The sequence below is a fragment of the Planococcus sp. YIM B11945 genome, assembly GCF_050864155.1.
Classification (GTDB): domain Bacteria; phylum Bacillota; class Bacilli; order Bacillales_A; family Planococcaceae; genus Planococcus.
This window is the reverse complement of the sequence record NZ_JBOZWR010000008.1, coordinates 1-56,177: the sequence shown is the minus strand read 5'-3', so window position 1 is coordinate 56,177 and position 56,177 is coordinate 1. Positions and strand designations below refer to the sequence as shown.

The following is a 56,177-nucleotide window of genomic DNA, read 5'->3' as shown; positions in this document are numbered from 1 at the left end:
GTTGAATTGTTGTGCAGTCGTAATTGAGTTCATTTTATTGCCTCCTTCTATTCTATCTTTTAGTGTAACCTTCAACTTACAAATGGAAAAGAAATTAATCTTTTCGAGCTTGGAAATTTTATGGCGATTAAATATTGCGAAAAAAGAAAATATACATTAAACTAAGAGACATAGAGAACGTTCTATTTTTTTAAGTAAAAAATGAATGAGGGTTCATTCAAAAATAATAGGAGGGCTTGCTAGTGACATACCAAATACAAAAAGCAGCGGTGCTCGGTTCTGGCGTTATGGGTTCAGGAATTGCGGCACACCTTGCAAACATAGGAATTCCCGTGTTGCTTCTCGATATCGTTCCGCGTGAGCTATCGCCAGAAGAAACAGCGAAAGGATTAACGCTTGAAAACAAAGCGGTTCGAAACCGGATTGCAACAACGGCGATTCAGAAGTTGCTGAAACAAAAACCAGCGCCGTTAACGGCTAAAAAGAATTTAGAATTGATCACCCCAGGAAACCTGGAAGATGATTTGGATAAATTAAAAGATGTCGACTGGGTTATCGAAGTCGTCGTTGAAAACTTGGGTGTCAAAAAATCGCTGTACGAAAAAATCGATGCGGTCCGGAAACCCGGAACGATCATTTCTTCCAATACATCGGGCATCAGCATCAACGCAATGGCAGAAGGGCGCTCGGAAGATTTCCAAAAGCATTTTCTTGGCACGCATTTCTTCAATCCACCGCGCTATTTGAAATTGCTTGAAGTCATTCCCGCAGCAACTACTGCTCCAGAAGTGGTCGAATTCATGACCGAGTTTGGCGAAGACCGTTTAGGAAAAGGCGTCGTAATCGCAAAAGACACGCCGAACTTTATTGCGAACCGCATCGGTACATACGGATTGCTTGTGACAATTCAAGAAATGCAAAAACGCGGCTATACCGTCGGTGAAGTGGATTCCGTTACAGGACCTTTAATCGGACGTCCGAAATCCGCAACATTCCGCACGCTTGATGTGGTCGGCTTGGACACGTTCATGCACGTTGCAAAAAACGTTTACGATCAAACCACTGGCGATGAGCAGCAAGTGTTCGAAGCACCTGCCTTCATGAAGAAAATGGTGGAAAATGGCTGGCTTGGCTCGAAAACCGGCCAAGGATTCTTCTTGAAAAAAGACAAGGAAATTTTGGAGTTGGATCCAGAAACCTTGGAATACCGTCTAGCCGGTAAATTGAAAACGCCTTCACAAGAAATGGCGAAGCAGCAAAAAGGGCTTTCTGCCAAGATGAAAACCCTTGTCTACGCAGAAGACCGGACCGGTGAACTTCTTTGGAGCATTTTGTCTCCAGCACTTCGCTATTCTGCTGAATTGACGGGCGAAATCGCAGACGACATCGTCGCAATCGACAACGCCATGAAATGGGGCTTCGGCTGGCAGCAAGGGCCGTTTGAAACGTGGGACGCAATTGGCGTCGCCAAATCCGTCGAAAAAATGAAACAAGATGGGCATGACATTCCGGCATTTGCGCAAAGCTTGCTCGATTCAGGAAACGAAAGCTTCTATAAAGAAGTGGACGGCGATCTTCATTTCTTCAACGGCACCGATTATCAGCCAGTGCCGGTCAACGAAAAAGCGATCGACTTGAAACGCTACAAGAAAAAGCATGGCGTCATTAAATCGAATTCAGGTGCAAGCCTCATCGACCTTGGAGACGGCATTGCGCTACTTGAGTTCCATTCGCAGTCGAATTCCATCGGCTTGGATATCATCCAAATGATCAATTTTGCCGTTGACGAAGTTGAGAAAAACTTCAAAGGGCTTGTTATCGGCAACCAAGGCAAAAACTTCTGTGTCGGGGCAAACCTTGGCATGATTTTGATGGAAGCGCAAGACGATAACATTTTCGAACTTGATTTCACGATAAAAGCGTTCCAAAACGCCATGATGAAAATCAAATACAGCAATAAACCAGTAGTGGCGGCGCCATTTGGCATGTCGCTTGGCGGAGGAGCGGAAGTTGCGCTTCCTGCAGCGCATATCCAAGCGTCAATGGAAACATATATGGGCTTAGTGGAAGCAGGCGTTGGGCTGATTCCTGGCGGCGGCGGTAACAAAGAGCTTTACATCAAACATTTGAAAGGCTTGCCAAACGGCGTCTTGGTTGATTACCAAAACGTAGCAAGCAAAGTGTTTGAATCGATTGCGATGGCGAAAGTTTCAACTTCTGCTGACGAAGCGCGCGAAAACAACTTCTTGAATTTCGTGGATGGCATCAGCGTCAACAGCGATCACTTGATCTACGATGCTAAACAGGCAGCTTTGGCGTTGTATGAAACAGGCTATCAAGCGCCGAGACGCGAAAAAGTGCCGGTTACAGGCGAACCGGGATATGCAACTTTGCTGTTAGGGGCAGAAGGCATGTTCTTGTCAGGCTATATCAGCGAATACGATTTGAAAATCGCGAAAAAGCTGGCATTTGTCTTGTCTGGAGGGAAAGTTCCCTATGGCACATTAGTAGACGAACAATACTTGCTCGATTTGGAGCGTGAAGCATTCTTGAGTTTAGTGGCGCAGCCGAAAACGCAACAGCGGATGCAGCACATGCTCGTAAAAGGAAAACCGCTGCGCAACTAACAGGCAGCACGAATAAGAGGAGGAAACACACATGCGCGAAGCAGTAATCGTATCCGGTGCACGGACACCGGTCGGAAAAGCAAAAAAAGGATCTCTCGCAACTGTACGCCCGGATGATTTTGGCGCATTGGTTGTGAAAGAAGCATTAAACCGCGCTGGAGGCTATGACGGTCCAATCGATGATTTAATTATGGGTTGCGCAATGCCGGAAGCAGAACAAGGTATGAACATTGCCCGAAACATCGGCGCGTTAGCCGGATTGCCGGAAACTGTATCGGCAGTAACAATCAACCGCTTTTGTTCATCAGGATTGCAGTCAATCGCCTATGCAGCAGAACGCATCATGGTCGGTTCAGCGGAAGCAATCATTGCCGGCGGTGTTGAGTCGATGAGCATGGTGCCGATGATGGGGAACGTCATTCGCCCGAACGCAAAATTAGCAGAAACGGCGCCGCAATATTACATGAGCATGGGCCATACGGCAGAACAAGTGGCCACGCAATACGGCATCAGCCGCGCGGACCAAGACGCATTTTCAGTCCGCTCCCATGAAAAAGCGGCAGCAGCCATCGAAAAAGGGCATTTTGTCGAAGAAATCGTGCCAGTCGAAGTGACAAAGCGCTTTGTTGATGAAAACAATAAATACCAGGAAAAATCGTTCATGTTCGAAATGGACGAAGGCGTCCGCCACGGCACGTCAATCCAAACTTTGAACAAATTGCGCTCTGCATTTTCTGCACGCGGTACCGTTACAGCTGGAAACTCGTCTCAAACGTCTGACGGCGCAGGCGCACTTTTAGTCATGGACCGTGAAAAAGCGGAAGCGGAAGGCTTAAAGCCAATTGCGAAGTTTCTTTCATTCGCAACAGGCGGCGTTCCGCCGGAAGTAATGGGAATCGGACCGATTGTCGCCATCCCAAAAGCTTTGAAACTGGCTGGCTTATCCATTGAAGACATCGACGTGTGGGAATTGAACGAAGCATTCGCTTCTCAGTCGCTTGGCGTAATCCGCCACTTGAACATCGATATCGACAAAGTTAACTTCAACGGCGGCGCCATTGCACTGGGCCATCCACTAGGCGCTACAGGATCTATTCTAACGCTTCGCATGATGAGCGAATTGAAACGACAAGGCAAGCAGTTCGGCGTAGTCACAATGTGCATCGGAGGCGGCATGGGCGCAGCAGGCGTCTTTGAAATGCTGTAAAAAGTGAATTGAATTTTAGAGTTGATCTTCCGCAAAACAGCTTCGCTTTCCTGCGGGCTTGCGCCGAACTAACTCGGGCTAAACGCCCGAGTGGATTTCGACACTGCGCGGTCCCGCGGGAGTCTCCGCTGTTTTGCTCCATATCACTAATTCAATGATCTGTTACTAAAATGAAATACCGATTGTCTAATGTGTGAAGACGGATCGCCAATATATGATTTTATGAAAAAAAGTGGAAGGCGGCGACTCCTGCGGGAATAGCACGAGCTGAAGCCACTGGACTGAGCGGAGCGAGGGAAGCGGCGGAAGCTGTGCCCGCGGAAAGCGTCCGCCTGAAGCGGTTAGTTAAGAATGAAAAATAGGAGGAATTTACAATGGAACAAGAAAAAACATTGATCAAAGGCGGCAGTTTCTTAATCGAAGAGGCCGACCTGTCACGGGTATTCACACCGGAAGATTTCACGGACGAGCATAAAATGATCGCGAAAACGACTGAGGATTATGTCGAAAACGAAGTAATGCCAGTTGTCGAGAAATTGGAAAACCACGAATTCGACCATTCTGTCCGTCTATTAAAATCAGCCGGCGAACTTGGCCTTCTTGGAGCAGACGTTCCTGAACAGTATGGCGGCCTTGGGCTGGATAAAATCGCTTCCGCGTTGATTGCTGAAAAAATGTCCAAAGCGGGCGGTTTCGGAATTACACACGGCGCACACGTTGGGATTGGTTCATTGCCAATCGTTCTTTTCGGAAACGAAGAACAAAAACAAAAATACTTGCCGCTTTTAGCGACAGGCGATATGATCGCTGCTTACGCATTGACTGAGCCAAGCTCAGGATCTGACGCATTGGGCGCGAAAACAACTGCCAAACTAAACGAAGCAGGCACACATTACGTCTTGAACGGTGAAAAACAATGGATTACTAACGCTGGATTTGCTGACGTATTTGTTGTTTACGCAAAAATCGACGGCGAAAAATTCTCGGCATTTATCGTAGAACGTGCTTATGATGGCGTTTCAGTTGGGCCGGAAGAAAAGAAAATGGGGATTAAATCATCTTCTACCCGCACATTGATTTTGCAGGACGCAGTAGTTCCTGTCGAAAATTTATTGGGTGAAGCAGGACGCGGACACGTCATTGCGTTTAACATTTTGAATATCGGACGCTATAAATTGGGAGTAGGCACAATTGGCGGCGCGAAACACGCTATGGAAATCACGATTCCATACACAAATCAGCGCCAGCAATTCAAAACGCCGATTTCATCTTTCAACTTGACGCGCGAAAAACTGGCGACGATGGCGTCTCAATTGTATGCACTTGAAAGCTCTGTGTACCGCACAGTCGGCTTATTTGAAGACCGCATGAGCGGCTTTACAGAAGAAGAACATGCAAACGGCAAATTGGTAGCCGATTCAATCGCGGAATTTGCCATCGAATGCTCGATGAACAAATTCTTCGGCACTGAAACATTGGATTACATTGTTGATGAAGGCGTTCAATTGCACGGCGGATATGGCTTTATGCAAGAATACGCAATTGAAAAAGCGTACCGCGATTCACGCATCAATCGCATTTTTGAAGGAACGAACGAAATCAACCGTTTGCTGGTTCCGGGAACATTGATCCGCAAAGCAATGAAAGGCGATCTTCCATTGTTTGAGCACGCAACAAAATTGCAAGAAGAGCTCTTGATGATGATGCCGGAAGAAGTGGGCACAGAAGCATTGGCTCAAGAAAAATACTTGGTTAGAAACGCGAAGAAAATTGCGTTGCTAGCAGCTGGCCTAGCCGCACAAACATACGGAGCAAAATTGGAACATGAGCAAGAAGTGCTTGTAAACATCGCGGACATCGTTTCAAACGTTTTCGCAATGGAATCAGCTGTTCTGCGCACAGAAAAAGCAATTGCAGCTTCTGGCGAAGAAAAAGCGCAGCAAAAACTATTGTATACACAAATCTATTGCCAAGAAGCATTCGATAAAATCGAAAAAGATGCAAAAGAAACATTGCTTGCCGCTATCGAAGGTGACAACCAGCGCATGATGCTGTCTGCTCTACGCAAATTGACGCGTTCAACGCCATACAACGTCATTGCGAAAAAACGCGAAGCTGCGGTTAAATTGATCGAAGTGGAAAAATACGTGGTTTAAAAAATTTACAAACAGTGAAAGCTCCGGAATCATTAGATTCAGGAGCTTTCAGCTTGGTGAAAACTTATTTAAAAAGGTAGTAAATATACTTGTCTAGATTGCTATCTCGCTAGCGTCTCATAGCTTAATACAGCTTCTCACTGTTGAAAGGCGAGTATAAGCCGGGAAGTTCACGTGTGCTAAGCCATTATTTATTTTCTATTCCTGAAAACTATGAGCGAACTATCTCTTCGACTGAAGCGGAAGGCGGCGACTCCAGCGGGACAGCACGAGCCGAAGACCCTGGAGCGACCGAAGGGAGTGAAGCGGCTAAGGCCGTGCCCGCGGAACGCGTCCGCCTAAGCGTATTGAGACGTTTGCCAAAATTTTCTCGACCGCCTTAATACGCCGGAATCATTTGATTCCGGCGTATTTTCTTTCATGCCTTTTTATCGTTCTTTTGTTAAGCTTAAAGAAAAAGGAGGCTTTACCATGATTCAATTTTACGCATACGCAAAATGTTCGACGTGCCGCAACGCCAAAAAATGGCTTGATGCCAATGGCGCTAAATATGAAGCCATCAACATTGCGGAAGATCCGCCATCGGCTAAAGAACTGCGCACCATCTACGAGGCGAGCGGCACCGAGCTCAAGAAATTTTTTAACACGAGCGGCATGAAATACCGGGAGCTTGGACTAAAAGACAAACTGGGCACGATGAGCGAAGAAGAGCAGCTGGAATTGCTTTCTTCAGACGGCATGCTGATCAAGCGTCCGGTCGCCTGGGATGGAGAAAAAGTGACGCTTGGGTTTAAAGAAGCGGACTATGAAAATACCTGGAAGTAAGCCGAGACGATTGTTGTATTTCACAGATGATTATGTCAAACTGAAATTGAGCACAATACATATTTTGGAGGGGTCTAGATGAGCACACCACAAGAGCTTCGTTATTCTAAAGAACATGAATGGGTTAAACTCGAAAACGGCACTGCACGTATCGGCATTACGCATTTTGCGCAAGCTGAACTTGGCGATATCGTATTTGTTGAACTTCCGCAAGTTGGCGACGAACTGAAAAAAGACCAGCCATTCGGCAGTGTGGAATCCGTTAAAACGGTTTCTGAATTGTACGCGCCAATCAGCGGCCGTGTGGTTGAAGTCAACTCTGAGCTGGACGACAGCCCTGAGTTTGTCAACGAGTCTCCGTATGAGCAAGCTTGGATGGTTGTTGTTGAAGAAGTTAACGATGCCGAGGTCAATGAATTGATGACAGCGGAGCAATATGAGAAAATGATAAATGAATAAGACCCGAAAAGCGCCTCTTGTTTGGCGCTTTTTTTTATCATAACGAGCGGGGTGTCGACCTATGGGTAAAGTGATTGTTGTCGAAGGGCTTACGGACAAATCAAGAATTGCGCCTCTTATCGCAGAACCGGTCACGATTCTTTGCACGAATGGCACAGTGAGTGCCACGAGGCTTGAGGAATTGCTGCTTCCCTATGAAGGATTGGATATCATCATTCTAGTGGACGCGGACAAATCCGGAGAGCAATTGAGAAAGCTAGTGAAACGTGAATTTCCCGAAGCGCGGCATTTTTACATCAACCGCAGCTACAAAGAAGTCGCAACAACCCCGATACGCATCTTGCTCGATGTGCTCATCAGCGCCAATATTCGGGTCAATCAGCTACTAACCGAAGGATGATCGAAATGAACGAATGGACACATAAAGAATGGATCAAAGAAAAAAATACGAATGATACCACCGCTTTTTATTTGTATACGCCGATGTGCGGAACGTGCCAAGTGGCGACGAAGATGCTTGATGTCGTCAAAGAGCTGCTGCCGGATTTGACTCTAGGCAAAGCCAATTTGAACTATGTCCAGGAAATTGCCGCTTTGTATGAAGTAGAAAGTGTGCCTTGCCTGATCATTACGGAGAATGGATTAGTGAGAGAAAAGATTTACGCGTTCCAATCTGTCCCTTTTTTATATAAAAAATTAAAAGTGGTTGACGAAGCGCGCCGTGCATGGTAAATTGAATTTCTGATTGAAAAACTTAATATCGTACTCTTATTAAGAGAGGTGGAGGGAAGTGCCCTATGAAGCCCGGCAACCGTCATGAAAATGAAATGGTGCCAATTCACGCAAAGCGAAAGCTTTGAGAGATGAGAGAACGGTGTCCGTATACATTTGCGAATACCCTTCTGCTCAGTTCTGTGCAGAAGGGTATTTATTTTGGAGTAGGAGTTGTAAAAAATGATTGAATTAAAGAAAGTGACGAAAATATACGACACTGGGAAAGGGGCGCTTGCTGCCGTTGACGGCGTCGATTTATCCATTTCGCCTGGCGAAATTTTTGGCATTATCGGCTACAGTGGAGCAGGAAAAAGCACCTTAATCCGCTTGTTGAACGGATTGGAAAAGCCGACCTCTGGTACGGTTCAAATCAACGACCATGTTATTACCGCAATCAAAGGAGCAGAGCTGAGAAAAGCGCGCCAAAAAGTCAGCATGATCTTCCAACACTTTAACTTGCTGTGGTCGCGGACAGTAAAAGAAAACATTGCCTTCCCACTTGAAATCGCAGGCGTGCCGAAAAACAAGCGAGATGCGCGCGTGATGGAACTGGTGGAGTTGGTCGGGTTAACGGGCCGTGAGAACGCCTATCCGTCGCAGCTTTCCGGCGGACAGAAACAACGCGTCGGCATCGCACGGGCACTGGCGAACGATCCAGAAGTGCTGTTGTGCGATGAAGCTACATCCGCGCTCGATCCTGAGACAACCGATTCCATCCTGGATTTGCTGGTCGACATCAACAAACGCCTCGGCTTGACGATTGTCTTGATTACACATGAAATGCACGTCATCCGGAAAATTTGCCATCGGGTAGCCGTCATGGAAGGCGGCCGGGTAGTGGAGCTGGGCGATGTGTTGAACGTCTTCCAGTCACCAAAAGAAGAAATTACGAAGCGCTTTGTGGCGCAAGTGACCGAAACAGAAGACTCGGGCGAAACGATTAAAAACTTGCGCGAATTGTACCCGACTGGCGATTTGGTAAAACTCATGTTCGTGGGCGATCAAACGGAACAACCGATTTTGACAAAATTGATCCGCACGCATCCAGTCGAAGTCAATATTGTCCAAGGCAAAATCTCGCATACCCAGCGAGGCGCTTACGGAACTTTGATTTTGCAGCTTAAAGGAACACGTGAAGAAATTGCGAATGCCATCGCATTTTTGAACAACGAAAACATCCAGACAGAGGTGATGGCAAATGATTGAATCTTTATTTCCAAACGTTGATTGGGACAAAATGTGGGAAGCGACCGTCGAAACGCTATACATGACCGCCATGTCGACGATCTTTACGTTTATTATCGGACTCGTACTCGGTATTCTTTTATTCTTAACGGCACCGCGGCAGCTTTGGGCAAATAAAATTGTCAACTGGCTGACCGGAGCATTTGTCAACATTTTCCGTTCCATTCCATTTATCATCTTGATCATTTTATTGATTCCGTTTACGAAATTTTTAATTGGCACCATTCGCGGACCCAATGCTGCTTTGCCGGCGTTGATCATCGGTGCGGCACCATTTTATGCCCGCATGGTATTGATCGCCTTAAAAGAAATTGACAAAGGGGTGATTGAAGCTGCTCGGTCGATGGGAGCTACGACGTGGACAATTATCCGCAAAGTGCTGCTGCCGGAATCCAAGCCTGCTTTGATTTCAGGAATTACAGTTACAGCGATTGCGCTTGTCGGCTATACAGCGATGGCAGGCATCATCGGCGCAGGCGGCCTTGGCACTTTGGCTTTCCTTGACGGATTCCAGCGAAGCCGCGAAGATGTCACCTTAATGGCTACAATTTTAATATTGGTTGTTGTTTTTGCCATCCAATTTATTGGAGATTTTATTACGACGCGTTCAGACAAACGATGATTGCGGTTTTGCCGTTGCCATATAAAAACAACTAGAAAAAGGGAGACGATTTACATGAAAAAATTATTAGTGACTACATTACTCGCTGGCTTGGCTTTGGCTGGTTGCGGATCTGATTCAGGTTCAGGCGGTTCTGAAGAATCCAGCACATTGAAAGTCGGCGCATCAAACGTGCCGCATGCGATCATTTTGGAACAAGCAAAACCGCTTCTTGAAGAACAAGGCGTGGAATTGCAAATCGAAACTTATCAAGACTATGTGTTGCCGAACCAAGACTTGGAATCAGGTGAAATCGATGCCAACTACTTCCAACACATTCCGTACCTGGAATCTCAGAAAAAAGAATTTGGCTATGATTTTGAAAATGCAGGCGGAATCCACATCGAACCAATTGGTGTTTACTCTAAAAAATACAAATCGCTTAGCGAACTTCCGGATGGCGCACAAATTTTGATGAGCAACTCGGTTGCTGACCATGGCCGCATTTTGTCGCTTCTAGAAGCTGAAGGCTTGATCAAATTGGCAGACGGTGTAGACAAAACAGCCGCTGAAGTAAAAGACGTTGTAGAAAATCCGAAAAACTTGGAATTTGATGCTGATTACGAAGCTGCTTTATTGGTTCAAATGTATGAATCAGGCGAAGGCGATGCATTATTGATCAACTCAAACTACGCAATTGATGCCGGCCTCAACCCGTTAGAAGATTCCATTGCTCTTGAAAGCTCGGAATCTCCTTATGTGAACGTCATTGCAGTAAATGCAGGAGACAAAGACAATGAAAACGTCAAGAAACTTGTAGAAGTGTTGAAATCAAAAGAGATCCAAGACTTTATGCTTGAAGAGTGGGGCGGCTCGGTCGTACCTGCTGAATAAAAATCAGTTTAATGAAGCAGGCAAATTCAATTGAATTTGCCTGCTTTTTTATTTGAGGCAGCTTTATTTAGCGAAACTGGAAGAGAATTTCTTATTAGCAAGGCAAATGACCTAACACGCAATGCAGAAGCTATGTAAAAAGTTTGGGAAGTAACTGACATACTAGTTAGAATAATGATTCTATTTGATTTATTCCGGCTATTTTGCCGACTGTATACTCCCAGTAATAGCTGTGCTATTATTACGGAGAAATCAACTAAAGGGGAGTATACATCATGAAAAAACTATTACTAGTAGGGGCAACAGCGGCATTGTTTTTAGGAGCATGCGGCGGAGAAAGCGCAACTGAAGATAAAGCAGCAACTGAAACAAAAGAAACTGCAAAAACAACGGAAAAAGCTCCAAATGCAAAACAAGAGTTAATGAGATTTTACATGGTCATTCCACAAACGATCAATGCAGTAGACGCGGATTTGAACACGTTTGAAATTGCTCAGATGGAAGGCACATTGCCAGAAGGGGAAGACCTTCAAAAAATGAAAGATGCAGCAATTGCAGCTTCACAAGAATCCGGCAAAGCGGTAGAAGGAATTGAAATCCCTGAAGCACTGGCTGACCAAAAAGGCGATATCGAAGGGGCACTTGCTTCTATTAAAGAGTCATACGATATGAAAGCAGACGAATTGACAAAAGAAGCTTCGTTTGAAGCGGCAAACGCAAAATTCGTCGAAGCTGATGAAACGTTCAACAAAATGCTCGAAGAACAAGGTTTGATTCCTTCAAGCATTCTAAACGAAGTATCAAATTAATATAGGAAAACCCGGTGCCTTGATGCCGGGTTTTTTATTATGGATATTTTTTTGTTTAAATAGTAAAAAAAGGGGAATAAGGTTAATGAATATAAAATCTGAAAGGAATGGTTCATTATCGATTCTCAAGGCTTTGAACAGACAGAAAAGATGGAGCACGCATTCCGTGATGCACATGGGTTTGGCATTCAGGAATGTGCCAACAACCCCGATTTGCTTGTGAAAGTAGAACAGCGCCGCGAGCGCGACTATAAAGAAAGTTTAAAAATCGCTTCACAAATCGAACGACAAGTTCACCGCGATTAATAAGAAAAGCCATTGCCTATAGGCATTGGCTTTTTTTTATTGATATGTATTCTCAGTTAGTGTTCATTCATTGAAAATAAAAACAAGGGATAAATGCAGCTTGAATCAGAGGTTGGTCCGTTGAAAACACTGTATTTTAAAATGTTTTATTCTCATCTTGCGTTCCGGTTTAAAGATTTGCTACTAAGGTCCATTTCGGTTAAGATTAGAATGATACTAATTAAGAATGGTTCGCCATTCAAAATTAACTTTATGGAGGTATATACATGTCAACTTTGGTTATTCAAGATTTGCACGTTGAAATCGAAGGAAAAGAGATTTTAAAAGGTGTAAACTTAACTATTAAAACTGGTGAAATCCATGCAATCATGGGGCCGAACGGAACAGGCAAGTCTACTCTAGCTTCTGCTATCATGGGGCATCCTAAATATACAGTTACTTCAGGGAGCATTCTATTAGACGGTGAAGATGTGCTGGAGATGGAAGTTGACGAACGCGCTCGCGCTGGTCTTTTCCTGGGCATGCAATACCCAAGCGAAATTTCAGGCGTAACAAACGCTGACTTTATGCGCTCAGCAATGAACGCTCGACGCGAAGAAGGCGATGAAATATCATTGATGAAATTTATCCGTGAATTGGATAAAAAAATGGAAGTTTTAGATATGGAAGAAGAAATGGCACAACGCTATTTGAACGAAGGATTCTCAGGCGGGGAAAAGAAACGCAACGAAATCCTTCAAATGATGATGATCAAACCGTCGTTTGCCATCTTAGATGAAATTGACTCCGGACTTGATATCGATGCATTGAAAGTTGTGGCAGAAGGTGTCAATCAAATGAGAGGCGAAGAATTCGGCTGCTTGATCATCACTCACTACCAACGTTTGTTAAACTACATTACACCTGATTATGTTCACGTAATGATGCAAGGACGCGTTGTTAAATCAGGCGGAGAAGAACTTTCTCACAAACTTGAAGCAGAAGGCTACGACTGGATCAAAGCGGAACTCGGAATTGAAGACGAGACCGTAGGACAAGAAGCATAATTGGAAGGGGAGACTAACGTGACGGTTGAAACGAACATGAAAATGACCGAGCAGGAAGTGCGCTCCTTCTCGGCTTCTAAAAGGGAACCTGAAGAGTTTACTGAACTGCGCGTGCAGGCATTGGCTGCAGCAGCGGTATTGCCGTTGCCAAAGCCGGATAAAACGAAAATCACGAACTGGAATTTTACAGAATTTCCTGTTCATGCGACAGAAAGCTCCACGTATACATCATTGGACGAGCTTCCTGAAGACGTGAAGTCGATTGTCGACTTGGAACAAAAGAACCTGTACATTCAGCACAATAATACACCCGCATATTTGTCTCTTTCAGAAGAGTTGAAAACAAAAGGCGTTATTTTGACGGATATTTTCACAGCAATCCGCGAACACAGCGAGCTTGTTGGAAAATACTTCATGAAAGAAGCAGTCAAAGCGGAAGAACACAAATTGACAGCTCTTCACGCAGCCCTTTTGAACGGCGGCGTATTCCTCTACGTTCCAAAAAATGTGGAAATTGAAGAGCCGGTTCAAGTTGTGTTCATTCACGATGATGAAGAAGTTTCCTTGTTCAACCACGTTATGGTCGTGGCTGACAAGAGCAGCAAAGTGACCTACGTTGAAAACTACCTATCAACAGTTCCGCATGCAAAAGGATTGGCAAATATTGTTTCTGAAGTTTTCGCTGAAGACAATGCGCATATCACGTATGGCGCAGTTGATGTTCTTGCGGAAGGCTTTACGACTTACGTAAACCGCCGCGGCGTTGTTGCCCGCGATGCACGCATCGAATGGGCACTAGGCTTGATGAACGACGGCGACACGATTTCTGAGAATGTGACTCATCTTATTGGAGACAACTCAGCAGGCGATACCAAAACAGTAGTAGTAGGAAGAGGTTCACAGAAACAGAACTTCACGACAAAAGTGGTTCATTGGGGCAAAAATTCCGATGGGCAAATTCTGAAACACGGTGTAATGAAGGATTCCGCTTCTTCCATTTTCAATGGTATCGGAAAAATCGAACACGGGGCGACCAAATCGAACGCAGAACAAGAGTCACGTGTCTTAATGTTAAGCCCGCAAGCACGCGGCGATGCAAACCCGATTCTTTTGATCGATGAAGATGATGTAACTGCAGGGCACGCTGCTTCTGTAGGGCGCGTGGATCCGTTGCAATTGTTCTATTTGATGAGCCGCGGAATTACAAAACAAGAAGCTGAACGTCTTGTTATACACGGTTTCTTGGCACCGGTTGTAAACGTACTGCCAATTGAAGGCGTTAAAAAGCAATTGACGGAGGTTATCGAAAGGAAAGTCCGCTAATGATGAATCGAGAAATCAAAAGTTATTTCCCTATACTCGACCAAGAAGTGAATGGACACCCACTGGTTTATTTAGACAGTGCAGCAACGTCGCAGAAACCAGTCCAAGTTATTGAAGCATTGACGCATTACTATGAATTTGATAATGCCAATGTCCACCGCGGGGTCCATACCCTCGGTAACCGAGCAACGGATATGTATGAAGGCGCACGTGAAAAAGTCCGGAAATTCATCAACGCTGACTCTACCGAAGAAGTGATTTTTCTTCGCGGCACGACAACCGCTTTGAACTTGGTTGCCCAAAGCTATGGCAGAGCAAATGTTAATGAAGGGGACGAAATCGTCATTACGTACATGGAACACCACTCAAACGTGATTCCGTGGCAGCAATTGGCGAAAGAACGCGGCGCTGTTCTTAAATATATTGATTTAAATCCTGATGGAACTATTTCATTAGAGCAAGTCCGCGCCGCTGTTACGGAACGGACAAAAATTGTTTCCATGATGTACGTTTCCAACGTTTTAGGAACGATGAACCCGATCAAAGAAGTGACGCAAATTGCGCATGAACATGGCGCGGTCATGGTGGTAGACGGGGCACAAGCGGCTCCGCACTTGAAAATCGATGTTCAAACACTGGATTGCGATTTCTTTGCTTTTTCCGGCCATAAAATGTGTGGACCGACCGGAATTGGCGTTTTATATGGCAAAAAAGATTTGTTGAACAACATGGAACCTGTTGAATTCGGCGGAGAAATGATCGATTTTGTTGGATTGTATGATTCGACGTGGAAAGAATTGCCATGGAAATTTGAAGGCGGAACGCCAATTATTGCAGGCGCGGTTGGATTGGGTGCAGCGATCGATTTCTTAAATGAAATCGGTTTGCACGAAATCGAACAGCACGAGCACAAAATGGCGGCTTATGCCATGAACGCCATGGGCGAAATCGGCGGCCTTCAAATTTACGGACCGACTGATCCTGAAAAACGGGCAGGCATCGTGACCTTCAACTTAGCCGATGTCCACCCGCATGACGTAGCAACGGTTCTTGATATGAGCGGCATAGCAGTACGCGCTGGCCACCATTGTGCACAACCGCTTATGAAATGGCTGCAATGCACAGCCACAGCCCGCGCTAGTTTCTACGTTTATAACGACGAGTCGGATATCGACCGTCTTGTAGAAGGCTTGCGTTCAGCAAAGGAGTATTTCAGTGATGTCTTCTAAAAACTTAGACCAACTTTATCGCCAAGTAATTATGGACCATTATAAAACACCGAGAAACAAAGGGACCCTTGATGCTAATAGCGTAAACATTGAAATGAACAACCCGACATGCGGCGACCGTATCCAATTGACGCTGCACGTTGAAGAAGGCATCGTAAAAGATGCAAAATTCGACGGAGAAGGCTGTTCCATTTCGATGGCATCTGCTTCTATGATGACGCAAGCGGTAAAAGGAAAAGATGTCGATACGGCTCTTCAGCTTTCGCATATCTTCTCGGATATGATGCTTGGCAAAGAGTATGATGATACAATTGACTTAGGGGATATTGAAGCCCTTCAAGGTGTTTCCCAGTTTCCGGCACGGATCAAATGCGCAACGCTTGCATGGAAAGCCATGGAAAAAGGCGTGCAAAGCGAACGCAAATCGTAATACAAGAACGGAGGAACGACGATGGCGAAAAAAATGCCAGAAATCGGTGATTATAAATATGGCTTCCATGACAAAGATGTATCGGTTTTCCGATCTGCTCGTGGACTGACAGAAGATATCGTTAGAGAAATTTCCGGTATCAAAAACGAGCCCGAGTGGATGCTCGAATCTCGTTTAAAAGCGTTGAAATTGTTCTACTCAATGCCAATGCCACAATGGGGCGGCGATTTGGGGGCGCTTAACTTTGATGAAATTACGTATTACGTAAAACCATCTGAAGCGAGCCAAACTTCATGGGATGAAGTGCCAGAAGAAATCAAAGCGACATTTGACAAACTGGGCATTCCTGAAGCAGAACAAAAATACTTGGCGGGTGTTTCTGCCCAGTATGAATCCGAAGTGGTTTACCACAACATGAAAGTTGAACTTGAAGACATGGGCATCGTTTTTAAAGATACAGATGCCGCGCTTCGTGAAAACGAAGACTTGTTCAGAGAATACTGGCAAACGGTTATTCCTGCTGCTGACAATAAATTCGCTGCACTTAACACAGCCGTATGGTCCGGTGGATCATTCATTTACGTGCCAAAAGGCATCAAAGTGGAATCGCCGCTTCAAGCGTATTTCCGCATCAACTCGGAAAATATGGGCCAATTCGAGCGCACAATGATCATCGTAGATGAAGGCGCAAGCGTTCACTATGTAGAAGGCTGTACAGCTCCCGTTTACACAACCAACTCGCTTCACTCAGCAGTAGTTGAAATCGTTGTGAAAAAAGATGCTTATTGCCGCTACACAACAATCCAGAACTGGGCAAACAACGTCTATAACCTTGTTACGAAACGCGCATTTGTTGACGCTAACGGAACAATGGAATGGATTGATGGCAACATCGGTTCGAAATTGACAATGAAATACCCTGCTGTCTACCTTCGCGGAGAAGGCGCCCGCGGCATGACTCTTTCCATTGCAATTGCAGGGAAAGGCCAACACCAAGACGCTGGCGCGAAAATGATTCACTTGGCTCCGAATACTTCTTCTTCCATCGTTTCGAAATCCATTTCGAAACAAGGCGGGAAAGTATCGTACCGCGGAATCGTCCGTTTCGGCCGCAAAGCTGATGGCGCGCGTTCGAACATCGAATGCGATACATTGATCATGGATAACTTGTCTACTTCTGATACAATTCCTTACAACGAAATCTTGAACGACAACGTGTCATTGGAGCACGAAGCGAAAGTTTCGAAAGTATCCGAAGAGCAGTTGTTCTACTTGATGAGCCGTGGGGTTTCTGAACAAGAAGCGACAGAAATGATCGTAATGGGCTTTATCGAACCATTTACAAAAGAACTTCCGATGGAGTATGCGGTCGAAATGAACCGCCTCATCAAGTTCGAAATGGAAGGTTCAATCGGTTAATCGCAATAAAACAAACCCGGCGCAACTTGCGCCGGGTTTTTCATTTTGTTGAAAAAATTTATATAAGTTGAACTTAATTGTTGCTAAGTGGCGGATACTCCGCAAAATAACTCCGCTAAAACTGTAACTAGAAGGCTATCCAAACTTCCTGTCTATTGAATATGCTTCAATGCTTCTCGTCTGCTTAACGGTTTTAGCGGGTGGGAAGAAACGAAGGTTCGAACAAATTCCGGATTGGATTTGGCATATTCGCGCAGCGCCCAGCCGATTGATTTTTGAATGAAAAATTCGCTTGAATCTGAATGCTTCAAACAAATGTCTGCCAATAAGTTCGCGTCGGTTTCGTTTTTGAACTTAAGCTGATGAAGGATCGCGGCCCGGTTTGTCCACATGTTGGGCGCTTCCGACCACTCAAGCATAATTTGTTTGCCTTGTTCCCGGTCTTGTTTTACGAGGGATCCCACCAAGTGAGGAGCGATTGTATCGACAGAATCCCACCAGGATTTTGTTTCGATAAAAAGCTGCAGTTGCGGAAAATCACCGAATCCCAGCAGCTTTTTCATTTTTTCCATGAGGGCGAGTGCTGCATATTGATATTCGCGTTCCGGTAGGCGATAAAGCTTCCATGCTTCTTCAAAAAGCAGTTCAGGTTTAGGCAAGGCGTATTCAGTGAAATGTTCTTTAAGAAGGTGTTTTCGTTCCGGGCTTTTGATGCCGAGAAAAGGAAACTGGTTTTTCATATACGCTGCCATTGGCCCAGCGTTTTCTGCATTTTGGTGCGCTTCAAATTTTTCAATAATTCCTTCATTGTTCCAATCTTTTGGCATCATGAGTTCCTCCTAGAAAGTCTTCTGAGAAAAGTGTAGCATTAAAGGAAAGGAACGGACATTACAAACCTGTTTTTTCATATACGCTGCTTTGCGCGTCGATAAAAGGCAAACGATGCTATCATAAACAAACAGTGAAAGTTGGAGGCGATTTGATGATTTCTATCGGATTAACGGGATGGGGAGACCATCCGGATGTCTATAGCCCAGGTTCTAAAAAAACCGAACGGTTAATCGATTACAGTGCCCATTTTCCCATTGTGGAATTGGATTCTTCCTTTTATGCGGTGCAGCCAGAGCGTAACATTACAAAATGGATCAATGAAACGCCGGATGGTTTTCAGTTTATTGTCAAAGCGTATCAAGGGATGACCGGGCACCAGCGCGGTGAAAATCCGTTTGAAAGTGACGAAGCGATGTTCGAAGCGTACATCAAATCGGTTCGGCCATTAAAAGAAGCCGGCAAATTGGCGATGGTGCTTCTCCAATTTCCGCCATGGTTTGATTGCAAAAAAGAAAACGTTGATCAAATCCGGGGAATTACGGAAAAGCTGAAGGAATTTGATTTGGCGATCGAATTTCGCCATCAATCGTGGTATGCACCGGAGCTTCGTGAAAAAACTTTGGAGTTTTTGCGGGAAAACAATTTAATCCATTCGGTTTGCGATGAACCGCAGGCAGGCGATGGATCAATTCCGCTTGTGCCGATATCGACGCGGGGAGACAAAGTCTTGCTGCGCCTGCACGGCCGCAATGTCCACGGCTGGCTCAGCCCTGGGCATGGCCAGAAATGGCGCGAAGTGCGTTATTTGTATGATTACAACAAAGAAGAATTAGCGGAAATCAGCAGGGCGGTTAATAGCCTGAGTGAGACAACCGAAAATGTCTACGTAATTTTTAATAACAATTCCGGCGGCCATGCTGCAGGAAACGCAAAAGCGTTTAAAGCGTTGAACAGCTTGGAATACGATAACTTGGCGCCGAAACAAATGGATTTGTTTGAAGGAGGATTTTAAGTGGATTTTGTTCTTGTGGCGATTGTTGGGTTATTTTCAGGGATTGTTGGAGCGCTCATTGGCCTTGGTGGGGGTGTCATCCTCGTGCCATCGCTATTGTTCCTCGGAACAGCTGTCGCTTCTTTCCCAGATTTGTCGCCGCAGAAAATCGTCGGTTTATCGGTAGTCATGATGATTTTTACCGGACTGTCTTCAACACTTTCTTATATGAAAGTTAAAACAGTTGATTACCGAAGCGGCTTTATCTTTTTTATCGGAAGTGCACCGGGCACCGTCATCGGGGCATTCGTCAACAAAAATCTTGATTTGCCGTCTTTCAATTTGTATTTTGGAATTTTGCTTGTTCTTTTGGCGATTTTGCTATTGGTTCGGGATCGGCTAAAAACTGTCCATTGGTTTGTCGACCATGGAATGAAAACGACGTTCGTTGACAAAGAAAACAAAGAATACGTATATGGCTACCCGATCTGGTTTGCCATGCTGCTGACGTTTGGCATCGGTTTTGCTTCCGGATTGTTTGGCATTGGAGGGGGCTCGATGATTGTTCCCGCTATGATCTTGCTGTTTTTATTTCCTCCGCATGTCGCGATTGGAACATCGATGTTCATGGTTTTCTTATCCTCCATTGTCAACTCGATCACCCATATTTCTCTCGGCAATGTGCCGTGGATGTATACAATTGCCGTCGTGCCGGGCGCTTATGTTGGGGCGAAAATCGGGGCGGCATTAAACAAAAAACTCAATTCCGATACATTGGTCGTCATTTTGAGATTGGCGTTATTGGTTTTGGGCGTGCGTTCCATATACGAAGGGTTATTCAGTTAAAGAGGTGTTTTCATGAGCGAGACCATTCACATTTATCATACAAATGATTTGCATAGCCACTTCACCAACTGGCCGAGCATTAAAGCTTTATTGACGGAGCGCAAAAGGTGGCACGAAGAAGAAGGGGACTTCTGCTTGATCCTAGATATTGGCGATCACGTCGACCGTTCCCATCCTTTTTCTGAAGGGACGGCAGGAAAAGGCAATGTTGAGTTGCTCAACGACGCTTGCTACGATGCTGCAACAATCGGTAATAACGAAGGCATTACGCTGTCCAAAGAAGAACTGGGGGAACTGTATGTCCAAGCCGATTTCGACGTCATTGTCGGCAATTTAAAAGACGCTGATGGCGCAGTGCCAAGCTGGGCGAAACCTTACCATATTATTGAAACAAAAGGCGGCGTGAAAATTGGACTCGTTGGTGCGACCGCCGAATTTACCCCGTTTTATAAGCGCCTTGGCTGGAAGATCAGCGACGGCAAAGAAGCAATCATCCAGGCGGTAGAAGATATTAAAGGGCAAACAGATTTAATCATTTGTTTGTCGCACCTTGGCGTAAAAGAAGATGAACTGCTCGCAGAAGTATGCCCGGACATAGACGTGATCCTTGGTGCCCATACGCACCATATATTCCATGAAGGCAAAATGATCGGAAATACGCTTCTTGGGGCTGCCGGTAAATTTGGTGCTTATATTGGACACGTGACCATCGAAAATTCCTTGAAGCATAAAAAAGCCGATTTGATTGAAACTTCCAGCCTGCGCAACCCCGATGAGTCATTTGATGAGTGCTTGGTTAAGAAAGGCAAAGAACAGCTGATGGCTCCGATTTTTTATAATGAAGAAAAATTGAAAGCTGAATGGTTCAAGGATTCTATGATGTCCGAGCTTTTTGGCCAGGCTTTGATTGAATTTGCTCAAGCGGATTGTGCCCTTTTTAACGCAGGCATTTTCATGGGCGATATGCAAGAAGGGGAAATGACCCGCTACGATTTCCATAAATTGCTGCCGCATCCGATTAACCCATGTTTGATCGAGCTCACAGGGGCCGAGCTAAAAGAAATATACTTGCAATCGTTAAACGAGGAATGGCCGCATATCGAATTAAAAGGATTGGGTTTCCGAGGGGCAATTTTTGGGAAAATTATTCATGCCAATATGAAATTAGAAGGGCATAGGCTTTATGTCAACGGTGAACTGGTTTTGTCTGATCAACTGTACCGGCTGATTACGCTGGATTTATTCACGTTCGGTTATTTTTTTCCAGCGTTAAAAAGAGCGCCGAAAACGTATTTTATGCCGGAATTTCTTCGGGATGTTTTCAGCCAGTTTTTTCAGAGCAAGGCCATAAAAAAATGATCTTATTAGACTAGTAGCAACCGACAGTTTGTATATTTACCAAAGATAAATATTTTACTAATACTATTCTTTTTTAAACAAAAAAGATTATAAATAATAAAAGTCGTTGATATCAAAGGTGTTTAGGGAAGCGAAGAAGTTGATTCTTCGCTTTTTATTATGCAGAGGATAATTTATGCATTTTTTCAATAATTCATCTTTACTTTATTAGTTCCCCTCGGTATACTATTTTTAGATTAGTTAATAATCTGAAAATAAACAAACTTCCTATTTTTCTGTTAGAAATATGGAAGTTGGCCAAGGGGGAAAAAAGATGGAACGTTCGCAATGGGGGACAAGGGCCGGGTTTGTCATGGCTGCAATCGGTTCCGCAGTAGGGCTAGGAAACATTTGGCGTTTTCCGTACGTCGCTTATGAAAATGGTGGAGGAGCATTCTTTATACCGTACTTATTCGCTCTGCTCACAGCAGGAATCCCAATTTTAATCATGGAATTCACCATTGGACAAAAGTTTCGTGGATCGGCGCCATTATCATTCTTTAGAATGACCGGCAAAAAAATGGAATGGCTTGGCTGGTGGGCAGTGTTTGTGTCGTTTTTCATTTCCTGTTATTACGCTGTCATTATCGCCTGGTCGATTCGCTATACCATTTTCTCATTCAATCAAGCCTGGGGAACAGACACAGAAGGATTCTTGTTCAATGACTTTCTGCATTTAACGGTGCAGCCAGGACAAACGGGCAGCATTGTATGGGGCGTATTTATTCCACTCGCCATCACTTGGGTCATTACGCTTGGAATTTTGTTTGCCGGAGTTAAAAAGGGAATTGAAGTGGCGAACCGGATTTTCATCCCGACGCTTGTCGTGATTTTCCTAGCGGTCGTTTTGCGCGCTGTAACTCTAGATGGCGCAATGATGGGGCTTGACGCCTTCTTCAAACCGAATTTCGATGCCATTATGGACCCGTCGGTTTGGGTTGCGGCTTACGGGCACATTTTCTTTAGTTTATCGGTGGCATTCGCAATTATGATCACTTATGCAAGTTACCTTCCGAAAAAATCGGATCTGACAAACAATGCGTTTATTACTGGATTTGCCAACTCAGCATTTGAATTGCTTGCTGGAATCGGGATTTTTGCAGCATTAGGGTTCATGGCAAACCAATCGGGTGTGGCAGTTTCTGATGTAGCTACAGCTGGTGTAGGGCTGGCATTCGTTGTATTCCCGCAGATCATCAATGAGTTCCCAGGATTTAATGGACTGTTTGGCGCGTTCTTCTTCCTATCATTGACTCTTGCCGGATTAACGTCCTTGATCTCCATTACTGAAACTTACGTAGCCGGTGTTTCAGAAAAGTTCGGCATTACCCGCAACAAGTCATTAGCTTTCGGCGGCGGGTTAGCTGCATTGATTTCAATTTTATTTGCTACTCAAGGCGGTTTGTATTTCCTTGATGTAATCGATTACTTCATCAACCAATTTGGGGTTGCTTTCATTGGTTTAGTAGAAGTTGTTTTAGTGGTATGGGTGTTCCGCAAAGCGAATATGCTGCGCGAGCACGCCAATGGAATTTCCGATATCCGCCTTGGGGGCTGGTGGAAATTCTGCTTAGGCATCGTAACGCCAATAGTCCTCGGCTACATGATGTTCGGTTTGTTTAAAACCAATATTTTGCAACAATTTGATACAGAAACTGGAAACTACGAAGGATATACCGATATGTTTATTCTTTCAACTGGAGTATCGGTTGCAGCAGCGGCCATCATTTTTGGTGTACTGGCGTCCTTCGGAAAATGGCATAAAGATTATGCGCAATTTAAAGAAGAAGAATAAAAGGGGGATTATACGATGTCGACAAGCGCAATCGTAGTTATGATTATCGGTATGGTCATCATTTGGGGCGGTTTAGTAGCGAGTATTATCCACGCCGTCAGCACAAGCAGAAAAGCAAAAAGCAGCGTATAAGAAACTGTGGCCCTCAGGAGCAAAAACTCCTGAGGGTTTTCATATGAAGTTGTGGATAAATTTCCCAATGACTTGTGGGAAGAAGCGAGTTTATGGTACATTGGGAGCGCGAGAAGATTGAAAAGGCGGCGGCTCTGCGATGTTCGCGGAGACGGTCCGATCGGTCAAATGGAAAATCCGTTTACGGCCATTGAAGTTTGCCTACTGCTATTGGAATTGATCTGAAAACTTGGAACGTTTGATGGATGCAAAATTGGACATTTTGCATCATAATATAGAGGCAGTCTGCCGAATGCGGCGGCAAAGGAACGGCAGTGGCGAAGAAGTTTACAAATAGCTGCTTTGAACAGCTAATGGATGGTGGAAACTATGATAACAATTGATCAGTGGAATTACGAAATAATCACCGATTACCGGGAAGGGTTTCAAGAAGAAGCATTGACCAACCGGTATAGCGAAATTTTGTCGAAATATGATTTTATTCTTGGGGATTGGGGCTATGGCCAGCTTCGGTTGAAAGGCTTTTTTGAAGACACCAACCAAAAAGCGACCTACGATACTAAAATCAGCACACTGCAAGATTATCTATACGAATATTGTAATTTTGGCTGCGCTTATTTTGTTATTCAAAAAGTTGGAAAAGCAGAACGCGAACCTGAACCAGTACAAGAAGTTGTACAAGAAGAGACCCTCGAAACGGACGCATAGTCCGCCGAGGGTTTTTTTGAGTCGTATGATATGATAAAGAGGAATAAACCCGAGGGGTAGACAAGAAAAACGGAGGAGAAATTATGTACTTTATTGATCGATCCAAAATTACCGAAACGGTTGCTTATATGAATTCGCTATTGAACCTTTATAAAGAAAAAGAGAGTTGGACTTCACTTGAAGACCAATTGGCGTTAGAACGCTTGGCACATAATGTGGTGGAATCGATTATTGATGTCGGAAATACGATGATCGACGGCTTTATCATGCGTGACCCAGGAAGCTACGACGACATCATCGATATTTTAACAGATGAGAAAGTCATCACTCCGGAAATGGATGGTCCGTTAAAACAAGTGATTTCCTTGCGCAAGATGCTCGTACGCGAGTTCATGAAAGCGGATCACGAGAAACTGCAAGCGGTATTAAACGAGAGCTTGAACGAATTAAACCAGTTCGGCCCAAAAGTGGAGCATTATTTGGTCCATGAACTAGGTCCAGTATCCGCGTTTATTCCGGAGGATCTAAATGAAAAATTATAAAGCGTATTGCTTGGATATTGATGGAACGGTTTACCGGGGGACAGACCCTATTCCTGAAGCGATTGAATTTATCGAAGCGTTGCAGGAAAATGGAATCGAGCCGTTTTTTGTGACGAACAATGCTTCAATGACGCAAAAGCAATTGGCGGATAAACTGGCGCATTTTGGCGTTAAAGCCGAAGAGCCGCGCATTATTTCATCAGCCATCGCTGCAGCGAAATACGTCAAGCGCTGGTATCCCGGCCAAACGGTTTACATGATTGGATCTGCCGGATTGGAGCAGTCGCTGCTGCAAGAAGGGGTGGAGCTGGTAACAGAAAATGCAGATGTTGTCCTAATGGGAATTGACCGCGACATCAATTACGACAAGCTGGCAAAGGCTTGCCTGGAAATCCGAAATGGCGCCGCTTTTTTATCTACGAACGGAGACTTGGCTTTTCCTTCTGAAAAAGGGCTGATTCCTGGCAACGGCGCTTACACAGCGCTCGTTGCGGCTTCGACAGGCATTGAACCGGTTTTCATTGGCAAGCCGGAAATACATATGCTTGAAACGATTATGCTGGACTATGGCTTTGATAAGAGCGAAATGGTGATGATCGGCGATAATTACGACACGGATATCCAAGTGGGAATCAACTTTGGCATCGATACGATTCACGTCAATACGGGTGTGACGTCGATGGAAGACGTCCTGAAAAAAAGTGTACAGCCTACATATGTTTTAGAGAATCTCAGTATGTATAAGGTTTAGAAATTGGGGTATAGACTACTAGAAATATTCTTCCTTTAAACGCAAAAGAGGCCGGTGCATTTATGCCAGCCTCTTTAAATAAAAAAAAAGCCGTTTTTCAACGGCTTAAAACAATGGGTTTTCTTCAATAAAATCATAAACTTTTTGTGTTAATTCTTCCGGTGTATCCGCTTCGACAATTTCACCGTTGACCAAAGCATATAGGGACTCTGCACATTTGGTGCAGTAACTTAAACAGCCATATTCTAAGACATCCAAATTCGGATCCCGTTCTAGTTTTTCAAAAGAATCCTGTGCGCCATTGGCAATATTGCTGACGCAAAATTCAACGATTGGATTCATTTCGCTCACCTCACTACTTTGAAATCCTACTCTTTTTTCAGTACGGAGTCAATTAATTGATTTTATTCAAAGATATTGTGAAAGTTATCACAATCAGCTATACTCAAACATGAGAAAACATGTAGACAGTAGATAAACAAAGGAGATTTTTATGAAAAAATTAGTCTTACTTGGTGGAGGATATGGCAATATGCGGATATTGCTGCGTTTGTTGCCAAACAATTTACCGCTCGATTGGGAAATCGTATTAATCGACCGCACTCCGTTCCACAGCATGAAAACGGAATTTTACGCGCTTGCTGCTGGCACGGAATCCGATCATGAAGTCCGCGTGCCATTTCCGGAACATGACCGTTTGACTATTGTTCACGGTGAGATTTTGGAAATCGGCCTCGAAGAAAAATGCATCTTTATGGAAAACGGGGAACGGGTCGCCTATGATGATTTGGTGATCGGGCTTGGCTGTGAAGACAAATACCATAACGTACCTGGTGCTGAAGAATTCACGTACAGCATTCAAACAATCGGGAAATCACGCCAAACCTATCAAACTCTTTTAGGCTTGCCTTCGGGAGCAGTTGTCGGCGTCGTAGGTGCTGGACTAAGTGGAATCGAATTGGCCAGTGAACTGCGGGAAAGCCGCAAAGACTTGAACATTAAATTGTTTGACCGCAGCCCGCGGATTTTGCGCGATTTTCCAGAGCGCTTGAGCAATTTTGTGAAGAAATGGTTTGAAAGCAATAACGTTGAAGTGATACCAAGCTCCAACATTACAAAAGTAGAACCGAAAATGCTGTATAACCACGAAGAAACCATTCCCGTGGACGCCGTTGTTTGGACAGCTGGGATCCAGCCGGTCAAGCCGGTGCGTAACCTTGGCCTTGAGACTGACAATAGCGGACGCGTTGTCATCAACCAATACCATCAGCTTCCGAGCGATGAGCATGTCTATATTGTAGGGGACTGTGCAGCATTGCCGATGTCGCCTTCTGCGCAGCTCGCAGAAGAACAAGCCGAGCAAATCGTCAAAGTGCTGAAAGCGACTTGGAGAAGCGAACCGCTTCCTGAGACGATGCCCGAGATCAAGCTGAAAGGCTTCCTTGGATCACTCGGCAAAAAGCAAGGATTTGCTTATTTGGCAGACCGCACCGTAACCGGACGTATTGCCCGTTTGATGAAGTCGGGCGTATTATGGATGTACAAATGGCATAATGGCTGAAAAAAACGACCAGTTCACTTTTGAACTGGCCGTTTTTTATTCAGCGGCTACAAAACCGTGTTTTTCAAGTTCTTTATAAACAGGCTTTAACTGCACATAGCCTTCGCCGACCACTTCGCCTTCAACAAGGACTAGCGGGTAGAAAAATTCGTCTTCCAAAATGCGTTCGGCATAATCTTTTTGATGCGGTTCGGTTTGCGGTTTCTCAATGTCGATATACGTAATTGAAAACGGCTGGTCTTTGTATTTCCGTGAAATCGCCGCTTCAAGCCATTCATACGTGTCAATCGAAGACGGCGCGTTTACACAGCTCGCACAAATTACCTCAGTTCCGTAAACTTCAATCGATAATTCTTTCGGCATAATCGTAAACCTCCTGTGAATTCATTAGTGGCTTTTTCCATCTAATCACATTATAATGATTATAATGAAAGGAGTCGATATAAATGACTGAAGCTATGATGGAAAATCAAGTAATGGAAGTCTTAGATAAATTGCGTCCATTCCTTTTGCGTGACGGAGGAGACTGTGAACTTGTTGACGTGGAAGATGGAATTGTAAAACTTCGTCTGCTCGGCGCATGCGGAAGCTGCCCAAGTTCGACAATTACATTAAAAGCAGGTATTGAACGCGCGTTAATGGAAGAAGTTCCTGGCGTTGTAGAAGTAGAACAAGTATTTTAATGCCAAGGGACCTTTTATAGGTCCCTTTTTATGTATGAAAAAATTAGAGCGTTTCCAGCCGAGTTCGTTCACTTGAAGCAGGGAATCATTACCTGCTATCATATTTTTAAGGGAGTGATTTGGATGGTACAAGTAGTAGAAATTACAGAAGCAGCTTCTTTTCAAATAAAAGAAATGATGCGCCATAACGAAGAAGAAGGTTCGTTTCTTCGCGTCGCGGTAAAAGGCGGCGGCTGCAGCGGCTTGACATACGGAATGGGCTTTGAAAAACAGCAGACGCCTGCAGATGATGCATACGAACAATTTGGCATTCCGATTTTAGTGGCAAAAGATGATGCGCCTATACTTAACGGCACCATCGTTGATTACAAGCAGTCGTTGATGGGCGGGGGCTTCACGATTGAAAACCCAAACGCGATCGCTTCATGCGGCTGTGGGACTTCTTTCCGTACAGCAAAAAAAGCTGGGACTCCGGAAAACTGCTAAGGCCCAATGGAAAAGCTCTTCTCACTGGTTTTATTCACAATGAGAAGGGCTTTTTGTTATATATGAGTTGAACCACAGGGGTTTCCTTACACAACGCTTCGGTCGCTCTGCACACTTAGCTTCCAATTACGTCAGAAGCTTGACGTTCAAGCAGTTAAGCCTTCCAATTGTGGCTTAAGCAGTTGAAATCACAATGTAAAAGGTCTAATATAGAAGTTAGATGTTTATCGGAATCGGGTGGATTCTGTACATTTTGCATTTCCGATTTAAAAATTGACTTGAAGGTGGTTGCGATTGTGTTGAAAAGACCGTCAATATTAGTATTAGGAGCAGGTTACGGTGGTTTGACTACTGTAGTAAACTTGCAAAAAGTTCTGGGCACAGATGCCGCAGATATTACATTGATCAATAAAAACGAATACCATTACGAAAGCACATGGCTTCATGAAGCTGCTGCAGGAACATTGCTTCCAGAAGAAGTGCGTTACGATATCAAAGACGTGATTGACGGCGTGAAAACGAAATTTGTTCAAGCGACTGTTGGAGAAATTGATGTTGTAGGAAAAAAAGTAACAACTGACAATGGCGAATTTACATATGATTACCTTGTCGTTGGGCTTGGATTTGAAGGAGAAACTTTCGGAATCGAAGGCCTTGATAAATACGCGCTTTCTATTGCCAACGTAAAAGCTGCTCGTTATATCCGTGAGCATATCGAATACCAATTCGCTACATGGTCAACGGAAGACGTTAAAAACGACAGCCGTTTGACGATCGTAGTCGGCGGTGCTGGATTCACGGGCATCGAATTCCTTGGCGAACTGGCGAACCGCGTGCCTGAGCTTTGCAAAGAATACGATATTCCACGTGAAAAAGTCCGTGTCGTTTGTGTTGAAGCGGCTCCAATGGTATTGCCTGGTTTCGATCCCGAACTTGTCAGCTATGCAGTTGGGCACTTGGAAGCAAAAGGCATCGAATTCTCGATTGGAACTCCGGTTGTGGAAGCGACTCCTGAAGGCGTTAAAGTTAAAAAAGGCGACGATCAATTTGAATTCATCGAAGCGGGAACAGTGGTTTGGGCAGCAGGCGTACGCGGAAGCAGCGTTCTAGAAGCAAGCCAAATCGAAAGCATGCGTGCCCGCGTTAAAGTGGAAAGCGACTTGCGCGCGCCAGGATTTGCTGATGTCTTTGTAGTCGGCGACTGCGCATTGATGATCAACGAAGAAACAAACCGCCCGTATCCACCGACTGCACAGATTGCAATGCAGCAAGGGGAATCGGTTGCGAAAAACATCAACGCCTTAATTAAAGGCGAAACAACACATCCTTTCACACCAGACTTGAAAGGTACGGTCTGCTCGCTTGGTGAAGATGACGCAATTGGCGTTGTATTCGGCAAGAAAGTGACTGGCAAACGTGCGTCATTCATGAAAAAAATGATTGATAACCGAGCATTGTTCATGATCGGCGGAGCAGGTCTTGTAATGAAAAAAGGTAAATTCAACGTATTGTAATCCAAAGGAAAGCTCCCGTTTACGGGGGCTTTTTTTACATAAAGGAGTTGTTTGAAATGGCAAAACAAGAGCGCGGCAATGTCTGGCTGGCAGCTGCCGGATTAGTAGTTAATGAAAAATCGGAATGGTTAGTCGTCAAAAAAAGATATGGTGGCTTAAAAGGCAAGTGGTCGCTGCCGGCAGGATTTGTCATGCAGAATGAAACAATCGACCAAGCAGTGGTGCGCGAAGTCAAAGAAGAAACCGGTATCGACTGTGAAGTGCTAGGCATGATTGGCTTTCGCTCAGGCGTCATACGTGAAGGAATTAGTGACAACATGGCGATATTTTTGTTGAAAACCCGTGATGAAGGCCGCGCATTCGATGTTCAGCTTTCTGAATTATATGAAGCAGCCTGGCTCTCGCCTGAACAGTTAGCCAAGGACCAAGATGTTTCGGTCATGCTTCATGAGATGGCTTCGTATGTAGTCGAAGAAGGGTTTCAATCGATCGAAGACGTCGATCCTGGCGAGGTTTTTGGCTACACGGCTTATAAATTATTTTTTAAAAAACAGTGATAAAAGAAGAATAAAAGAGAAAAACCAAGAAACTCTATAATGTATCCGTTTACATATATTTTTTTATTCTTGCATAATGTTTTTCTGTGTGTTATATTATCAGAATATTACAAACAAAGAACAGGGAGGTGTTTCGGATGAGACTTTTTAAAGTAGCCAAACCAGCAGCCAATCAATGTCCATATTGCGCAGGAAAAGGTTATTTCCAATTGCGGTTGGGCGGTTCAGAAACGTGCTCCTGCTGTTCAGGATCTGGTAAGAAATAAACCTGCTGCCAATAATTAAGAAAAGTAGAATAGTATGTACATCAAATTAACCTGTATAGAATAATTCTATACAGGTTTTTTGCTGATTTTTTTAAGGAAAGCTTCCATTTAGCAATTATGTTCTAGTGTCCGCTTTTCATTGTTTAGCTCCGGCGGCCAGATTCTCGGGGTCATAAGCCATCTCGGCTGTACGGCAAAAAAAACGCCGCTTCGCCGATTTGTCTTATGCCCGTCGAATCTACATGGCCGCTTGCGCTTTTCTGATTGTCCAGCTCCAGCGGCCAGGTCCTCGGGACGTAAGCCAATCCACCTGTGCGGCAAAAAGCGCCGCTTCGATGGTCTATCTTATGCCTGTCGGACCTAAACGGCCGCCTCCGCTTTTCTGATTGTCCAGCTCCGGCGGCCAGATTCTCGGGGTCATAAGCCATCTCGGCTGTGCGGCAAAAAGCGCCGCTTCGCCGATTTGTCTTATGCCTGTCGAAATCTACATGGCCGCCTCCGCTTTTCTGGCAATAGTGACAAAGCGATGAACTCTGTGTTGCTGGATTGAAAGCGTTTGGCATTTCGGGTAAACTGATGAAAGGAATATCGGAGGTTAGCATTTATGAACAGTTCAATTACCATTGTGCAATTAATTATTTCCATGCTTTTGTTTTACGTGATGTTTTTCGGGATCGGCTTTTTATTGAATATGCTGCTTCGCATGACGTGGCTTATGGCGATTGTTTATCCAATAGTGGTCTTGCTGATTATCGATGATGTCGGCTTTTTTGATTATTTTACCAACCCGGGCGAATCGTTCTCTATGCTTGGCGATACATTGACTTCATTAACTGGTACCGATATTGCGGTGCTGTTGTCAGGTTTTGCCGGAGCCATTACTTCAGGTTTTGTCATGAAAATTTTGCGCAAAATGGGTTATCAAATGTTTTAAACTAAAAAAACTGCCAGACCGAACAATCGGTCTGGCAGTTTTTATTTGAAAATAGCATAAAACGCGAATGAAATAAGAATACCCGTGATGGCCCCCATGAACACTTCGCTCGGTTTATGGCCAAGCAGCGTTTTCAGCTCGGCAATTTTCTCTTCTTCTTTTTTCTGTGTCCAAGACATAGTTTCGTTTACAAATATATTAAAATCATCCCGCAGTTTATTGATTGTCAAAGCTTGCTGGCCGGCTTGGAAACGGACGCCGGTTGCGTCGTACATCGTGATAACGGCAAATGTAGCGGCAACCGCAAAAATCGTCGAATCCACTCCGTGTTCAATGGCGACGGCAGTCGTTAATGCGGTAACGGCTGCGGAGTGTGAGCTTGGCATGCCGCCAGTTGATGTGAAAAGCTTCCATTCCACTTTCCGTGTGACGATGTATTGAATGGGAATTTTAACGAACTGGGCAAATACAATTGCAAAAAGAGCTGCCATCAAAGGCAAATTTGAGAAAACTTCCATCCAACAATCATCCTCTCTGACTAAGTTATGAAGCTAGTATAACATAGCAAATGGCCAGGTCGTTTCACCATTTTCTTTCGAAATCCGAACTACTCGCTGGACGAAATACATGATAAACTGATAAGGAAAGCAAATTAAAGGGGGATTTTTATGAATTTGGTTGTACAAGCACAAATGGAAAACGTGGAAGCGGAAATCGTTGTTGTCGGACTAAGCCGCCATCCTGAAAATACAAAAGGCTGGACGGAATTTTCCGAGCGCTTTAATGGCATGCTTGGTGAGTGGACAAAAGATATATCATTCGACTTAAAATCATTGACTACATATCCGGTTCTGTCCGGTTCCATTCCGCGGGTTTTATTCGTCGGATTGAATGACCGAAAAAAACTGACGGAAGACGACATCCGGGCCGCATTTGGCCAAGTCGGCAAAGAGTTGGCAAAGAAAAAAATCAAACATGCAGCCATTTACTTGGAGTCGTTCCAAAATGATAATATCACCGCTGAAAATGCGGCCTACTTGGCTGCAGAAGGCATTGCGATGGGTACTTACCGTTTCGACGATTACAAAACTTCTTCCAATGAAGCAGACGTCAGCGTAGAAACACTGTATTTGATCACAGAAGAAGACGCGGAAGAAGTGGAAGCATCTGCAACGATTGGCCAAGTGTTTGGTGAGTCAGTTAACGAAGCCCGTACGCTTGTCAATATGCCAGGAAATATCCTGACAGCGACTGCGCTTGCGGATTACGCAAAAGAGCTTGGCGAAGAATATGGCTTTGAAACGGATATTCTTGGAAAAGAAGAACTTGAAGAACTTGGCATGGGTGCAATCCTTGCAGTCAACCAAGGATCTGTCGAAGAACCGCGTTTGATCGTCTTGAAGTACAAAGCAACTGACGCGTTTGAAAACCCCTTGGCACTTGTCGGAAAAGGCATCACCTTTGATACCGGCGGCTATTCCTTGAAGCCGAAAGACGGCATCGTCGGCATGAAAGGCGACATGGGAGGGGCGGCAGCAGTTCTAGGCGCAATGAAAGTGATCGGCGAATTGCAGCCGGAGAAAAACGTAGTAGCGGTTATCGCTTCAACTGACAATATGGTATCTGGCAACGCATTTAAACCAGATGATGTCATTACGTCGCTTAGCGGCAAAACGATTGAAATCCTCAATACCGATGCAGAAGGGCGCTTGGTACTGGCGGATTCGGTTACGTATGCGAAGCAGCTTGGCGCAACACATATTGTCGACGTGGCAACTTTGACCGGCGGCGTCATCGTAGCGCTCGGCAAAGACAAAACCGGCGCGTTGACGAACGACGAAGCATTTTTCGAAACGTTTTTGGAAGCGACAATGGAAACCGGCGAATTTGTCTGGCGCTTGCCGCTTACGGAAAGCGATAAAAAACGCATCCGCAAAAGTGATGTAGCCGATTTGAACAACTCGCCAGGGCGCGATGGCCATATGATTTTCGGCGGCGGCTTTGTAGGGGAATTTGCGGAAGAAACACCGTGGATCCATTTGGACATCGCGGGAACTTCCGATGCGGATTCGCCTCATGATTTAGGGCCAAAAGGCGGCACGGGGGTTATGGTGCGCACATTGGCAATGCTCGTTGAGAGAATGGCGGAAGAACAATAAAATAGGCTATAAAGCAAAAACCACCAGCATCCGTTTTCAAGCGGATGCTGGTGGTTTTATTTTTTCTTTAGCGCTTTTTTGCCAAGCACAGGCTCCAAGTCGTCCCTCACCGTCACATCGGCTAATTTAATGCCCGATACATAGGCTGCGCGGCCGATCAAGTGGCCAGCGACAGGCGACGTGATGAACAAGAAAACAATGGCGATGAGCAATTCCGAATTAAAATGGTCTTCAATCCACGTAAAATGGATGAAGGTCCCGCATAAAATCGTCAGAACACCCATTGTTGAGCTTTTGGAAGCAGCGTGGGTCCGCGTATAAACATCCGGAAGCCGAATAAGGCCAAGGGCTGCTACAACGCTTAAAATGACCCCTACGCTTATAAATACAATGATTAGTACATTAGCGGCGATTGTCACGGTCGAAAATCACTCCTCTCTCGATAAACTTGGCAAATGCAGCCGTTCCAATAAAAGAAAGGATGCTAAGCAGCAAAATGATTTCGAGGAAAAATTTGGTTCCGATAATCATCGACAAAAGCGCGACAATGGAAACAAGGGAGACGCCTAAAGCATCGAGCGCCACTACCCGGTCCGCAGTAGTCGGGCCTTTGATCAAACGGTATAAAAGAGCCGCGAATGCACAGCTGACAATAATGAGCGAAGTCCAGTAAAACGTCATCATGGGCGGCTCACCTCCATAATTGCGCGTTCAAACGTCGTTTTGATCGCTTGAACCGCGCCTTCGATATCTTCAAAATCAATTGCATGGATGTAAAGCTTTGTTTGGTCATCGGAAATGGCGACCACCAATGTCCCCGGCGTCAGCGTAATAAGCGCTGCCAACAAGGTCACTTCCCAATCGCGCTCCAATTCCGTTTCCAGTTCGAAAATGGCGGGGCGAATCGAAAGCCGTGGCTGAATCACCAGTTTAAACACCGAATAGTTGGCCAAAATTAATTCTTTAATAAACAAAAAGAACAGGGAGATAACGGCCCAGATGCGGAAAATGTATAGCCGGTAGGAAAAAAAACGGCGCATCAATACGATCAGCAATAAGCCGACCAGAAAACCAATCGCGAATCCGGTTGGCGTGAACGACACGGTCATAAACATCCACACCAACGCCAAAAAGAAATTAAGCAATACTTGTAAGGCCATCGCCATCTACTCCTTTAATACCGCATCTATATAGATGGATGGATTTAATAGCACATCGCCGGCACCTGAGATGAGCGGCATGAACAGTTCCGCACCGACGCCAACGATGATCGTTAAGATGACGAGTGCTACGGAAGGAATGAACATTTGTTGATAAGCTGATTTTGTAATGGAAACGGTCTGAACGGGAGCTCCCCAGAACGCATAAACGAAAATGCGGATGACGCTTAATAAAACAAGCAAACTGGTCACTAAAATCACCAAGCTGCCCCAGAAGTTCGGCCCTTGAAAGCCGCCTTGGATAATCAGCAGTTTTCCTGGGAAGCCGCTGAGTGGCGGAATGCCAGCCAAACCGAATGCAGCTACCAAGTAAACCCAGCCGAGAACCGGATAGCTTTTCATCAACCCGCCCATTTCACGAAGATTAGTTGTTCCAAATAAGACGGCAATAATGCCAACCAAGAAAAACAACGCGGCTTTGATGAGCATGTCGTGCACTAAGTAAAAGATGGCGCCATCCACTCCCGCTTCATTCAGTTGGGAAACCCCAAATAAAATGACCCCGACGGCAATGATGATGTTGTAAATGATAATTTTCTTTACATCAAAATAAGCGAGGGCTCCGACGCATCCTGCTAGAATGGTCAAGATCGAAATGATTGCCAGCAGCTCATGGGTAAAGTCGATGTTCATGGTGAAAAACAACGTGTATGTACGCATGATGGCGTAGACGCCGACTTTTGTCAGCAATGCACCAAATAACGCCAAAATTGGAACCGGTGGAGCATTATACGAACCTGGCAGCCAAAAATACAAAGGGAAAATGGCTGCTTTAAAACCGAAGACCACCAAAAACAAGACGGCGATAACGGTTAAAATGCCGGTTTCTTCAATCTGTGGAATTTTCACAGCCAAGTCTGCCATATTCAACGTACCGGTCACCGAATACAAGAAGGCAACAGCGGCAACAAAGAATGCGGAAGAAATGACGTTTACCAGCAAGTATTTAATGGTTTCCCGCAGCTGAGGTTTTTCACCGCCGTGAACAATCAACATGTATGAAGACATCAGCAGCACTTCAAAAAATACGAATAAGTTGAAAATATCTCCTGTCGTAAACGCTCCATTTACGCCGAGCAGCAAAAACAGTACCGCTGGGTAATAAAACGATTGCTCGCGTTCCTTGCCGATTGTCTGGAAACTATAAAAAATGACGAGCAAGGCAATGAGTGAAGCGCTGAGCACCAGCAGGACCGAAAACAAATCAGATACCATTGTGATGCCAAACGGAGCGTCCCAGCTCCCAAGTGTGACCGCCTGCACGCCATCCGCTTTGACTTTTGCCAGCAAGAACAATCCTGCGATAAAGGCAAGCCCCGCTCCAATCGCAGCGACAGTTCGCTGCATGCGGATATTTTTCGGAAAAAACAACAGGATGGAAGCAAACAGCAAAGGGATAATGACAGGGAATAGAAGTAAGTTAATCACGGTCTTCAATTCCTCTCATTAAATTCATATCATCTGTACCGAGTTCCTGGTATGCCCGATAGGCAAGAACCAAGAAAAATGATGTAACTGCAAATGAAATAACGATCGCCGTCAAAATCAATGCCTGGGGCAGGGGATCCACATAATCCGTAATGGCAACGCCTTCCGAGACAACAGGAGGCGCTGTGCCACCAAGTCCGCCCATCGTCAAAATGAGCAAATGCGCTCCGTGGCTCAATAAGCCGGTCCCGATGATAATGCGGATCAAACTTTTCGAAAGCATCAAGTAAACGGCCGCCATAAATAAAAAGCCAATGACCACCGACATAATAATTTCCATTATTCATCCTCTCCAATCGTTTGAATAATGGTCATCGTAACTCCGACAACAACCAAATACACACCTAAATCAAACAACGCAGCTGAATGCAGCGACGTTTTGCCGAATAGCGGCAAATTGAAGTAGTCATAAGCATGCGTGAAAAAAGGAACATTGAAAAAAATGGATGCACTCGCTGTGCCGAGTGCCAGCAATAACCCGATCGCGATCATGATCACGTAATTAAACGGAATGATTTTTTTCACCGTTTCAATGTCAAAAGCCAGCATCAACAAGACAATGGCACTGGCAGTTAAAAGCCCTCCGACAAATCCGCCGCCGGGCGTGTAATGGCCCGCAAAGAAAATATGGACAGCAAACATCAAAATGATAAAAGTGACGACTTTCGTGGCGGTTTGGAGCATCACATCATTTGTTCTCATGCTGTCCCTCCTTTCTGCTAAGGCGCAATTTAATCATCGTAATGATCGCAGTTCCAGCAATCCCGAGCACGGTAATTTCAAACAATGTATCAAAGCCCCGGTAATCGACTAAAATGACGTTTACGATATTGCCGCCGCCCGCTTCTGAAGAAACCGTTTCTTTGTAAAATTCGGCAATGGAAGGCAAGATTTTCTGGGAATGAGCTGACAAGGCCACAAGCGTCATTGTCGCGCCTACCCCTAATGCGATGACGGCATTGCCGAATTTAAAGCCAACGCGTTCTTCGGCTTTGCTGTTTTTCGGCAAATGGTAAAACGCCAACAAGAACAAAGCGACTGAAATCGTTTCGATGACCAGCTGCGTTAACGCCAAGTCCGGAGCCCGGAAAATGACAAAGAACAAAGCGACCGAATAACCGACTGCGCCGAGTGCGATAATGGCCGTCAGACGTGACTTTGAAACCAAAATAGTAATGGTGCCGGCTACCAATGCGACCAAAATTAGAATTTCGTAGAAGCCGATCGGCGCCAAATTGTCTGTGCTGAAAGCAAAGGCGTCTGTTAACGCCAATGTGCTAAGCACGATCGCAATAAAAAACCCGAACATGTAAACCAAGTACGAACGGATAAATCCGGTCATGTACAGCGCAGAAAAGCGGTTCGCTCCGCCGTCGCTTAAATACGTAAAGCTGTCGTACAAGCGATTAAGCGAAATGGTGTCCGGAAACATGTGGTAAACTTTCTGCCATTTCCGAAGCGTCCAGAACAAAATGCCGCCGACAAGAAAAATTCCTAGCGTCATCAACAATTCTGGGTTGATTCCGTGCCAAGCAGCCACGTGAATATCAATTTCTGCCGGCGAACTGTACAAGAATGGCTGAATTGCAACAACAGCCGGCTTGATCAGCCATTCGCCGACTTGATTCGGAATAAAGAAAATAACGAGAACCAATAAAGCGAGCAAGGCAGGAGATACAAGCATACCAATCGGTGCTTCATGTGCCGGTTTTGGCAGCAGCTCCGGTTTGTGTTTGCCTGCAAACGTATGGAAAACAAAATAGAAACTATAGATGAACGTAAAAACACTGCCGATCCAAGCGATCACAGGAAACAAGATTCCCCACACATCCATCGAGAACAAATCAAATTCTGTTAATGACAACATGGCGGTCAAAAACATTTCCTTGCTCAAAAATCCATTGAACGGAGGGAGTCCGGCCATTGAAAACGAACCAATCATGGCGATTGTAAATGAAATTGGCATCAGGCTCATCAAGCCCCCGAGTTTTCGGATGTCGCGTGTACCGGTTTCATGATCAACAATGCCGGCAATCATAAACAAGCTGCCTTTAAACGTCGCGTGGTTGATCAAATGGAAAATAGCTGCGAACGCCGCGTATTTAAAAACGGTTTCTGAAGCGTTTTCAATATGGAATCCGGCAGCCGAAGCACCAAGCAGCGACATGATCAGGCCGAGCTGTGATACGGTCGAAAAGGCAAGGATCGCTTTTAAATCTTTTTGCTTCAAGGCGAAAACTGATCCCCACACCATTGTAAACAACCCGACGCCAGCTACGAGCCACATCCACGTGCCAGAAACCGCAAACACGGGCGTGAAGCGAGCTACAATGTAAAGCCCCGCTTTAACCATTGTCGCCGAGTGGAGATAAGCACTGACGGGAGTTGGCGCTTCCATTGCATCCGGAAGCCAGATGTAAAATGGAAACTGAGCAGATTTCGTAAAGGCGCCAAGCAGCACCAAAATGAGCGCCCCGATGAAAAAATCGTGGCTAGCAAGGTCAGGAGCTTGTGCGATCAATTCGCGGATTGAATACGTATTGCCCATAATGCTGAGAAGAACAAAACCCCCAAGCATCATCAATCCGCCAAAGACCGTAATCATCATTGATTTTAATGCCCCAAACCTTGAACGGTCGCGTGTATACCAATAACCGATCAATAAGAAAGAAGAAATAGAGGTCAATTCCCAGAACAGGTATAGGGTAATCAGGTGGTCGGATTGCACGACTCCGAGCATTGCCGTCATAAACATCAATAAATAGACGTAAAAATTATGTAATTGCTCCCGGTCTTTATTCAAATAGAAAACCGAATACAACACCACTAAGGCCCCAATTCCGGTAATCAACAATGAAAACAAAAGGCTGAGCCCATCTAAGTAAGCCACAAAGGCAATGTCTAGAGAAGGGATCCATTCCAAACGGGAAATGAGGTGGCCGCCTACCGAGGTAGTCGGAACTAGCGTAGCGTAATACAGAAACAAAATGACAGGGACAACTAGCACAAACCAGCCCGTATGAATCTGCCTCATTTTTTTAAATAGCAGCGGAACAAAAAGGGCTGCAAGAACAGGCAGAAAAATTAACAATACAAGTGACAAAAGAATCCTCCTTCCAAGCTTATAAATAATAAGTGACTATAAAAAATTATAACGCAATTGCAAGGGCTTTGCATTGTTAGAAAAAGGAAAGCTGCGATTCTGCTCGAATGTTTTAGCGATAATGAAATAGGAAGAAACCCGGTTAAAATTGTTCGCAATAAATATAAAAATAGCCGGTTTCTATTGGAAACCGGCTAGCTTTACATCGTTTTCAGTTCTTGCTCGAGCAAGACATCTTCAAAATCCTGCTCGGGTTTTTTCAATGTGTAGGTTAAAAACGCATACGAAATGACAAACAGCACGCCCGTAACGATGAAAACCGAAGGTATGCCGATAAAGCCGCTGACGATCCCGCCGAACATCGGGCCGATGATATTCCCGAGAAAACGGAAACTGGTATTATAGCCCATAATTTCGCCTTGAATTTCAATCGGCGCTTCCCGTCTCATCAAAGCCGTCGTCGTCGGAATCATTCCGCCGACCGCAATGCCAAACAGCAAGCGAAGAACCATCAATTGCCAAAGATCGGTGACGAAGGCTTGCGGAATGATAAAGAGGAAGGCCAACAAAAGCAAGAAGCCCAACACTTTCTCATAGCCGATGGTATCGCCGAGCCGTCCCCATCTTCTGGCAAACAATAAATTCCCGACGCCGGTTGCGCTGAATGTCACACCGGCTAAAAATGCCACTTGGCCGCTGCCTTCAGTCAAATGTGCTACATACAGTGAAAGAAGGGGCTGAATGCTGAAGTTGCCGATTTGGATCAAAGACGTGATGATCATGACGTTCAACAGCAGGCGGTGATGCAAGATGCCTTGAATGATCGTTTTGCGTGCATAGACATGAGCGTCTTTTTTCTTCATGCGTTTGACTTCATTGATGCCAAAAAAGACAAAAAGCCCAGCAATCCCTATGACTGTTGCGGTAATAAGAAATGTATATTCAAAACCGAACGAATCGGCCATAAGCCCACCGATTACCGGACCAAACAAGGTGCCCGACACACTGCCCATTTGAAGCGTCCCTAGGGTGCGGCCCGCTACTTCTTTTGACGTTTGAGAACTGACAAAAGCAAGAGAAGTGGGAATGAACCCGGTGACAAGCCCCATAAACAAGCGGATGAAAAACAGTTCATGGACCGAATCGGCCGTTCCCATCATGTAAATGCTTGTAGCAATCCCAAAAGCGTTAATAACCAATATCGGCTTGTAGCCGTATTTATCTGCAATCCGTCCCCAAATTGGAGACATGAACAAAGCCGCCACAAACGTAACGCCAAACACGAGACCTGCCCATCGTTGAACATATTCTTCAGTATAAGTGCCGAGCGATTCAATATAAAGAGATAAAAATGGCATAATCATAGTCGTACTGCCCGCTACAAGAAAATTGGTGAACATGATGATCGTAAAATTTTTCTTTTGCATTTTCATGCGGAACCCCTTCTTTCCATTACGTGAACCCATCTTTAATTATATAATATTTCGATAGACGAAGAAAGTAAGAGAGACCAGAAAAGCCGATAAATCAAGGTTCTTATTAACTTGCCCCAAATCGGGACAGCCAAAACTTTTGATGGTGCTCTTTTCTTTTTTTATTACTGTGATAATATAGCTGTTAATGCTACAGAAATGTCAGGTGAGATGAATGGACACAAGTGAAATGAACCGAAGAGCCGGCTGGATTTTAGAAGAATGGGATCCGTTTGCCATTGGCAGCGAGTTGTACGACACCGAAATCGTTGATGTGGTTGGCGCGTTGCAAGAACTGGACGACCCGTCGGATTTAGCAAAAAAAATACAAACCATTTACGAGTTTTCATTTGATAAATGGATTCCGCTCGAACGTTGTGTGGAAATTTCCTATAAATTATTGGCGCTGAAATTTGAAGCGAAACACATTATTTAATAATGCTTTAAAGTAAAAAAGAGCTTTCAGCCGACTGGCTGAAAGCTCTTTTTATTAAACTGTTTCGACGCCGTCCAACAAGTTAGATGCCGGCACTTCTAATGCGTTCGATAATTTTAAAATCGTTTGAACAGAAGGTACTTCTTCTCCTGATTCGTAAGCTTGCAAGCGTGCAACGCCTACTCTCGCTTTCAACGCCAAATCGTCCAAAGACAATTTGCGTTCTTCCCGCAGGAATTTTAACTGGGCGTGTAAATCTTTTTGCAAATGCATACACTCCTTTAGGTGATGGAATAGCTTTCTTTTGTTAAGCATAGCACAATCAAATTATTTCGATTATCGAAACTGTGGCAAATTGAGAACATTTTCCTTAGAAAAAGTCGATGATTCCGCGGACAAAAACAATCAAAATAGCAACTGGCGCGACAAACCGTACGAGAATGCGCCATGTGCTAGCCCATAATGATTCACCCATCAATTCCGCTTCCGCGTCTTTTTTGGTCAATACATAGCCTGCAAAAAGGGAAGTGAGCAACGCGCCTAATGGCAATCCAATTCGGCTTGTGACAATATCAGCGAAATCAAAGAACGTATAGCCAAACATATACGGTTCAGACCATAAACCGAACGACAACGCACTTGGAATACCGAAAATGAAAATAAACAAACCGAAAATCCAAGAAGCTCTGCGGCGGCGATCGTATCGTTCTTTAACAATGATCGAAACGGTAATTTCGAGCATGGCAATCGAAGAAGTCAGCGTTGCGAACAACATCAAAACGAAAAATACAATCATTAAAAATTGCCCCATGAACAATTGGTCGAAAATAGCCGGCAAAATGATAAAGACGAGCCCTGGGCCTTGATCAGGTGTATAGCCCAGCGCAAAGACTGCTGGAAAAATGATGAGACCAGCCATGACGGAAATGGCGATATTCAATACGACCACACTGATGGCCGATCGCGTCAAGTTCTCTTCTTTCGACAAATAAGAAGCATATGTAATCATACCGGCTACGCCGACGCTGAGCGAGAAAAATGCTTGGCCGAGCGCCGTGAGCGCCGTTTCAAAATTGAAGAAAGACCAGTCGGGAACGAGCATAAAACGCACGCCTTCCATGGCGCCGTCCAACGTCAACGAACGGATCATCAACAAGACGAAGAAAATTAACAGTGCGGGCATCATAATTTTGCTGGCGAGTTCAATTCCGCCTTTGATTCCGCCTTGGACGATCCATACCGTCAAGAACATGAACAAGCCTTGTGCAATCAGCACTTCCCACGGGTTGCCAATGATGCTGCCGAACAAATCAGCAAATGCATTATCGCCTAAATTCGACAGTTGAAGCAACAATGATCGGCCTAAATATGACAAGATCCACCCGCCGACCACTGAGTAAAAAGAAAGAATAATAAATGAGAAAAAGAATCCGGACCAGCCGATCAAAAACCAATATTTTCCCGGTGCCTGTTTTTTTAGTCCAGTGACTGCATCGGCTTGGCCGCGGCGCCCGATAATAAATTCAGCCAGCAAAATCGGCAGCCCGATGGCGACCGTACTGATGATAAACATTAAAATAAAGACGCTTCCGCCATTCGTTCCGGTTTCGTATGGGAATTTCCAAATAGCGCCGAGCCCGATGGCACTGCCGGCAGCTGCGAGGATAAACCCGATTTTGGAAGTCCATTGTTCACGCTTCTTCATATCTTCACTCCTGCTCTCTATAGATTTTTTCATTCTACACGATGAACTTCGAAAAAAGTAGGATTTCTTGAAATCTCTCGGCCTTTTATAATGTATAATAAATTATGAATTGTTAAAAAATTTAAGGGGTCGAAAGTGATGGAACATGGAGAACTGTTTGAAAGCGCGATGAAGGGAGAAAGGCGGGCTTTTGCGGAATGGAGCGCCCTGCATCATATGCCGATTGCACGCTTCGGCTATCAAAATGGCATTGGGCATTTGGAGCTGCAGCCGTTTCAGCTCGATGTATTTCGCCGCTTCTATAACCGGTTGCCGGCAGAATTCCAAGATGAGCACGCAGCAGAAAATGTGTTGGTTAAACTGTGCATCGACCGTTTGCCGTTTCATCAAAAGCAGGATTCAAGCCAAGAAGACCGTTCCATCCGTTTTGAAGAAGACCGCGAAATTCATGAAAGCATCCAGCAATTGCCCGGTAGAGATAAAGTGCTGTTCACCTTGTTTTATTTTCACGGGAAAACAGAGCACGAACTTTCACTATTGCTAGCCGAACCGGAAGACCGACTAGCGGACTCGATCCGGCGTGCCAAAGAGCTTTTATTGGATAAGCTGGACTTGCCAACACCGGAAATGCTGGAAAAACGCCTCCAATTGCTCGATACTTCTTATGCCCGATTTATGCCAGCTTTTGATGAAACCGAACTTTTTATTGCGGATGAAAAAGAAGAACAATTTGAAATCGCACCGGAAAGAAAAACGCCTTCGCTTAAAAGAGGGGCAGTTGGGTTGATTGGTGCTGCTTCACTATTTCTTGTCGGAGTGATCGGCTTTTCTTTTTTTATGAATGAAGCAGAACAAGAATCTACTGCAGCTGTTGAAGAAGAAAGTACGGTGATTACGGACAACATGGTAGATGAATGGCGTAAGGAATACAAAACCATTCTCAAGACATCGGCTGACAAACTGGGATTGGACCAAAAAACGTATAATGAGCTGGCATATGTGCAGCAAGCGGATGTGATGTTTGAGAGGACGCTTAAAAAAAGCAATATCAAAAAGCTGAAAAACCAGCCGGAAAAGATGGAACACCAAATTAATCGCGTGCTGCGCAACGCCCAAACGCCAAAAGAAATGATTGGTTTGCTGAATGAAAACAACATGTCAGCAAAAGAAGCTGCTGAATTTCTTCATTCTTTCTCCAAGAAAACAAAAGAACTAATGGATATTTATGATGGCGTTTTCCGAAGCAATCAAGTCGAACTGGCCCAGGCTGTTTTTAATGGAGAGCTTTCCGCCGACTATTTAATGGCACACAAAAACCAATATTCCGAAGAAGTGAGAAGGGTATTGGATTCGCTGGACGAAGCCATGCTAATTGCCGCCGTGCATCCCGCAGAATCGAAATTTTTCACCCGGCGGAATATGGATATATTATTTTCCAATGAATTCCTCAACCAGGGAAGTCTAGGCTACCGCTATTTGCCGCTTCTTGCGAACGAACCATATTTTGAAGGTACGGAACTATTATTGCCTGTTGAAACGATTTCATACCATCTGCAAGAGATGGAGATGTTTCTGCTGGAATCGGAACAAGTATCAAGCGAAGTGTTTTCAGAATATGAATTTATTTTTCAGCACACGTTTTGGCTATTGCTGACAGGAAGCGAAAGCAATCCCGTTTTTGACGATCAAGGGAAAGTGAAAGAAGAATATCGAATGGCTTGGACAAATTTAACAAAGCATACTGGAAATCCGCTAATTTACATGATGCTTCCGATTCTTGAGGAAATGAAAGCAAGCGGCTGGACCCATTCCGAGCATTATTCACAACTTGCGTATAACCAAATTCTGGACGTGCTTGAAATGGAGAAACAGGGAGAATTGGCGCCAAAGCTTCCAAATGGAGATGTTTCAGTTGAACCGCTGTTTCTTGATATGAAAGATTTTACGTACGAGAAATCCGGAAAATTGTACAATGACTTTAAAAAAGATTACGACCTTACCCGCCTACAGAATGTGCCGCCATTGGATGTCTTGTTCTTATACCATTATGCAAACAAAAAGGAAGACCCGGAAACAATGTGGCATTTGCTGGCGGATGATGAAACAAAGCCTCCGCTTGAAGAATATATGGAGCATTGGATCCAAGAACCGGATATAGCAGAAGAAGCACTTTGGGTGGAAATATACGAAGAATCTTTATACCGGATGCAAGAAGAAATCTACCTTAGCCCACAGATCAACTTCCATACCGAAGGCATGATGATTCCGCCAGTGCCGATATTGACAACGAAAAAAGACCATATTTGGCAAGTGAAAAATTACATGTATGAAAAACATTCGGTGGCTGAAGAAGAAAAATACGTACAAGCTGTAACCAGGCTTTACAAAGCCTTTGCTAAAACTCCTGATGAAAAGCTTTTGGACGAAGCCACGCCCGGGGAAATTGCCGGCATGTTTTTAGTGGCGGCAGAAAAAGCGGATTATGAAACGATGTTTGCATTAATGGAAGAACCAGCACAATCGATGCCTTTGGAATCATTCGAACAACAAATCATCGACCGCAATTTGCCGCGGCTTGAAACGATAGGAAACCTTGAGTTTTCGTTGGATATGTTTTCGTATGAATATGGACAGATATGGGGCTTTGCAAAAATGGATATTCTGCTGAACAGTCCGGATGGCCGCGTCTACGAAGAATTACCCATGGTCAAAACCGAGGATGGGTGGCGCATGAGAGATATAACCGCCTACTAATTTTACTCTGCCCCTATAACTGTGCTATAATTTACAGATGCCAATAAGGTGTACAGGAATTAGATAAGACTAGGAGCGGGTAGAACATGACAAACACATATCAAGCAGGCGACACAGTAACAGGTAAAGTAACAGGAATTCAGCCATACGGTGCATTTGTTGCATTGGATGAAAAAACACAAGGTTTGGTCCACATTTCAGAAATCACGCATGGCTATGTTAAAGAAGTCAGCGAATATCTTGCAGTTGGACAAGAAGTAAACGTAAAAGTATTGGAAATTGATGAAAAATCTAAAAAAATCAGCCTTTCAATCCGTGCGCTTCAAGAACAGCCGCCAGCACCACAACGCAGCGAAAAGCCAAAACAATCTCTTCAATCACATGTGAATGAAAATGATTCAGAAGGCTTCAACTCGTTGAAAGATAAAATGCAAGAATGGATCAACAAATCCGGTCAATAATAAAAAATGAAGGACAGGCGAAAAACCTGTCCTTCATTTTTTTTTGATTTTTCTTAAGCGGTACTGCAAATTTTGGCGGCTCATGCCGAGTGCATTGGCGGCTTTGGTGACATTGCCGTTATAGAGGTTCATCGCTTTTTGCAGATAGTACATTTCAGCTTCGAACAAATAGCTTTCTAGAGGGAGCAGTTCTTTGTTGCCGTTTACTAGAAAATCTTCAGGACTTAATTTTCCGGAAGCTGTTGTTTTCGCTATAAAATAGTGCGGCAGCAAATCGAGCGTCACCAGATCTTGGTTCGTGATCATGAACGTGACTTCATCAAGCAGCATTTCAAGCTCTTTTAAATTGCCCGGCCAGTCGTAAATTTGGAATATGGCCGAAACTTCGTCGTCAAGCCCTTTAATGTGGGACCCGAGATTCATGCGGTGGCGGGAAAAATAATCATCGACAAAAGGGAAGATGTCTTCTTTTCGTTTTCGCAATGGCTCCAGGGGAATCGTCATCGCCGAAAAGAAATAGAAGAGTTCCTTCATTAACTTTTCCGCCGAAATCAATTCAACCGGATCTTCACCGACACTGGCGATAAAACATAGGCTGCTTCCTGCTTGCTGTTGGACCATTTCAAGCAGCTGGGCTTGCAGCGGGAGGGGCAATAAATCAATGCGCTCGCAATAAATAGTGCCGCCGTCCATGCTCGCCATATTTTGTGAAAGCAGCTCCAAAACATTGGGGTCTATGCCGTGGCAAAACAAAGTATGGAACTTTCCTGTGGAAGATGCAGACCAGTGTATTGCCTCCGCGATCAATTCTTTGCCGGTGCCCGACTCGCCGATGAGCAAGACCGGCAATTTGGCTGCCGCCGCTTTTTCCGCCGTTTCAATCACTTTGCGCATGCTGGCCGATACCGCCGTGATGCTATTGAACGTGATCGGTTCTTCGTATTTTTTCAAAGGCTGGTAAACTGCCTTTTCAAGAGTCGTGACATCGCGCGACAATTCAATGGCGCCGACGAGCTTGTCCCCTGAAAAAATGGGATGAGTGTCGTTAATGGTGGTAATTTCTTGCCCTTTGCGATTCCAGTAGGTTTGTTTTGCGTTCAATACGGCTTGGCCGTTTTGAAGAACTTTCAACAACGTACTTTCTTGTTCGCCAAAGCGAAACATTTCAAGAAACGACCGATCCGCTAATTCCTCAAAATCAAATCCCTCGATTTCTTTCATTTTCCGGTTGTAAATAATGGTCTTGCCTTTTGCATCTACGGCGTGGATACCGACTGAAACATGTTCTCCGGCAAATTCATAAAAAGGTGTTAAATCCGTATCATTAGTAGTCAAATCCATCACCTCAAAATTATTTTTCATCTTTTCGTCGAAAATACTTGAAATGTGCAACAATCTTTTGCATTATTATAGATGGAAATAGTTTATTAGTGCAAATTTTTTTTGCGCTTATTTTATGAATATTAAGGAGGATTTACATGATTCCCTACAAACACGAACCCTTTACGGATTTTTCAATTGAATCGAACCGTACTGCTTATTTGGAAGGTTTAAAAACTGTCGAAACTTATTTGGGGCAAGATTTCCCTTTAATTATTGGTGGAGAACGCATTACGACTGAAGATAAAATTGTTTCATTCAATCCGGCAAACAAAGAAGAAATCGTTGGCCGCGTTTCAAAATCAAACAGAGAATTAGCTGAAAAAGCAATGCAAAGTGCTCTTGAAGCTTTCAAAACATGGAAAAAAGTAAAACCTGAAGTGCGTGCAGACGTTCTGTTCAAAGCAGCAGCGATCATTCGCCGCCGCAAGCATGAATTCTCGGCTTTATTGACGAAAGAAGCAGGGAAGCCATGGAACGAAGCAGACGCAGATACTGCAGAAGCAATCGACTTCCTTGAATATTATGCTCGCCAAATGCTGCGTCTAAAAGATGGCATGCCAGTTATGAGCCGTCCAGGCGAATACAACCGCTACGACTATATTCCTTTAGGTGTAGGCGTTGTTATTTCTCCATGGAACTTTGCATTTGCAATCATGGCAGGAACGACTGTTGCCGCTATGGTAACAGGAAACACGGTTCTACTTAAGCCAGCTTCAACAACTCCAGTTGTTGCTTATAAATTTATCGAAGTTTTAGAGCAAGCGGGCATGCCTAAAGGCGTTGTCAACTTCATCCCTGGACCAGGCGCTGAAGTAGGCGATTACCTTGTTGACCATCCGAAAACTCGCTTTATCTCATTCACTGGTTCACGCGCAGTCGGTCTTCGCATTGCAGACCGTTCAGCTAAAGTGAACGAAGGACAAGTATGGATGAAACGTTTAATCGCTGAAATGGGCGGAAAAGATACAATGGTTATCGACAAAGAAGCAGATCTTGAGCTTGCTGCTCAATCAATCGTTAAATCGGCATTCGGGTTCAGTGGACAAAAATGTTCTGCAGCTTCACGAGCAGTTATCGTTGAAGACGTGTATGATACAGTTCTTGACCGTGTGATCGAATTGACAAAAGAATTGACAGTCGGCAACCCGGAAGACCAAACTCACTTCATGGGTCCGGTTATCGATGCTGCAGCTTACAAAAAAATTATGGAATACGTTGAAATTGGAAAAGGCGAAGGCCGCATTGTTGCAGGCGGAACTGGCGACGATTCAACTGGTTACTTCGTGAATCCAACAATCATCGCTGATCTTGATCCGAAATCTCGCATTATGCAAGAAGAAATTTTCGGGCCAGTCATCGGTATTTCAAAAGCAAAAGACTTTGAAGAAGCGATTGAAATTGCGAATAACACAGAATATGGCTTAACAGGAGCGGTTATCACGAACAACCGTGAACACTTGGAATACGCCCGTGAAGAATTCCACGTCGGCAACCTTTACTTTAACCGTGGGTGCACAGGCGCTATCGTAGGCTATCAGCCATTCGGTGGTTTCAATATGTCAGGAACTGACTCTAAAGCTGGCGGCCCTGATTATTTGACACTGCACATGCAAGCAAAAACTACATCAGAAATGTTATAATTGAATTCAATTAAAGGCAGACCAATAGTCTGCCTTTTTTTAACAAAAGGAGGATTATTATGACAAAAACACAACAAATCATTGAGCAAACAGAAAAATACGGTGCGAACAACTACCATCCACTTCCAATCGTCATCACGGAAGCAGAGGGAGTTTGGGTAAAAGATCCAGAAGGCAATAAATTCATGGACATGCTATCAGCGTATTCCGCTGTTAACCAAGGCCACCGCCACCCGAAAATCATTCAAGCGCTAAAAGACCAGGCGGATCGGGTAACACTTACATCCCGTGCCTTCCATAACGATATGCTAGCTCCATGGTATGAAATGATTTGCGAAATTTCCGGCAAGGAAATGGCGCTGCCAATGAATACAGGAGCAGAAGCGGTTGAAACCGCTTTCAAAGCGGCGCGCCGCTGGGCTTATGACGTCAAAGGAGTAGCTGAAAACCAAGCGGAAATCATCGCTTGCAACGGCAACTTCCACGGCCGCACAATGACTGCTGTGTCTTTGTCTTCAGATCCTGAATACCGCAAAGGATTCGGCCCGATGCTTCCAGGCATCAACTTGATCCCATTTGGCGATTTAGAAGCATTGAAAAATGCCATCACGCCTAACACTGCTGCATTCTTGATCGAGCCGATCCAAGGTGAAGCAGGAATCATTATGCCAGAAAAAGGCTTCTTGTCTGCTGCAAGAGAACTTTGCCGCGAAAACAATGTATTGTTCATTGCGGACGAAATTCAATGCGGTTTGGCTCGTACCGGCAAAATGTTCGCTTGCGAATGGGAAAACGTAGTGCCTGACATGTACATTCTTGGCAAAGCACTTGGCGGCGGGGTGTTCCCGATTTCATGTGTAGTAGCCAACCACGATATTTTAGGCGTCTTCAACCCCGGATCACATGGGTCAACATTCGGCGGAAATCCCCTTGCTTGTGCCGTATCCATCGCTTCAATGGAAGTGTTGCAAGATGAAAAATTGGCGGATCGTTCGCTTGAACTTGGCGAATACTTCATGAGCAAATTGCGTGAAATCCAACACCCTTCTATTAAAGAAGTAAGAGGCCGCGGATTGTTCATCGGCATGGAATTGACTGAAGCTGCTCGTCCGTATTGCGAACAATTGAAAGAACTCGGGCTTTTGTGCAAAGAAACGCACGATACGGTAATTCGTTTTGCCCCGCCATTAATTATTTCAAAAGAAGATTTGGACTGGGCAATCGAACGCATCCAAAAAGTCTTTGCTAATTAAGAACTAACTCACAAATGGAAAAGCAAGTATGTTACACTAGTTGCGGAGTAATTACTATAAAATAAAGAGGCGAACTAATACAATGGCTGAAAACCTGAACTTGTTGACGTCAACGCAGGAAGTAATAAAAACTGCTTTGGATAAACTTGGATATGAAGAATCGATGTATGAACTTCTAAAAGAACCTATGCGGATCCTAGAAGTCCGCATTCCTGTTCGTATGGATGATGGCAATACGAAAGTGTTTACAGGATTCCGTGCGCAGCATAACGATGCAGTAGGGCCGACAAAAGGCGGCATCCGTTTTCATCCGGATGTTAACCGCGAAGAAGTTATGGCCTTATCAATGTGGATGACGCTTAAATGCGGAATTGTGGAATTGCCATATGGCGGGGCCAAAGGCGGCATTATTTGTGACCCGCGTGAAATGTCTATGCATGAAATCGAAAAATTGAGCCGCGGATATGTGCGCGCTATTAGCCAATTCGTCGGACCGAATAAAGATATTCCAGCCCCTGACGTTTTCACGAACTCGCAAATCATGGCTTGGATGTTTGATGAATACAGCAAAATCGATGAATTCAATTCACCTGGTTTTATTACTGGGAAACCGATTGTTCTCGGAGGATCCCAAGGCCGCGATAAAGCAACAGCTCAAGGTGTAACCATTTGTATTTATGAAGCTGCCAAAAAACGCGGACTAGACATTAAAGATGCTCGCGTAGTTATCCAAGGATTTGGGAATGCCGGCAGTTTCTTGGCTAAAATCTTGTATGATGCTGGTGCCAAAATTGTCGGAATTTCCGATGCTTACGGTGCTTTGCATGATCCCGATGGTTTGGACATAGAATACTTGCTGGACCGCCGCGATAGCTTCGGAACAGTGACGACGTTGTTTGACAACACCATTACAAACAAAGAGTTGTTTGAACTAGACTGCGATATCTTAGTTCCTGCGGCGATTTCAAACCAAATCACTGCTGATAACGCTGCTGACATTAAAGCTTCTATTGTAGTAGAAGCGGCAAATGGCCCGACGACTGCAGAAGCAACCAAAATTTTGACCGAACGCGGCGTTCTTTTAGTGCCGGATGTATTGGCGAGTGCTGGCGGAGTTACCGTTTCTTATTTTGAATGGGTTCAGAATAACCAAGGGTACTATTGGACACAAGAAGAAGTCGATGAAAAGTTAACCAAAAAATTAGTTGATGCTTTTGAAAACGTCTATAATGTAGCAACTACTCGCAATATCGACATGCGTTTAGCGGCATACATGGTCGGCGCCCGCAGAACTGCTGAAGCTTCGCGCTTCCGTGGCTGGGTATAATGCTTGCGAAAACCCGTTTGGATAAATTCCAAACGGGTTTTCGGCTTTAATTTTTGCATTTGCTTCTAGAAAACGACATAATATTAATCGAATAGGAGGATGAAAACATGAATGCATTTTCTTTTTACAATCCAGTAAAATTGATTTTTGGCAAAGGGCAATTACAAGAAGTGAAAAACGAACTTCCACAATATGGTAATAAAGTTTTGGTTGTATATGGTGGAGGCAGCATTAAAAAGAATGGTTTGTACGATGAAGTAATGGAAACGCTGAAAGAAGCGAATCTTGAAGTGTTTGAACTTGCAGGTGTAGAGCCGAATCCACGTATTTCGACAGCGAGAAAAGGCGTTGAAATCTGTAAGACTGAAGGCATTGATGTAATTTTGGCAGTTGGCGGCGGTTCTGTTATTGATTGTGCAAAATTGATTGCTTGCGGCGCAAAATACGATGGTGATGCATGGGATTTAGTGTCCCGAAAAGCCCAACCATCAGAAGCTTTGCCATTCGGTACAGTTCTGACTTTAGCAGCTACTGGATCGGAAATGAACTCCGGATCTGTAATCACTAACGAAGAAACACAAGAAAAATACGGTTGGGGCAGCCCGTTGTCTTTCCCTAAATTCTCAATTTTAGATCCTACTTATACACTCACAGTCCCTGAAAACCATACGGTATACGGAATTGTGGATATGATGTCTCATATTTTTGAGCAGTATTTCAACAATGCAACGAACACACCGGTACAAGATCGCATGTGTGAAGGCGTTTTAAAAGCCATTATCGAAACGGCTCCAAAGTTAATGAAAGATCTTCAAAGCTTTGAACATCGTGAAACGATTTTATTTGCCGGAACGATGGGGTTGAACAATTTCCTTCAAATGGGTTATAGAGGGGATTGGGCTACTCACAATATTGAACACGCTGTTTCCGCTGTTTATGACATTCCACATGCCGGGGGATTGGCTATTTTATTCCCTCAATGGATGCGCCATAATGTACACGTAAACCCTACACGTTTTGCGCAAATGGCTGTTCGCGTATTTGATGTGGAAACTGAAGGCAAGACAGAAGAGGAAGTTGCTTTAGAAGGCATTGACCGTTTGTCAGCGTTTTGGACATCGCTCGGCGCACCGACTCGCCTAGATTATTACGATATCGACGATTCGAAAATCGACGTTATGGTTGAAAAAGCTATGGTATACGGAGAGTTCGGCAATTTCACCAAATTGAACGATGAAGACGTTAAATCAATTTTACAAGCCTCTTTATAAAAGAAAAAGGATTGAGCGAAGCCGCTCAATCCTTTTTTTATTTAGTTGTTAATGGTGGAAGTGACTCTGGACGAGTGCTTACATGCTTCCAGTGGGTTTCCCCGTCGTCTGCATCAAACGATACGAGAACATCGTTGACACTTGGTTGGCTTAAAATAATTTCTGCTAATAAGTTTTGCAGGTTGTCCGCTTCAACAACGGTTAACGATGGATCAATCTCAACTTTCGTTTCCACATGAAGGAATTCGCCTTCTTTTAACACTTCAAGCTTTTGGATATCCCGTACGTCAGGGTGGTCGGTCAACAAGTGTGCGATATGGTTGACCATCTGTTCGTCAGTTTCTCCGATAGCTCCGCGGGCGTTTTCTAAGAAGACGCGCATCACCACGTAAAACATCATCAAACCAATTGCGATAGAGGCAGCACCTTCAATAGCAAGAAAGCCGGTATAGTGCGCAATCAACACGGCAATAAGTGCAAGTATACCACCAGCCGTCGCTACCAAATCTTCAAGGAAGACAAGTTTTGTAGCGGGCTTGGCGCGGTTCATATGGGCGAAGCTTGTCGTCAATGGAGCCATAGCGCCGCCTTTAACGCCAGCTTCATGGAGAATTTCTTTGCCGGCTTTATACAACACAGCAGCTTCTAAAATAATTGCAATAGACAAAACAATAACGCTGATGATAAAGCCTTCTGCTTCCATTGGATGCGTCATCTGATGCCAGCCTTCAATTATTGTCTCATACGCCATAATACCAACGATTAATACCGCACCGAGCAAGACGATGTTCAGCAGTCGGCCAAACCCATTCGGAAATTGTTTCGTTGGTGCTTTCTTCGATAACGCAGAACCGATAAAAACAAAATATTGATTGGCGGCGTCGCCGATCGAGTGCATCGTTTCAGCGAACATCGCGACATTTCCTGTAAAGAAAAATGCGATGCCTTTCATGATGGCGATAAATGTGTTAGTAATTGCTGCGTACAGCGAAGGCTTATTGCCTCCCTTTAATAGTGTGAAAAATTCTGTCATTTGTTTTCCTCCTTAAGTGATTAAATCAATTTCAACCCGCTCTACATTTTTAATCTCTGAAATTTCCTGGTACATGTCAATCGTCGCTTTGTCTTCTACATAGAAAGCGCGTACCGTAACTATGTGTTTGTTGGATGAGTGATCGTCGCCTTTATGGGCGATGGACATCGCTTCAATAAGGAGTCCTCCTTTTTTTAATTCCTCCATAAGGCTGGAAAGAGAAGCCGGATCGGAGATGGTGATCTTTAAATTCGCTTCAGTCATTCGCAAGCGTTTAGGTCCGAATTTAAAGAGCAAGGGAGTAAGGACCTCAATGCCGATCAAAATGATGGCTACCGATATAGCAGCTTCTACATAAAAGCCTGCGGCAACCGCAATTCCGATTCCGCCAGCCCCCCAAATCATTGCAGCTGTCGTCAATCCTGAAATCGAGTCGTTGCCTCGTTTTAAAATAACACCAGCGCCTAAAAAACCGATGCCTGAAACAATTTGAGCCGCTAAGCGAAGAGGGTCCATCGTAATATTAACATTATCATATACACTCCCTCTAGCGATGTAGGCAGATTCAATTGAAATAATTGTAAGAAGGCAACTGAATGTCGAAATGACGATGCTCGTCTTCAATCCCACTGGTTTTCTTTTGAGTTCTCTCTCCAAGCCAATCACCAAACTTAGAAAAGCGGCAAGAAGCAGTTTAGCTAAGGTTTCAAATGAGGAGATTTGGAGTGCGGAGAAAAAATCCATATAGGTTACCTCCTATCTATTTAGGGTTGATAAAGAAATGGGGAACTGTCAAACTATTATGAGTACCGAAGAAAAAAGAACGAGAGAAAGGCGAGAGGTATCACCATGGAAAAACCGGCAGTTCATCCTTACATACCAATTATCATTGGCGTGTTTTCAGTAGCGCTCTCAGCAATATTCGTCAAGATGACATCAGCAGACTCAGGAGTCACTGCGTTTTACCGAATGTTATTCTCCGTACTCCTCATGAGTCCGCTCTTTATTTTGAAATATACCCATGAAATCAAAAAGCTAAGCAAACGAGATTGGGCATTTACGGGAATCGCTGGAGTTTTTTTGGCATTTCATTTCATTTTATGGTTTGAATCGTTAAACTACACCTCTGTTGCCAGTTCTACGGTATTAGTAACTTTGCAGCCGTTATTCGCGTTTGCGGGAACTTATTTCTTTTTCAAAGAGAAGTTATCAGTTAAGACCATTGTTTCAGGAGCTATTACAATACTAGGCAGTGTTTTGATCGGCTACGGTGATTTTCGAATTAGCGGATCGGCACTTTACGGGGATTTATTGGCCTTGATTGCTTGTGCTTTAATTACTGTTTACCTTTTGTTTGGCCAAGACGTCCGTAAAAGACTTTCGTTGATGACATATACCTTTATCGTTTACGGAGTCAGCACCATAACATTATTTTTCTATATTATTGTTAAAGGAGAATCCTTTGGACCGTATCCGGCTTCTGAATGGATGTGGTTTTTGCTCCTGGCTTTGATCCCGAACTTATTGGGGCATACTTTATTTAATTGGGCGTTAAAGTGGGTAAGTACAAATGTCATCTCCATTGCGATTTTATTTGAACCAGTGGGAGCTGCCGTGTTAGCTTATTTTATCCTTGACGAACTGCTTACAAAAAGCCAAATAATCGGTGGAAGCATAGTATTGCTAGGGATTATTTTCTTTATTACAGATTATAGAAAAATTAAATCAGTGTTTTTTAAAAATAGGGGTTGATTTTTAAAAGCAGTCGGTTTATAGTTATAAATGTCCTTAAAACAAGTCGAAAAAATATTTCAAAATAGTATTGACAGCGAATTGTTACTAAGGTATATTAATAAAGTCGCAAATGAGCGACGCCGACTGAACCTTGAAAACTGAACAGCAAAACGTCAACAAAAATTATTGACGCGTTCCGAACGCGGCAATAAAATTTCTGCGACGGTCGCCCTTGGGCGATCAGAGCAAAAAAACATACTGATCAGAGTTTACTCAGATCAAGCGATTCGCGCATCCTTCGGGATGGCGAGCGCCAGCATGAGCAATCAAGCTTCTATAATGGAGAGTTTGATCCTGGCTCAGGACGAACGCTGGCGGCGTGCCTAATACATG

Annotated in this window: 59 protein-coding genes and 1 riboswitch (1 of these 60 running past the window's edge); of the genes, 41 read left to right on the top strand and 18 right to left on the bottom strand. The window is 44.4% G+C overall.

The genetic code is table 11. From position 1 onward, the window contains the following. A protein-coding gene (locus tag ACRRQV_RS15590; RefSeq protein ID WP_432532542.1) for a thioredoxin family protein crosses the window boundary here: on the bottom strand, window positions 1–33 show its 5' portion. The gene continues 288 nt to the left of window position 1, outside the view; only the first 33 of its 321 coding nucleotides appear in the window; the start codon lies at window positions 31–33; its stop codon lies beyond the left edge, outside the window. A 209-nt stretch (window positions 34–242) separates the two neighbouring features. Between ACRRQV_RS15590 and ACRRQV_RS15585 the strand changes: the two genes are divergently transcribed. From ACRRQV_RS15585 to sufB, 17 genes are all read left to right on the top strand, one after another. After that, window positions 243–2,627, top strand: a complete 2,385-nt coding sequence (locus tag ACRRQV_RS15585) for a 3-hydroxyacyl-CoA dehydrogenase NAD-binding domain-containing protein (RefSeq protein WP_432532540.1) — start codon at window positions 243–245, stop codon at window positions 2,625–2,627. A 31-nt stretch (window positions 2,628–2,658) separates the two neighbouring features. Further along, complete coding sequence (locus ACRRQV_RS15580; RefSeq protein WP_432532538.1) at window positions 2,659–3,834, top strand: acetyl-CoA C-acetyltransferase; 1,176 nt, start codon at window positions 2,659–2,661, stop codon at window positions 3,832–3,834. 374 nt (window positions 3,835–4,208) lie between these two features. Then, window positions 4,209–5,990 (top strand): acyl-CoA dehydrogenase family protein, encoded by a 1,782-nt coding sequence (locus ACRRQV_RS15575; RefSeq protein WP_432532536.1) that lies wholly within the window; start codon window positions 4,209–4,211, stop codon window positions 5,988–5,990. A gap of 471 nt (window positions 5,991–6,461) precedes the next feature. Then, window positions 6,462–6,815, top strand: a complete 354-nt coding sequence (locus tag ACRRQV_RS15570) for an arsenate reductase family protein (RefSeq protein ID WP_432532534.1) — start codon at window positions 6,462–6,464, stop codon at window positions 6,813–6,815. 78 nt (window positions 6,816–6,893) lie between these two features. Then, window positions 6,894–7,274: a glycine cleavage system protein GcvH gene (gcvH, locus tag ACRRQV_RS15565; RefSeq protein WP_432532532.1), complete on the top strand. Its 381-nt coding sequence runs from the start codon at window positions 6,894–6,896 to the stop codon at window positions 7,272–7,274. Window positions 7,275–7,335: 61 nt separating this feature from the next. Continuing rightward, on the top strand, window positions 7,336–7,674 hold the full coding sequence (locus ACRRQV_RS15560; protein ID WP_432532530.1) for a hypothetical protein: 339 nt from the start codon (window positions 7,336–7,338) through the stop codon (window positions 7,672–7,674). 5 nt (window positions 7,675–7,679) lie between these two features. After that, on the top strand, window positions 7,680–8,006 hold the full coding sequence (locus ACRRQV_RS15555; RefSeq protein WP_432532528.1) for a thioredoxin family protein: 327 nt from the start codon (window positions 7,680–7,682) through the stop codon (window positions 8,004–8,006). Between the two features lie 33 nt (window positions 8,007–8,039). Beyond that, a riboswitch (SAM riboswitch) is annotated at window positions 8,040–8,144 on the top strand. Window positions 8,145–8,228: 84 nt separating this feature from the next. After that, on the top strand, window positions 8,229–9,254 hold the full coding sequence (locus tag ACRRQV_RS15550) for a methionine ABC transporter ATP-binding protein (protein ID WP_432532526.1): 1,026 nt from the start codon (window positions 8,229–8,231) through the stop codon (window positions 9,252–9,254). Further along, window positions 9,247–9,915, top strand: a complete 669-nt coding sequence (locus ACRRQV_RS15545; RefSeq protein WP_432532524.1) for a methionine ABC transporter permease — start codon at window positions 9,247–9,249, stop codon at window positions 9,913–9,915. The genes ACRRQV_RS15550 and ACRRQV_RS15545 overlap by 8 nt, the downstream gene beginning before the upstream one ends. Window positions 9,916–9,969: 54 nt before the next feature. Beyond that, window positions 9,970–10,788 (top strand): MetQ/NlpA family ABC transporter substrate-binding protein, encoded by an 819-nt coding sequence (locus tag ACRRQV_RS15540; protein WP_432532522.1) that lies wholly within the window; start codon window positions 9,970–9,972, stop codon window positions 10,786–10,788. Window positions 10,789–11,063: 275 nt separating this feature from the next. After that, on the top strand, window positions 11,064–11,597 hold the full coding sequence (locus tag ACRRQV_RS15535; RefSeq protein ID WP_432532520.1) for a hypothetical protein: 534 nt from the start codon (window positions 11,064–11,066) through the stop codon (window positions 11,595–11,597). Window positions 11,598–11,747: 150 nt separating this feature from the next. Further along, entirely contained in the window at window positions 11,748–11,903 is a 156-nt protein-coding gene (locus ACRRQV_RS15530) for a hypothetical protein (RefSeq protein ID WP_432532518.1), read from the top strand. 260 nt (window positions 11,904–12,163) lie between these two features. Then, on the top strand, window positions 12,164–12,949 hold the full coding sequence (gene sufC / locus ACRRQV_RS15525) for a Fe-S cluster assembly ATPase SufC (RefSeq protein WP_432532871.1): 786 nt from the start codon (window positions 12,164–12,166) through the stop codon (window positions 12,947–12,949). A gap of 18 nt (window positions 12,950–12,967) precedes the next feature. Continuing rightward, window positions 12,968–14,272, top strand: a complete 1,305-nt coding sequence (gene sufD / locus ACRRQV_RS15520; RefSeq protein WP_432532516.1) for a Fe-S cluster assembly protein SufD — start codon at window positions 12,968–12,970, stop codon at window positions 14,270–14,272. Then, window positions 14,272–15,501 carry a cysteine desulfurase gene (locus ACRRQV_RS15515; RefSeq protein WP_432532514.1) on the top strand — a complete coding sequence of 410 codons (1,230 nt, stop codon included), beginning with the start codon at window positions 14,272–14,274 and terminating at the stop codon, window positions 15,499–15,501. Before sufD ends, ACRRQV_RS15515 begins: the two co-directional genes overlap by 1 nt. Beyond that, the gene (gene sufU, locus ACRRQV_RS15510; RefSeq protein ID WP_432532512.1) at window positions 15,491–15,931 is read left to right on the top strand and encodes a Fe-S cluster assembly sulfur transfer protein SufU; all 441 of its coding nucleotides are present in this window, start codon (window positions 15,491–15,493) and stop codon (window positions 15,929–15,931) included. The genes ACRRQV_RS15515 and sufU overlap by 11 nt, the downstream gene beginning before the upstream one ends. A 21-nt stretch (window positions 15,932–15,952) precedes the next feature. Further along, the gene (gene sufB / locus ACRRQV_RS15505; protein WP_432532510.1) at window positions 15,953–17,350 is read left to right on the top strand and encodes a Fe-S cluster assembly protein SufB; all 1,398 of its coding nucleotides are present in this window, start codon (window positions 15,953–15,955) and stop codon (window positions 17,348–17,350) included. A 152-nt stretch (window positions 17,351–17,502) separates the two neighbouring features. On the opposite strand, the gene ACRRQV_RS15500 is transcribed toward sufB, so the two are convergent. Further along, window positions 17,503–18,177: a DNA alkylation repair protein gene (locus ACRRQV_RS15500; RefSeq protein ID WP_432532508.1), complete on the bottom strand. Its 675-nt coding sequence runs from the start codon at window positions 18,175–18,177 to the stop codon at window positions 17,503–17,505. A 155-nt stretch (window positions 18,178–18,332) separates the two neighbouring features. Here ACRRQV_RS15500 and ACRRQV_RS15495 point away from each other — a divergent pair, with 155 nt between their 5' ends. The 8 genes from ACRRQV_RS15495 (at window position 18,333) to ACRRQV_RS15460 (ending at window position 25,344) form a co-directional block, all read left to right on the top strand. Next, window positions 18,333–19,193 carry a DUF72 domain-containing protein gene (locus tag ACRRQV_RS15495; RefSeq protein ID WP_432532506.1) on the top strand — a complete coding sequence of 287 codons (861 nt, stop codon included), beginning with the start codon at window positions 18,333–18,335 and terminating at the stop codon, window positions 19,191–19,193. Then, on the top strand, window positions 19,194–20,018 hold the full coding sequence (locus ACRRQV_RS15490) for a sulfite exporter TauE/SafE family protein (protein WP_432532504.1): 825 nt from the start codon (window positions 19,194–19,196) through the stop codon (window positions 20,016–20,018). It abuts the gene before it with no gap. A 12-nt stretch (window positions 20,019–20,030) separates the two neighbouring features. Further along, window positions 20,031–21,377 carry a bifunctional metallophosphatase/5'-nucleotidase gene (locus ACRRQV_RS15485; protein ID WP_432532502.1) on the top strand — a complete coding sequence of 449 codons (1,347 nt, stop codon included), beginning with the start codon at window positions 20,031–20,033 and terminating at the stop codon, window positions 21,375–21,377. A gap of 313 nt (window positions 21,378–21,690) precedes the next feature. Further along, a complete protein-coding gene (locus ACRRQV_RS15480; RefSeq protein WP_432532500.1) occupies window positions 21,691–23,211 on the top strand; it encodes a sodium-dependent transporter in 1,521 nt (506 codons plus the stop codon). 15 nt (window positions 23,212–23,226) lie between these two features. Next, complete coding sequence (locus tag ACRRQV_RS15475) at window positions 23,227–23,343, top strand: methionine/alanine import family NSS transporter small subunit (protein ID WP_432532498.1); 117 nt, start codon at window positions 23,227–23,229, stop codon at window positions 23,341–23,343. Between the two features lie 369 nt (window positions 23,344–23,712). Beyond that, window positions 23,713–24,051: a YutD family protein gene (locus ACRRQV_RS15470; protein ID WP_432532496.1), complete on the top strand. Its 339-nt coding sequence runs from the start codon at window positions 23,713–23,715 to the stop codon at window positions 24,049–24,051. An 83-nt stretch (window positions 24,052–24,134) separates the two neighbouring features. Next, window positions 24,135–24,593, top strand: coding sequence for a DUF86 domain-containing protein (locus ACRRQV_RS15465; RefSeq protein WP_432532494.1), 459 nt, complete (start codon window positions 24,135–24,137; stop codon window positions 24,591–24,593). Beyond that, a complete protein-coding gene (locus ACRRQV_RS15460; RefSeq protein ID WP_432532492.1) occupies window positions 24,580–25,344 on the top strand; it encodes a TIGR01457 family HAD-type hydrolase in 765 nt (254 codons plus the stop codon). Before ACRRQV_RS15465 ends, ACRRQV_RS15460 begins: the two co-directional genes overlap by 14 nt. Before the next feature lie 105 nt (window positions 25,345–25,449). On the opposite strand, the gene ACRRQV_RS15455 is transcribed toward ACRRQV_RS15460, so the two are convergent. Beyond that, complete coding sequence (locus ACRRQV_RS15455) at window positions 25,450–25,686, bottom strand: YuzB family protein (protein WP_432532490.1); 237 nt, start codon at window positions 25,684–25,686, stop codon at window positions 25,450–25,452. Between the two features lie 151 nt (window positions 25,687–25,837). Here ACRRQV_RS15455 and ACRRQV_RS15450 point away from each other — a divergent pair, with 151 nt between their 5' ends. Next, complete coding sequence (locus tag ACRRQV_RS15450; RefSeq protein WP_432532488.1) at window positions 25,838–26,905, top strand: NAD(P)/FAD-dependent oxidoreductase; 1,068 nt, start codon at window positions 25,838–25,840, stop codon at window positions 26,903–26,905. 36 nt (window positions 26,906–26,941) lie between these two features. Here ACRRQV_RS15450 and ACRRQV_RS15445 read toward each other — a convergent pair whose 3' ends face one another. Further along, window positions 26,942–27,268, bottom strand: coding sequence for a YuzD family protein (locus ACRRQV_RS15445; RefSeq protein WP_432532486.1), 327 nt, complete (start codon window positions 27,266–27,268; stop codon window positions 26,942–26,944). Between the two features lie 83 nt (window positions 27,269–27,351). Between ACRRQV_RS15445 and ACRRQV_RS15440 the strand changes: the two genes are divergently transcribed. The 6 genes from ACRRQV_RS15440 (at window position 27,352) to ACRRQV_RS15415 (ending at window position 31,345) form a co-directional block, all read left to right on the top strand. Next, on the top strand, window positions 27,352–27,588 hold the full coding sequence (locus tag ACRRQV_RS15440; protein WP_432532484.1) for a NifU family protein: 237 nt from the start codon (window positions 27,352–27,354) through the stop codon (window positions 27,586–27,588). 123 nt (window positions 27,589–27,711) lie between these two features. Further along, window positions 27,712–28,074, top strand: a complete 363-nt coding sequence (locus tag ACRRQV_RS15435; protein ID WP_432532482.1) for a HesB/IscA family protein — start codon at window positions 27,712–27,714, stop codon at window positions 28,072–28,074. A 299-nt stretch (window positions 28,075–28,373) separates the two neighbouring features. Then, a complete protein-coding gene (locus tag ACRRQV_RS15430) occupies window positions 28,374–29,588 on the top strand; it encodes an NAD(P)/FAD-dependent oxidoreductase (RefSeq protein WP_432532869.1) in 1,215 nt (404 codons plus the stop codon). 56 nt (window positions 29,589–29,644) lie between these two features. After that, window positions 29,645–30,145, top strand: a complete 501-nt coding sequence (locus ACRRQV_RS15425; RefSeq protein ID WP_432532480.1) for an NUDIX domain-containing protein — start codon at window positions 29,645–29,647, stop codon at window positions 30,143–30,145. 137 nt (window positions 30,146–30,282) lie between these two features. After that, a complete protein-coding gene (locus tag ACRRQV_RS15420; protein WP_432532478.1) occupies window positions 30,283–30,411 on the top strand; it encodes a YuiA family protein in 129 nt (42 codons plus the stop codon). A 604-nt stretch (window positions 30,412–31,015) separates the two neighbouring features. Then, window positions 31,016–31,345 (top strand): YuiB family protein, encoded by a 330-nt coding sequence (locus ACRRQV_RS15415; RefSeq protein ID WP_432532476.1) that lies wholly within the window; start codon window positions 31,016–31,018, stop codon window positions 31,343–31,345. Window positions 31,346–31,386: 41 nt separating this feature from the next. Here ACRRQV_RS15415 and ACRRQV_RS15410 read toward each other — a convergent pair whose 3' ends face one another. Continuing rightward, window positions 31,387–31,863: a divergent PAP2 family protein gene (locus ACRRQV_RS15410; RefSeq protein WP_432532474.1), complete on the bottom strand. Its 477-nt coding sequence runs from the start codon at window positions 31,861–31,863 to the stop codon at window positions 31,387–31,389. Between the two features lie 150 nt (window positions 31,864–32,013). On the opposite strand from ACRRQV_RS15410, the gene ACRRQV_RS15405 reads away from it, so the two are divergent. After that, window positions 32,014–33,504, top strand: coding sequence for a leucyl aminopeptidase (locus ACRRQV_RS15405; RefSeq protein ID WP_432532472.1), 1,491 nt, complete (start codon window positions 32,014–32,016; stop codon window positions 33,502–33,504). Between the two features lie 56 nt (window positions 33,505–33,560). Here ACRRQV_RS15405 and mnhG read toward each other — a convergent pair whose 3' ends face one another. The 8 genes from mnhG to ACRRQV_RS15365 all read right to left on the bottom strand — a co-directional run bounded on the left by mnhG (window position 33,561) and on the right by ACRRQV_RS15365 (window position 40,748). Then, window positions 33,561–33,923, bottom strand: a complete 363-nt coding sequence (gene mnhG / locus ACRRQV_RS15400) for a monovalent cation/H(+) antiporter subunit G (RefSeq protein ID WP_432532470.1) — start codon at window positions 33,921–33,923, stop codon at window positions 33,561–33,563. Then, entirely contained in the window at window positions 33,907–34,188 is a 282-nt protein-coding gene (locus ACRRQV_RS15395) for a Na(+)/H(+) antiporter subunit F1 (RefSeq protein ID WP_432532468.1), read from the bottom strand. The genes mnhG and ACRRQV_RS15395 overlap by 17 nt, the downstream gene beginning before the upstream one ends. Further along, on the bottom strand, window positions 34,185–34,664 hold the full coding sequence (locus ACRRQV_RS15390) for a Na+/H+ antiporter subunit E (RefSeq protein WP_432532466.1): 480 nt from the start codon (window positions 34,662–34,664) through the stop codon (window positions 34,185–34,187). The genes ACRRQV_RS15395 and ACRRQV_RS15390 overlap by 4 nt, the downstream gene beginning before the upstream one ends. 6 nt (window positions 34,665–34,670) lie before the next feature. Next, entirely contained in the window at window positions 34,671–36,152 is a 1,482-nt protein-coding gene (locus ACRRQV_RS15385) for a Na+/H+ antiporter subunit D (protein ID WP_432532464.1), read from the bottom strand. Continuing rightward, the gene (locus ACRRQV_RS15380) at window positions 36,145–36,492 is read right to left on the bottom strand and encodes a Na(+)/H(+) antiporter subunit C (protein ID WP_432532462.1); all 348 of its coding nucleotides are present in this window, start codon (window positions 36,490–36,492) and stop codon (window positions 36,145–36,147) included. The genes ACRRQV_RS15385 and ACRRQV_RS15380 overlap by 8 nt, the downstream gene beginning before the upstream one ends. Beyond that, a complete protein-coding gene (locus ACRRQV_RS15375; RefSeq protein WP_432532460.1) occupies window positions 36,492–36,914 on the bottom strand; it encodes a Na(+)/H(+) antiporter subunit B in 423 nt (140 codons plus the stop codon). The genes ACRRQV_RS15380 and ACRRQV_RS15375 overlap by 1 nt, the downstream gene beginning before the upstream one ends. Further along, window positions 36,901–39,315, bottom strand: coding sequence for a Na+/H+ antiporter subunit A (locus tag ACRRQV_RS15370; RefSeq protein WP_432532458.1), 2,415 nt, complete (start codon window positions 39,313–39,315; stop codon window positions 36,901–36,903). Before ACRRQV_RS15370 ends, ACRRQV_RS15375 begins: the two co-directional genes overlap by 14 nt. 200 nt (window positions 39,316–39,515) lie before the next feature. Further along, window positions 39,516–40,748 (bottom strand): MFS transporter, encoded by a 1,233-nt coding sequence (locus ACRRQV_RS15365; RefSeq protein WP_432532456.1) that lies wholly within the window; start codon window positions 40,746–40,748, stop codon window positions 39,516–39,518. 214 nt (window positions 40,749–40,962) lie between these two features. On the opposite strand from ACRRQV_RS15365, the gene ACRRQV_RS15360 reads away from it, so the two are divergent. Continuing rightward, complete coding sequence (locus tag ACRRQV_RS15360) at window positions 40,963–41,223, top strand: DUF1871 family protein (RefSeq protein WP_432532454.1); 261 nt, start codon at window positions 40,963–40,965, stop codon at window positions 41,221–41,223. 54 nt (window positions 41,224–41,277) lie between these two features. Here the strand turns inward: ACRRQV_RS15360 and ACRRQV_RS15355 are convergent, their stop codons facing one another. Beyond that, window positions 41,278–41,496 carry a helix-turn-helix domain-containing protein gene (locus ACRRQV_RS15355; protein ID WP_432532452.1) on the bottom strand — a complete coding sequence of 73 codons (219 nt, stop codon included), beginning with the start codon at window positions 41,494–41,496 and terminating at the stop codon, window positions 41,278–41,280. Between the two features lie 97 nt (window positions 41,497–41,593). Beyond that, window positions 41,594–42,928, bottom strand: a complete 1,335-nt coding sequence (locus tag ACRRQV_RS15350; RefSeq protein WP_432532450.1) for a sodium-dependent transporter — start codon at window positions 42,926–42,928, stop codon at window positions 41,594–41,596. A 138-nt stretch (window positions 42,929–43,066) separates the two neighbouring features. Here ACRRQV_RS15350 and ACRRQV_RS15345 point away from each other — a divergent pair, with 138 nt between their 5' ends. After that, the gene (locus ACRRQV_RS15345) at window positions 43,067–45,682 is read left to right on the top strand and encodes an RNA polymerase sigma factor (RefSeq protein ID WP_432532448.1); all 2,616 of its coding nucleotides are present in this window, start codon (window positions 43,067–43,069) and stop codon (window positions 45,680–45,682) included. A gap of 86 nt (window positions 45,683–45,768) precedes the next feature. Then, window positions 45,769–46,143: a S1 domain-containing post-transcriptional regulator GSP13 gene (yugI, locus tag ACRRQV_RS15340; protein ID WP_432532446.1), complete on the top strand. Its 375-nt coding sequence runs from the start codon at window positions 45,769–45,771 to the stop codon at window positions 46,141–46,143. A 33-nt stretch (window positions 46,144–46,176) separates the two neighbouring features. Here the strand turns inward: yugI and ACRRQV_RS15335 are convergent, their stop codons facing one another. Continuing rightward, window positions 46,177–47,484, bottom strand: coding sequence for a sigma 54-interacting transcriptional regulator (locus tag ACRRQV_RS15335; RefSeq protein ID WP_432532444.1), 1,308 nt, complete (start codon window positions 47,482–47,484; stop codon window positions 46,177–46,179). 137 nt (window positions 47,485–47,621) lie between these two features. Here ACRRQV_RS15335 and pruA point away from each other — a divergent pair, with 137 nt between their 5' ends. From pruA to ACRRQV_RS15315, 4 genes are all read left to right on the top strand, one after another. After that, on the top strand, window positions 47,622–49,166 hold the full coding sequence (pruA, locus tag ACRRQV_RS15330) for an L-glutamate gamma-semialdehyde dehydrogenase (RefSeq protein ID WP_432532442.1): 1,545 nt from the start codon (window positions 47,622–47,624) through the stop codon (window positions 49,164–49,166). Between the two features lie 59 nt (window positions 49,167–49,225). Continuing rightward, window positions 49,226–50,419 (top strand): ornithine--oxo-acid transaminase, encoded by a 1,194-nt coding sequence (locus ACRRQV_RS15325; protein ID WP_432532440.1) that lies wholly within the window; start codon window positions 49,226–49,228, stop codon window positions 50,417–50,419. An 82-nt stretch (window positions 50,420–50,501) separates the two neighbouring features. Continuing rightward, window positions 50,502–51,746 carry a Glu/Leu/Phe/Val family dehydrogenase gene (locus tag ACRRQV_RS15320; RefSeq protein WP_432532438.1) on the top strand — a complete coding sequence of 415 codons (1,245 nt, stop codon included), beginning with the start codon at window positions 50,502–50,504 and terminating at the stop codon, window positions 51,744–51,746. A gap of 107 nt (window positions 51,747–51,853) precedes the next feature. Further along, window positions 51,854–53,017, top strand: coding sequence for an iron-containing alcohol dehydrogenase (locus ACRRQV_RS15315; protein WP_432532436.1), 1,164 nt, complete (start codon window positions 51,854–51,856; stop codon window positions 53,015–53,017). Between the two features lie 37 nt (window positions 53,018–53,054). Here the strand turns inward: ACRRQV_RS15315 and ACRRQV_RS15310 are convergent, their stop codons facing one another. Together ACRRQV_RS15310 and ACRRQV_RS15305 are read right to left on the bottom strand one after the other, a co-directional pair. Next, entirely contained in the window at window positions 53,055–54,050 is a 996-nt protein-coding gene (locus ACRRQV_RS15310) for a cation diffusion facilitator family transporter (RefSeq protein ID WP_432532434.1), read from the bottom strand. A gap of 12 nt (window positions 54,051–54,062) precedes the next feature. Beyond that, a complete protein-coding gene (locus ACRRQV_RS15305) occupies window positions 54,063–54,794 on the bottom strand; it encodes an MgtC/SapB family protein (RefSeq protein ID WP_432532432.1) in 732 nt (243 codons plus the stop codon). A 105-nt stretch (window positions 54,795–54,899) separates the two neighbouring features. Here ACRRQV_RS15305 and ACRRQV_RS15300 point away from each other — a divergent pair, with 105 nt between their 5' ends. Next, on the top strand, window positions 54,900–55,802 hold the full coding sequence (locus ACRRQV_RS15300; RefSeq protein WP_432532430.1) for a DMT family transporter: 903 nt from the start codon (window positions 54,900–54,902) through the stop codon (window positions 55,800–55,802). Window positions 55,803–56,177: the final 375 nt, after the last annotated feature.

What these genes read in the sequence shown, in the direction of transcription:
- ACRRQV_RS15580 (WP_432532538.1), top strand. Translation starts at nt 2,659, where the DNA reads ATGCGCGAAGCAGTAATCGTATCCGGTGCACGGACACCGGTCGGAAAA.
- ACRRQV_RS15575 (WP_432532536.1), top strand. Translation starts at nt 4,209, where the DNA reads ATGGAACAAGAAAAAACATTGATCAAAGGCGGCAGTTTCTTAATCGAA.
- ACRRQV_RS15570 (WP_432532534.1), top strand. Translation starts at nt 6,462, where the DNA reads ATGATTCAATTTTACGCATACGCAAAATGTTCGACGTGCCGCAACGCC.
- gcvH (WP_432532532.1), top strand. Translation starts at nt 6,894, where the DNA reads ATGAGCACACCACAAGAGCTTCGTTATTCTAAAGAACATGAATGGGTT.
- ACRRQV_RS15560 (WP_432532530.1), top strand. Translation starts at nt 7,336, where the DNA reads ATGGGTAAAGTGATTGTTGTCGAAGGGCTTACGGACAAATCAAGAATT.
- ACRRQV_RS15555 (WP_432532528.1), top strand. Translation starts at nt 7,680, where the DNA reads ATGAACGAATGGACACATAAAGAATGGATCAAAGAAAAAAATACGAAT.
- ACRRQV_RS15550 (WP_432532526.1), top strand. Translation starts at nt 8,229, where the DNA reads ATGATTGAATTAAAGAAAGTGACGAAAATATACGACACTGGGAAAGGG.
- ACRRQV_RS15545 (WP_432532524.1), top strand. Translation starts at nt 9,247, where the DNA reads ATGATTGAATCTTTATTTCCAAACGTTGATTGGGACAAAATGTGGGAA.
- ACRRQV_RS15540 (WP_432532522.1), top strand. Translation starts at nt 9,970, where the DNA reads ATGAAAAAATTATTAGTGACTACATTACTCGCTGGCTTGGCTTTGGCT.
- ACRRQV_RS15535 (WP_432532520.1), top strand. Translation starts at nt 11,064, where the DNA reads ATGAAAAAACTATTACTAGTAGGGGCAACAGCGGCATTGTTTTTAGGA.
- ACRRQV_RS15530 (WP_432532518.1), top strand. Translation starts at nt 11,748, where the DNA reads ATGGAGCACGCATTCCGTGATGCACATGGGTTTGGCATTCAGGAATGT.
- ACRRQV_RS15515 (WP_432532514.1), top strand. Translation starts at nt 14,272, where the DNA reads ATGATGAATCGAGAAATCAAAAGTTATTTCCCTATACTCGACCAAGAA.
- sufU (WP_432532512.1), top strand. Translation starts at nt 15,491, where the DNA reads ATGTCTTCTAAAAACTTAGACCAACTTTATCGCCAAGTAATTATGGAC.
- sufB (WP_432532510.1), top strand. Translation starts at nt 15,953, where the DNA reads ATGGCGAAAAAAATGCCAGAAATCGGTGATTATAAATATGGCTTCCAT.
- ACRRQV_RS15500 (WP_432532508.1), bottom strand. Translation starts at nt 18,177, where the DNA reads ATGCCAAAAGATTGGAACAATGAAGGAATTATTGAAAAATTTGAAGCG.
- ACRRQV_RS15495 (WP_432532506.1), top strand. Translation starts at nt 18,333, where the DNA reads ATGATTTCTATCGGATTAACGGGATGGGGAGACCATCCGGATGTCTAT.
- ACRRQV_RS15485 (WP_432532502.1), top strand. Translation starts at nt 20,031, where the DNA reads ATGAGCGAGACCATTCACATTTATCATACAAATGATTTGCATAGCCAC.
- ACRRQV_RS15480 (WP_432532500.1), top strand. Translation starts at nt 21,691, where the DNA reads ATGGAACGTTCGCAATGGGGGACAAGGGCCGGGTTTGTCATGGCTGCA.
- ACRRQV_RS15475 (WP_432532498.1), top strand. Translation starts at nt 23,227, where the DNA reads ATGTCGACAAGCGCAATCGTAGTTATGATTATCGGTATGGTCATCATT.
- ACRRQV_RS15470 (WP_432532496.1), top strand. Translation starts at nt 23,713, where the DNA reads ATGATAACAATTGATCAGTGGAATTACGAAATAATCACCGATTACCGG.
- ACRRQV_RS15465 (WP_432532494.1), top strand. Translation starts at nt 24,135, where the DNA reads ATGTACTTTATTGATCGATCCAAAATTACCGAAACGGTTGCTTATATG.
- ACRRQV_RS15460 (WP_432532492.1), top strand. Translation starts at nt 24,580, where the DNA reads ATGAAAAATTATAAAGCGTATTGCTTGGATATTGATGGAACGGTTTAC.
- ACRRQV_RS15455 (WP_432532490.1), bottom strand. Translation starts at nt 25,686, where the DNA reads ATGAATCCAATCGTTGAATTTTGCGTCAGCAATATTGCCAATGGCGCA.
- ACRRQV_RS15450 (WP_432532488.1), top strand. Translation starts at nt 25,838, where the DNA reads ATGAAAAAATTAGTCTTACTTGGTGGAGGATATGGCAATATGCGGATA.
- ACRRQV_RS15445 (WP_432532486.1), bottom strand. Translation starts at nt 27,268, where the DNA reads ATGCCGAAAGAATTATCGATTGAAGTTTACGGAACTGAGGTAATTTGT.
- ACRRQV_RS15440 (WP_432532484.1), top strand. Translation starts at nt 27,352, where the DNA reads ATGACTGAAGCTATGATGGAAAATCAAGTAATGGAAGTCTTAGATAAA.
- ACRRQV_RS15435 (WP_432532482.1), top strand. Translation starts at nt 27,712, where the DNA reads ATGGTACAAGTAGTAGAAATTACAGAAGCAGCTTCTTTTCAAATAAAA.
- ACRRQV_RS15425 (WP_432532480.1), top strand. Translation starts at nt 29,645, where the DNA reads ATGGCAAAACAAGAGCGCGGCAATGTCTGGCTGGCAGCTGCCGGATTA.
- ACRRQV_RS15420 (WP_432532478.1), top strand. Translation starts at nt 30,283, where the DNA reads ATGAGACTTTTTAAAGTAGCCAAACCAGCAGCCAATCAATGTCCATAT.
- ACRRQV_RS15415 (WP_432532476.1), top strand. Translation starts at nt 31,016, where the DNA reads ATGAACAGTTCAATTACCATTGTGCAATTAATTATTTCCATGCTTTTG.
- ACRRQV_RS15410 (WP_432532474.1), bottom strand. Translation starts at nt 31,863, where the DNA reads ATGGAAGTTTTCTCAAATTTGCCTTTGATGGCAGCTCTTTTTGCAATT.
- ACRRQV_RS15405 (WP_432532472.1), top strand. Translation starts at nt 32,014, where the DNA reads ATGAATTTGGTTGTACAAGCACAAATGGAAAACGTGGAAGCGGAAATC.
- ACRRQV_RS15395 (WP_432532468.1), bottom strand. Translation starts at nt 34,188, where the DNA reads ATGATGACGTTTTACTGGACTTCGCTCATTATTGTCAGCTGTGCATTC.
- ACRRQV_RS15390 (WP_432532466.1), bottom strand. Translation starts at nt 34,664, where the DNA reads ATGGCCTTACAAGTATTGCTTAATTTCTTTTTGGCGTTGGTGTGGATG.
- ACRRQV_RS15380 (WP_432532462.1), bottom strand. Translation starts at nt 36,492, where the DNA reads ATGGAAATTATTATGTCGGTGGTCATTGGCTTTTTATTTATGGCGGCC.
- ACRRQV_RS15375 (WP_432532460.1), bottom strand. Translation starts at nt 36,914, where the DNA reads ATGAGAACAAATGATGTGATGCTCCAAACCGCCACGAAAGTCGTCACT.
- ACRRQV_RS15365 (WP_432532456.1), bottom strand. Translation starts at nt 40,748, where the DNA reads ATGAAAATGCAAAAGAAAAATTTTACGATCATCATGTTCACCAATTTT.
- ACRRQV_RS15360 (WP_432532454.1), top strand. Translation starts at nt 40,963, where the DNA reads ATGGACACAAGTGAAATGAACCGAAGAGCCGGCTGGATTTTAGAAGAA.
- ACRRQV_RS15355 (WP_432532452.1), bottom strand. Translation starts at nt 41,496, where the DNA reads ATGCATTTGCAAAAAGATTTACACGCCCAGTTAAAATTCCTGCGGGAA.
- ACRRQV_RS15350 (WP_432532450.1), bottom strand. Translation starts at nt 42,928, where the DNA reads ATGAAGAAGCGTGAACAATGGACTTCCAAAATCGGGTTTATCCTCGCA.
- ACRRQV_RS15345 (WP_432532448.1), top strand. Translation starts at nt 43,067, where the DNA reads ATGGAACATGGAGAACTGTTTGAAAGCGCGATGAAGGGAGAAAGGCGG.
- yugI (WP_432532446.1), top strand. Translation starts at nt 45,769, where the DNA reads ATGACAAACACATATCAAGCAGGCGACACAGTAACAGGTAAAGTAACA.
- ACRRQV_RS15335 (WP_432532444.1), bottom strand. Translation starts at nt 47,484, where the DNA reads ATGGATTTGACTACTAATGATACGGATTTAACACCTTTTTATGAATTT.
- pruA (WP_432532442.1), top strand. Translation starts at nt 47,622, where the DNA reads ATGATTCCCTACAAACACGAACCCTTTACGGATTTTTCAATTGAATCG.
- ACRRQV_RS15325 (WP_432532440.1), top strand. Translation starts at nt 49,226, where the DNA reads ATGACAAAAACACAACAAATCATTGAGCAAACAGAAAAATACGGTGCG.
- ACRRQV_RS15320 (WP_432532438.1), top strand. Translation starts at nt 50,502, where the DNA reads ATGGCTGAAAACCTGAACTTGTTGACGTCAACGCAGGAAGTAATAAAA.
- ACRRQV_RS15315 (WP_432532436.1), top strand. Translation starts at nt 51,854, where the DNA reads ATGAATGCATTTTCTTTTTACAATCCAGTAAAATTGATTTTTGGCAAA.
- ACRRQV_RS15310 (WP_432532434.1), bottom strand. Translation starts at nt 54,050, where the DNA reads ATGACAGAATTTTTCACACTATTAAAGGGAGGCAATAAGCCTTCGCTG.
- ACRRQV_RS15305 (WP_432532432.1), bottom strand. Translation starts at nt 54,794, where the DNA reads ATGGATTTTTTCTCCGCACTCCAAATCTCCTCATTTGAAACCTTAGCT.
- ACRRQV_RS15300 (WP_432532430.1), top strand. Translation starts at nt 54,900, where the DNA reads ATGGAAAAACCGGCAGTTCATCCTTACATACCAATTATCATTGGCGTG.